The sequence below is a fragment of the Phenylobacterium sp. genome (assembly GCF_035539035.1).
Classification (GTDB): domain Bacteria; phylum Pseudomonadota; class Alphaproteobacteria; order Caulobacterales; family Caulobacteraceae; genus Phenylobacterium.
Map to the genome: position 1 here is coordinate 222,978 of NZ_DATLJI010000012.1, position 55,602 is coordinate 278,579.

General features: G+C 71.4%; 55 protein-coding genes and 1 tRNA gene (2 of these 56 running past the window's edge). 25 read left to right on the top strand and 31 right to left on the bottom strand.

The features are described 5' to 3' along the window. The 6 genes from dnaA to mutM all read right to left on the bottom strand — a co-directional run. Positions 1-651 carry the beginning of a chromosomal replication initiator protein DnaA gene (dnaA, locus tag VM685_RS06355; protein ID WP_325459651.1) on the bottom strand. Its footprint begins 795 nt before the window's first position, so 651 of the gene's 1,446 nt are visible here — the first part of the coding sequence; its start codon is at positions 649-651; its stop codon lies off the left edge, out of view. A 412-nt stretch (positions 652-1,063) separates the two neighbouring features. Further along, positions 1,064-1,330 carry a 30S ribosomal protein S20 gene (gene rpsT / locus VM685_RS06360; RefSeq protein WP_325459278.1) on the bottom strand — a complete coding sequence of 89 codons (267 nt, stop codon included), beginning with the start codon at positions 1,328-1,330 and terminating at the stop codon, positions 1,064-1,066. 125 nt (positions 1,331-1,455) lie between these two features. Next, positions 1,456-2,034: a GDSL-type esterase/lipase family protein gene (locus VM685_RS06365; protein ID WP_325459279.1), complete on the bottom strand. Its 579-nt coding sequence runs from the start codon at positions 2,032-2,034 to the stop codon at positions 1,456-1,458. Positions 2,035-2,037: 3 nt separating this feature from the next. Then, positions 2,038-2,814: an enoyl-CoA hydratase gene (locus tag VM685_RS06370; RefSeq protein WP_325459280.1), complete on the bottom strand. Its 777-nt coding sequence runs from the start codon at positions 2,812-2,814 to the stop codon at positions 2,038-2,040. A gap of 29 nt (positions 2,815-2,843) precedes the next feature. Further along, a complete protein-coding gene (locus VM685_RS06375) occupies positions 2,844-3,710 on the bottom strand; it encodes a TraB/GumN family protein (RefSeq protein ID WP_325459281.1) in 867 nt (288 codons plus the stop codon). After that, positions 3,710-4,573, bottom strand: a complete 864-nt coding sequence (mutM, locus tag VM685_RS06380) for a bifunctional DNA-formamidopyrimidine glycosylase/DNA-(apurinic or apyrimidinic site) lyase (protein ID WP_325459282.1) — start codon at positions 4,571-4,573, stop codon at positions 3,710-3,712. Before mutM ends, VM685_RS06375 begins: the two co-directional genes overlap by 1 nt. Positions 4,574-4,633: 60 nt before the next feature. Between mutM and VM685_RS06385 the strand changes: the two genes are divergently transcribed. Together VM685_RS06385 and ubiB are read left to right on the top strand one after the other, a co-directional pair. After that, a complete protein-coding gene (locus VM685_RS06385) occupies positions 4,634-5,389 on the top strand; it encodes a class I SAM-dependent methyltransferase (RefSeq protein WP_325459283.1) in 756 nt (251 codons plus the stop codon). 7 nt (positions 5,390-5,396) lie between these two features. Beyond that, the gene (gene ubiB, locus VM685_RS06390) at positions 5,397-6,908 is read left to right on the top strand and encodes a 2-polyprenylphenol 6-hydroxylase (RefSeq protein WP_325459284.1); all 1,512 of its coding nucleotides are present in this window, start codon (positions 5,397-5,399) and stop codon (positions 6,906-6,908) included. On the opposite strand, the gene VM685_RS06395 is transcribed toward ubiB, so the two are convergent. Both VM685_RS06395 and VM685_RS06400 read right to left on the bottom strand, forming a co-directional pair. After that, positions 6,905-7,411, bottom strand: a complete 507-nt coding sequence (locus VM685_RS06395) for a cupin domain-containing protein (protein ID WP_325459285.1) — start codon at positions 7,409-7,411, stop codon at positions 6,905-6,907. The genes ubiB and VM685_RS06395 overlap by 4 nt on opposite strands. A 4-nt stretch (positions 7,412-7,415) precedes the next feature. Then, positions 7,416-7,976, bottom strand: coding sequence for a hypothetical protein (locus VM685_RS06400; RefSeq protein WP_325459286.1), 561 nt, complete (start codon positions 7,974-7,976; stop codon positions 7,416-7,418). Positions 7,977-8,090: 114 nt separating this feature from the next. Here VM685_RS06400 and coaBC point away from each other — a divergent pair, with 114 nt between their 5' ends. Together coaBC and dut are read left to right on the top strand one after the other, a co-directional pair. Beyond that, on the top strand, positions 8,091-9,281 hold the full coding sequence (coaBC, locus tag VM685_RS06405) for a bifunctional phosphopantothenoylcysteine decarboxylase/phosphopantothenate--cysteine ligase CoaBC (protein ID WP_325459287.1): 1,191 nt from the start codon (positions 8,091-8,093) through the stop codon (positions 9,279-9,281). Further along, a complete protein-coding gene (gene dut / locus VM685_RS06410; protein ID WP_325459288.1) occupies positions 9,278-9,733 on the top strand; it encodes a dUTP diphosphatase in 456 nt (151 codons plus the stop codon). Before coaBC ends, dut begins: the two co-directional genes overlap by 4 nt. A gap of 24 nt (positions 9,734-9,757) precedes the next feature. On the opposite strand, the gene dapB is transcribed toward dut, so the two are convergent. Further along, positions 9,758-10,534 (bottom strand): 4-hydroxy-tetrahydrodipicolinate reductase, encoded by a 777-nt coding sequence (gene dapB / locus VM685_RS06415; protein ID WP_325459652.1) that lies wholly within the window; start codon positions 10,532-10,534, stop codon positions 9,758-9,760. 166 nt (positions 10,535-10,700) lie between these two features. Here dapB and VM685_RS06420 point away from each other — a divergent pair, with 166 nt between their 5' ends. Beyond that, entirely contained in the window at positions 10,701-11,978 is a 1,278-nt protein-coding gene (locus VM685_RS06420; protein ID WP_325459289.1) for a S41 family peptidase, read from the top strand. Between the two features lie 10 nt (positions 11,979-11,988). Here the strand turns inward: VM685_RS06420 and VM685_RS06425 are convergent, their stop codons facing one another. Continuing rightward, positions 11,989-12,600, bottom strand: a complete 612-nt coding sequence (locus VM685_RS06425; RefSeq protein ID WP_325459290.1) for a glutathione binding-like protein — start codon at positions 12,598-12,600, stop codon at positions 11,989-11,991. Between the two features lie 73 nt (positions 12,601-12,673). Here VM685_RS06425 and VM685_RS06430 point away from each other — a divergent pair, with 73 nt between their 5' ends. The 3 genes from VM685_RS06430 (at position 12,674) to VM685_RS06440 (ending at position 17,062) form a co-directional block, all read left to right on the top strand. Continuing rightward, positions 12,674-13,297 carry a TetR/AcrR family transcriptional regulator gene (locus VM685_RS06430; protein ID WP_325459291.1) on the top strand — a complete coding sequence of 208 codons (624 nt, stop codon included), beginning with the start codon at positions 12,674-12,676 and terminating at the stop codon, positions 13,295-13,297. A gap of 91 nt (positions 13,298-13,388) precedes the next feature. After that, entirely contained in the window at positions 13,389-15,677 is a 2,289-nt protein-coding gene (locus tag VM685_RS06435; protein WP_325459292.1) for an NADP-dependent malic enzyme, read from the top strand. Positions 15,678-15,757: 80 nt separating this feature from the next. Then, positions 15,758-17,062, top strand: a complete 1,305-nt coding sequence (locus VM685_RS06440; RefSeq protein WP_325459293.1) for an Hsp70 family protein — start codon at positions 15,758-15,760, stop codon at positions 17,060-17,062. Positions 17,063-17,074: 12 nt separating this feature from the next. On the opposite strand, the gene VM685_RS06445 is transcribed toward VM685_RS06440, so the two are convergent. Both VM685_RS06445 and VM685_RS06450 read right to left on the bottom strand, forming a co-directional pair. After that, complete coding sequence (locus VM685_RS06445) at positions 17,075-19,915, bottom strand: pitrilysin family protein (RefSeq protein WP_325459294.1); 2,841 nt, start codon at positions 19,913-19,915, stop codon at positions 17,075-17,077. Positions 19,916-19,990: 75 nt separating this feature from the next. Then, positions 19,991-20,656 carry a glutathione S-transferase family protein gene (locus VM685_RS06450; RefSeq protein WP_325459295.1) on the bottom strand — a complete coding sequence of 222 codons (666 nt, stop codon included), beginning with the start codon at positions 20,654-20,656 and terminating at the stop codon, positions 19,991-19,993. A gap of 140 nt (positions 20,657-20,796) precedes the next feature. Between VM685_RS06450 and VM685_RS06455 the strand changes: the two genes are divergently transcribed. Beyond that, positions 20,797-21,759, top strand: a complete 963-nt coding sequence (locus VM685_RS06455; protein ID WP_325459296.1) for a LysR family transcriptional regulator — start codon at positions 20,797-20,799, stop codon at positions 21,757-21,759. Positions 21,760-21,761: 2 nt separating this feature from the next. On the opposite strand, the gene VM685_RS06460 is transcribed toward VM685_RS06455, so the two are convergent. Together VM685_RS06460 and acs (VM685_RS06465) are read right to left on the bottom strand one after the other, a co-directional pair. After that, positions 21,762-22,742, bottom strand: coding sequence for a small ribosomal subunit Rsm22 family protein (locus VM685_RS06460; RefSeq protein WP_325459297.1), 981 nt, complete (start codon positions 22,740-22,742; stop codon positions 21,762-21,764). A 14-nt stretch (positions 22,743-22,756) separates the two neighbouring features. Next, positions 22,757-24,703, bottom strand: a complete 1,947-nt coding sequence (gene acs, locus VM685_RS06465; protein WP_325459298.1) for an acetate--CoA ligase — start codon at positions 24,701-24,703, stop codon at positions 22,757-22,759. Between the two features lie 112 nt (positions 24,704-24,815). Between acs (VM685_RS06465) and VM685_RS06470 the strand changes: the two genes are divergently transcribed. Both VM685_RS06470 and VM685_RS06475 read left to right on the top strand, forming a co-directional pair. After that, positions 24,816-25,364, top strand: coding sequence for a hypothetical protein (locus VM685_RS06470; RefSeq protein ID WP_325459299.1), 549 nt, complete (start codon positions 24,816-24,818; stop codon positions 25,362-25,364). Positions 25,365-25,458: 94 nt separating this feature from the next. Continuing rightward, a complete protein-coding gene (locus tag VM685_RS06475) occupies positions 25,459-26,211 on the top strand; it encodes a creatininase family protein (RefSeq protein ID WP_325459300.1) in 753 nt (250 codons plus the stop codon). Here the strand turns inward: VM685_RS06475 and pyrF are convergent. Then, positions 26,208-26,933 carry an orotidine-5'-phosphate decarboxylase gene (pyrF, locus tag VM685_RS06480; RefSeq protein WP_325459301.1) on the bottom strand — a complete coding sequence of 242 codons (726 nt, stop codon included), beginning with the start codon at positions 26,931-26,933 and terminating at the stop codon, positions 26,208-26,210. The two genes, VM685_RS06475 and pyrF, sit on opposite strands and share 4 nt — an antisense overlap. Before the next feature lie 67 nt (positions 26,934-27,000). On the opposite strand from pyrF, the gene VM685_RS06485 reads away from it, so the two are divergent. Further along, on the top strand, positions 27,001-27,699 hold the full coding sequence (locus VM685_RS06485; protein WP_325459302.1) for a MarC family protein: 699 nt from the start codon (positions 27,001-27,003) through the stop codon (positions 27,697-27,699). On the opposite strand, the gene VM685_RS06490 is transcribed toward VM685_RS06485, so the two are convergent. Then, positions 27,696-28,496: an SDR family oxidoreductase gene (locus VM685_RS06490; protein WP_325459303.1), complete on the bottom strand. Its 801-nt coding sequence runs from the start codon at positions 28,494-28,496 to the stop codon at positions 27,696-27,698. The two genes, VM685_RS06485 and VM685_RS06490, sit on opposite strands and share 4 nt — an antisense overlap. Positions 28,497-28,686: 190 nt before the next feature. On the opposite strand from VM685_RS06490, the gene VM685_RS06495 reads away from it, so the two are divergent. The 3 genes from VM685_RS06495 to VM685_RS06505 all read left to right on the top strand — a co-directional run bounded on the left by VM685_RS06495 (position 28,687) and on the right by VM685_RS06505 (position 32,196). Further along, positions 28,687-30,606, top strand: a complete 1,920-nt coding sequence (locus tag VM685_RS06495; RefSeq protein ID WP_325459304.1) for a potassium transporter Kup — start codon at positions 28,687-28,689, stop codon at positions 30,604-30,606. Then, positions 30,607-30,888 carry a hypothetical protein gene (locus tag VM685_RS06500; RefSeq protein WP_325459305.1) on the top strand — a complete coding sequence of 94 codons (282 nt, stop codon included), beginning with the start codon at positions 30,607-30,609 and terminating at the stop codon, positions 30,886-30,888. A gap of 75 nt (positions 30,889-30,963) precedes the next feature. Further along, positions 30,964-32,196 (top strand): argininosuccinate synthase, encoded by a 1,233-nt coding sequence (locus VM685_RS06505; protein ID WP_325459306.1) that lies wholly within the window; start codon positions 30,964-30,966, stop codon positions 32,194-32,196. Here the strand turns inward: VM685_RS06505 and VM685_RS06510 are convergent. Then, the gene (locus tag VM685_RS06510) at positions 32,193-32,393 is read right to left on the bottom strand and encodes a KTSC domain-containing protein (RefSeq protein ID WP_325459307.1); all 201 of its coding nucleotides are present in this window, start codon (positions 32,391-32,393) and stop codon (positions 32,193-32,195) included. The two genes, VM685_RS06505 and VM685_RS06510, sit on opposite strands and share 4 nt — an antisense overlap. A gap of 104 nt (positions 32,394-32,497) precedes the next feature. On the opposite strand from VM685_RS06510, the gene VM685_RS06515 reads away from it, so the two are divergent. Next, positions 32,498-32,902, top strand: a complete 405-nt coding sequence (locus VM685_RS06515) for an MAPEG family protein (protein WP_325459308.1) — start codon at positions 32,498-32,500, stop codon at positions 32,900-32,902. A 99-nt stretch (positions 32,903-33,001) separates the two neighbouring features. Next, positions 33,002-33,586: a CC0125/CC1285 family lipoprotein gene (locus VM685_RS06520; RefSeq protein WP_325459309.1), complete on the top strand. Its 585-nt coding sequence runs from the start codon at positions 33,002-33,004 to the stop codon at positions 33,584-33,586. Positions 33,587-33,623: 37 nt separating this feature from the next. Here VM685_RS06520 and acs (VM685_RS06525) read toward each other — a convergent pair whose 3' ends face one another. Together acs (VM685_RS06525) and VM685_RS06530 are read right to left on the bottom strand one after the other, a co-directional pair. Then, complete coding sequence (gene acs, locus VM685_RS06525) at positions 33,624-35,564, bottom strand: acetate--CoA ligase (protein ID WP_325459310.1); 1,941 nt, start codon at positions 35,562-35,564, stop codon at positions 33,624-33,626. Positions 35,565-35,575: 11 nt separating this feature from the next. Then, the gene (locus tag VM685_RS06530) at positions 35,576-36,892 is read right to left on the bottom strand and encodes a DcaP family trimeric outer membrane transporter (RefSeq protein WP_325459311.1); all 1,317 of its coding nucleotides are present in this window, start codon (positions 36,890-36,892) and stop codon (positions 35,576-35,578) included. Between the two features lie 184 nt (positions 36,893-37,076). Between VM685_RS06530 and VM685_RS06535 the strand changes: the two genes are divergently transcribed. Next, positions 37,077-37,706, top strand: coding sequence for a response regulator transcription factor (locus VM685_RS06535; RefSeq protein ID WP_325459312.1), 630 nt, complete (start codon positions 37,077-37,079; stop codon positions 37,704-37,706). On the opposite strand, the gene VM685_RS06540 is transcribed toward VM685_RS06535, so the two are convergent. The 5 genes from VM685_RS06540 to VM685_RS06560 form a co-directional block, all read right to left on the bottom strand. Continuing rightward, positions 37,707-41,096, bottom strand: a complete 3,390-nt coding sequence (locus VM685_RS06540; protein WP_325459313.1) for a hybrid sensor histidine kinase/response regulator — start codon at positions 41,094-41,096, stop codon at positions 37,707-37,709. Positions 41,097-41,231: 135 nt separating this feature from the next. Continuing rightward, entirely contained in the window at positions 41,232-42,905 is a 1,674-nt protein-coding gene (locus tag VM685_RS06545) for an MFS transporter (protein ID WP_325459314.1), read from the bottom strand. 142 nt (positions 42,906-43,047) lie between these two features. Continuing rightward, complete coding sequence (locus VM685_RS06550; RefSeq protein WP_325459315.1) at positions 43,048-43,947, bottom strand: EamA family transporter; 900 nt, start codon at positions 43,945-43,947, stop codon at positions 43,048-43,050. A 115-nt stretch (positions 43,948-44,062) separates the two neighbouring features. After that, positions 44,063-44,137, bottom strand: a tRNA-Gly gene (locus tag VM685_RS06555). 88 nt (positions 44,138-44,225) lie between these two features. Next, entirely contained in the window at positions 44,226-44,969 is a 744-nt protein-coding gene (locus tag VM685_RS06560; protein WP_325459316.1) for a DUF6065 family protein, read from the bottom strand. Between the two features lie 79 nt (positions 44,970-45,048). Here VM685_RS06560 and VM685_RS06565 point away from each other — a divergent pair, with 79 nt between their 5' ends. The 4 genes from VM685_RS06565 (at position 45,049) to VM685_RS06580 (ending at position 47,470) form a co-directional block, all read left to right on the top strand. Beyond that, a complete protein-coding gene (locus VM685_RS06565; RefSeq protein ID WP_325459317.1) occupies positions 45,049-45,579 on the top strand; it encodes a prolyl-tRNA synthetase associated domain-containing protein in 531 nt (176 codons plus the stop codon). A gap of 69 nt (positions 45,580-45,648) precedes the next feature. Further along, on the top strand, positions 45,649-46,551 hold the full coding sequence (locus tag VM685_RS06570) for a co-chaperone YbbN (RefSeq protein ID WP_325459318.1): 903 nt from the start codon (positions 45,649-45,651) through the stop codon (positions 46,549-46,551). 17 nt (positions 46,552-46,568) lie between these two features. Then, positions 46,569-47,231, top strand: coding sequence for an LON peptidase substrate-binding domain-containing protein (locus VM685_RS06575; RefSeq protein ID WP_325459653.1), 663 nt, complete (start codon positions 46,569-46,571; stop codon positions 47,229-47,231). An 11-nt stretch (positions 47,232-47,242) separates the two neighbouring features. Then, positions 47,243-47,470, top strand: a complete 228-nt coding sequence (locus VM685_RS06580) for a Trm112 family protein (RefSeq protein ID WP_325459319.1) — start codon at positions 47,243-47,245, stop codon at positions 47,468-47,470. A gap of 2 nt (positions 47,471-47,472) precedes the next feature. Here VM685_RS06580 and VM685_RS06585 read toward each other — a convergent pair whose 3' ends face one another. Further along, complete coding sequence (locus VM685_RS06585; protein ID WP_325459320.1) at positions 47,473-48,723, bottom strand: UbiH/UbiF/VisC/COQ6 family ubiquinone biosynthesis hydroxylase; 1,251 nt, start codon at positions 48,721-48,723, stop codon at positions 47,473-47,475. Positions 48,724-48,877: 154 nt separating this feature from the next. Between VM685_RS06585 and VM685_RS06590 the strand changes: the two genes are divergently transcribed. From VM685_RS06590 to VM685_RS06600, 3 genes are read left to right on the top strand one after another with little or no spacing between them, the layout of a single operon-like run. After that, complete coding sequence (locus VM685_RS06590) at positions 48,878-49,984, top strand: HlyD family secretion protein (protein ID WP_325459321.1); 1,107 nt, start codon at positions 48,878-48,880, stop codon at positions 49,982-49,984. 9 nt (positions 49,985-49,993) lie between these two features. Further along, complete coding sequence (locus VM685_RS06595) at positions 49,994-51,616, top strand: DHA2 family efflux MFS transporter permease subunit (RefSeq protein ID WP_414693346.1); 1,623 nt, start codon at positions 49,994-49,996, stop codon at positions 51,614-51,616. Then, on the top strand, positions 51,617-52,225 hold the full coding sequence (locus VM685_RS06600; RefSeq protein ID WP_325459322.1) for a TetR/AcrR family transcriptional regulator: 609 nt from the start codon (positions 51,617-51,619) through the stop codon (positions 52,223-52,225). Here VM685_RS06600 and VM685_RS06605 read toward each other — a convergent pair. The 6 genes from VM685_RS06605 to VM685_RS06625 all read right to left on the bottom strand — a co-directional run. After that, positions 52,222-53,037, bottom strand: coding sequence for an enoyl-ACP reductase (locus VM685_RS06605; RefSeq protein WP_325459323.1), 816 nt, complete (start codon positions 53,035-53,037; stop codon positions 52,222-52,224). The two genes, VM685_RS06600 and VM685_RS06605, sit on opposite strands and share 4 nt — an antisense overlap. Positions 53,038-53,079: 42 nt before the next feature. Beyond that, complete coding sequence (locus VM685_RS21020) at positions 53,080-53,268, bottom strand: oxidoreductase-like domain-containing protein (RefSeq protein WP_414693351.1); 189 nt, start codon at positions 53,266-53,268, stop codon at positions 53,080-53,082. Between the two features lie 3 nt (positions 53,269-53,271). After that, positions 53,272-53,475 carry a hypothetical protein gene (locus tag VM685_RS06610; RefSeq protein ID WP_325459324.1) on the bottom strand — a complete coding sequence of 68 codons (204 nt, stop codon included), beginning with the start codon at positions 53,473-53,475 and terminating at the stop codon, positions 53,272-53,274. After that, positions 53,475-54,686 (bottom strand): beta-ketoacyl-ACP synthase I, encoded by a 1,212-nt coding sequence (gene fabB / locus VM685_RS06615; protein WP_325459325.1) that lies wholly within the window; start codon positions 54,684-54,686, stop codon positions 53,475-53,477. Before fabB ends, VM685_RS06610 begins: the two co-directional genes overlap by 1 nt. Positions 54,687-54,712: 26 nt before the next feature. After that, complete coding sequence (gene fabA, locus VM685_RS06620; protein WP_325459326.1) at positions 54,713-55,228, bottom strand: 3-hydroxyacyl-[acyl-carrier-protein] dehydratase FabA; 516 nt, start codon at positions 55,226-55,228, stop codon at positions 54,713-54,715. 86 nt (positions 55,229-55,314) lie between these two features. Continuing rightward, positions 55,315-55,602, bottom strand: the 3' portion of a protein-coding gene (locus VM685_RS06625) for an SH3 domain-containing protein (protein WP_325459327.1). 231 nt of this gene lie beyond the right edge of the window; only the last 288 of its 519 coding nucleotides appear in the window; its start codon lies off the right edge, out of view — the gene reads right to left on this strand; the stop codon is at positions 55,315-55,317.

Below are 55,602 nucleotides of genomic sequence, written 5' to 3' on the forward strand. Positions count from 1 at the left end.
GGTCGTCGTGAAGCGCTCGGCGGTCAGGTAGACGACCCGCTTCTCCGGCGCGTTGCGCATGGCTTCCCAGGCGAGCGCGTTCAGGAGGTGGGTCTTCCCGAAGCCGTAGGGACCGTGGAAGAGCACCGGGTTGAAGTGGCCATCGGCCCAGGAGGCCACGCGACGGGCCACGGCGAAGGCGAACTCGTTGGCCGGGCCGGACACGAAGGTGTCGAAGGAGAAGCGCTCCTGCAGGCCGAGCAGGCGGCCCTGGCGGGCGGCCACGGGCGCGGCCTCGGCTTCCACCTCGAAGACTTCCGGCGTGATCATCGGGGCATTGGCGGCCAGCGGGGCCGCGGCGGGCGGCCGCGACACCGTGCCGGCGGAGTCCATCTCCATGCGCGACTTCAGGTCGAGCCGGCGACCCAGCGGGTCGTTCTGCGCCCACAGTTCGCCGATGCGCCGCCAGGCGTGCCGGCGGATCCAGTCGCGCGCGACCCCCGTCGCGGCCACCAGGCACACCTCGTCCCCGGTCTCCCGCAGAGCAGCCTGACCCAGCCACGAGCCGAAGGTCGCTTCGCCGAGTTCGCGCTTGAGAACCTGGCAGGTCTTCGTCCAGACCGCACCGACCGGCGCTTCAGCCATAGCTCCCGCAGCCCCCCCGTTCATCATCCTCTTCAACCCCGCCCTCTCGGCCCAGGCCCCACGCCTTGGCCGGCCCTTTTTTCTCAACAGACACAAGCTCTTACCCGGCGAATGCATGAGCTCCGCCGGCGTCTCGATTATCCCGAGATCAAGTGGAAGACGCCTGTAAGACGCTTGAGATTAGTCGGGGGCATCGGGGGGTCAACGGCGATTCTTCGCGCCTTTTGCGGATATTTTCGTTGACTCGCGGGGACCCCCTGAAGGGCCTAGGGAAACCCGGATTTGACGGCCAAGCCTTGAGCGAATCTGCCGCAGGAGTCGCATATCCGACTAAGATTCAGGCACGAAAAAGCAGCGCCCGCGGGGGCGCTGCTTTGGGTATTCCGATCGGAAAACTGGGTTTGCCGGAGGCCCCTCGAGACCCTCGGGAAGCCGCTCTCTAGGCCGAGAGCTTCTTCAGCCGGGCGGCCAGGCGCGAGACCTTCCGCGAGCCGGTGTTCTTGTGCACGACGCCCTTGGAGACCGCCCGCATCAGCTCCGACTGGGCCACCACGAAGGCGGCCTTGGCGGCGGCGGCGTCACCCGAGGTGACGGCTTCCTCGAACTTGCGGAGGAAGGTGCGCACGCGCGAGCGGCGCGCCGTGTTGATTTCGGTGCGGCGGGCGATCTTGCGGACCGCCTTCTTGGCGCCGGGCGTGTTGGCCATTCGTAAAGCTCTTCAAAACGGATCGCGCCCGGCCGGGAGCCGGGCGGGCAAATTGGAGGCGCGGATATACGGGGTCGGCGGCCGTGGGTCAATGCCGCGGGAGGCGCAAATCCGCCTTCGCGGGATCAGTCTCCGCCGGTGAGGCTCCGCCAGGCCGGATGCGCGGCGATCAGCTCGGCCATCCGCTGGTAGCCGCCGGCCCCCGGGTGGGCCCCGTCCAGCATCTCGGCTTCGCGGTTCCACAGGCCGTCGGCGAACAGCGGGCGGAAGACGTCGATGAAGGGGACCTGCAGGCGCCCGGCCAGGGTCTTCAGGTGCTCGTTGAGGGTCTCCAGCCGGGCGCAGACCCCCGGGTCCGGCATCGGCGGGGGACCCACCAGCAGCACGGGCCCCAGCCCCGCAGCCTCGGTCAGCACCGCGCGCGCGTTCAGCAGGGTCTGGGCCGTCGCCACCCGCGGGGCGCCGGCCTCCAGGTGGCAGTCATTGGCCCCGAAGGAGAAGACGACCGCCGTCTCGCCGGCCACCCGCCGGGGTTCGGCCTCGGCCCGCCAGCGCCGGGCGATGTCGGCGCTCGTCTCGCCACGGATCCCCAGGTTGTAGAGGGTGACGTCGGCCCGCTCGCGCAGGGCGCGGCCGACCCAGCCCAGGTGCTCGGGGTCGCCCTGGCCCAGGACGAAGCTGTCGCCGAAGGCGAGGATCCGCACCCGTCAGCGCCCGGTGAAGTTCGGCTTCCGCTTCTCCACGAAGGCCGCCATGCCCTCCTTCTGGTCCTCGAAGGCGAAGAGCGAGTGGAACAGGCGCCGCTCCAGGGCCACGCCGGCGGTGAGCGTCGTCTCGTAGGCGGCGTCCACCAGCTCCTTGGCCATGGAGACGGCGAGCGGCGACTGGCCGGCGATCTTCGTCGCGGCGGCCATGGCCTCCTCGATCAGCTTGTCGGCGGGGACCACGCGGGAGACCAGGCCGGCGCGCTCGGCTTCCGCCGCATCCATCATCCGGGCGGTCAGGATCATGTCCATGGCCTTGGACTTGCCCACGAAGCGGGTCAGTCGCTGGGTGCCGCCGATGCCCGGCACCACGCCCAGGTTGATCTCCGGCTGGCCGAACTTGGCGGTGTCGGCGGCGATGATGAAGTCGCAGAGCATGGCCAGTTCGCAGCCGCCGCCCAGGGCGTAGCCGGCGACGGCGGCGACGATGGGCTTGCGGAAGGTCTCGATCCGGCGGGCGGCCGCAGCGAAGAAGTTCTGGCTGAACATCTCCGCATAGGACTTGTCGCTCATCTCCTTGATGTCGGCGCCGGCGGCGAACGCCCGCTCCGAGCCGGTGATCACCACGCAGCGGACGGAGTCGTCGGCCTCGGCCGCGTCCAGCGCCTGCGCGAGCTCGCCCAGAAGGATGGAGTTCAGCGCGTTCAGGGCGTCCGGGCGGTTCAGCCGGACGAGGCTCACGCCGTCCTTAACTTCGACGATCAGGGTCTCGTAGCTCATGCGCGCCTCCGCTTCTCAAGGACGGCGGCTTAAGGCCCCTTCACGGAATAGCCAAGCGCGCGGAGGCGCTCGGGCAGGCCTTCGGGTCCGATCAGGTGGCCGACGCCCACCACGACCACCGTGCGGCCCCGCCCCTTCAGCCGCTGGTCGAGCGTGGCGGCCCAGCGGGCGTTGCGCTCCGTCACGAGCCGCCGGAACAGGGTCGGCGCGACGCGGCGCAACGGGGTCAGCGCCTGGCGGTCGATCGCCTCGAGATCGCCGGACGCCCAGGCCTCCACCAGGAGCGCGAACTCGTCCGGCTCGCCCTCCATCTCGCGCACCGTCTGGTTCAGGGCGGCGACCTGCTCGGCCATGGGCGCGCCGACGAAGAAGCCGATCTGCTCGGCTGCGGTCTCGAAGGCCCGGCGCTGTGCGGAGGCGGGCGCGGCGGCGGAAACCGCCTCCTCCACCCCGTTCTCGTCGGTGGCCTTGGCCCGCCGGAAGGCGGCGCCGGCGAGCGCCATCTCCGCCAGCCACGGCTGGAAGGCCTCCAGCATGGCCGGGTCGACGTCGTAGGCCTGGGCGACCCGCGCCATGCGCTGGGCGTCCTCCGGCTTCAGGAGCTTGGAGAGGCTCTGGCCCTGCGGCAGGAGGCCAAGCCTCAGCGCGGTGCGCGAACTCTCCTCCGCCACCGCCGGGTCCACCGGCAGTTCGAACCACAGATCGTCCGCCTGCTTCAGGGTCCGCTCCAGCACTGGCGAGGCCCAGTCGACGTCCGGCGGCAGAACGTGAACCGAGCCGAACAGGACGAGCTCGGAATCCTTGTCCGACACCACCCACACCGGCGGCTCGGCGCGGGCGCAGCCGCCGGCGAGCGCGGCGGCGAGCGCGAAGGCGGCGACCTGCAGGCGGGCCATCACTTCTGGCAGACCGGGCAGAAGAAGGTGGAGCGGCCGGCCTGGACCTGGCGGTCGATGGTCCCCTTGCAGCCTGCGTTCGGGCACGGCCGGCCCTCGCGGTCGTAGACCCGGAAGCTGTGCTGGAAGTAGCCCAGGGCCCCGTCGGCCTGGGCATAGTCGCGAAGGGTGGAACCGCCCGCGGTGATCGCCTCCGCCAGCACCGCCCTGATGGCCTCCACCAGCCCGACGAGTCGGGGCTTCGAGATGCGCCCCGCCGGCCTGAACGGCGAGATCCGCGCCCGGTGCAGGGCCTCGCAGACATAGATGTTGCCGAGCCCCGCCACGACCCGCTGGTCCAGCAGCAGGGTCTTGGGTCCCTGCCTGCGCCCGGCGAAGGCCGCCTTCAGGTGGTCGGCGTCGAAATCCCCGGAGAGCGGCTCCGGCCCCAGGCCCGCGAACCAGGGATGCAGGTCGATGAGCGCGGTGTTGACCAGGCCCATGTACCCGAACCGGCGCGGGTCGTAGTAGGTCACCCGGGTCCCCGCCTCGGTCTCGAAGACGATGTGGGCGTGCTTGGGGTCCGGGTCCGGCGCGTAGTGGAACTGGCCCGGGCGCGACGCGCCGTCCGGCCGGGCGATCTCGAAGCGGCCGCTCATGCCCAGGTGCATGACGAGCGTGTCCTCGCGGTCCAGCCGCGCCATCAGGTATTTGGCGCGGCGCGTCAGGGCGACGACGGTCGCCCCGGTGAGCGCCTGGACGAAGTTCTCGGGCAGGGGGAAGCGCAGGTCCGGACGGCGGGCTTCCACCCGGGCCAGCCGGTGGCCCTCCAGCACGGGCGCCAGGCCCCCGCGCACCGTCTCGACCTCGGGAAGTTCGGGCATGGCCAACGCTTGGCACGGGCGGGATGGCGCGCCAAGGCCTTGGCGTCTAATAGGCAGGCCATGACCGGATCCGCCACCTTCGGCTTCAGGGACGTCGATCCCGCCGCCAAGCCCGGGCTCGTGCGCGGCGTGTTCGACCGCGTCGCCCGCCGCTACGACCTGATGAACGACCTGATGAGCGCGGGCGTGCACCGGCTCTGGAAGGACGCCGTGGCGGCCCGGCTGAACCCGCAGCCCGGCGAGACCATCATCGACTGCGCCGGCGGCACCGGCGACATGGCGCGCCGGTTCGCGCGCATGGCGCGCCGGGCCCAGGAGCGTCGCGGCGGCGAGGACGCGAAGGTCTTCGTCATCGACTACAACGCCGAGATGATCGCCGCCGGCCGCGAGCGGGAGTTCGAGCCGGAGATCGCCTGGGCCGTGGGCGACGCCCAGGCCTTGCCGCTGCCGGACCGCTGCGCCGACGCCTATGTGATCGCGTTCGGGATCCGCAACGTCACCGACGTCTCCAAGGCCCTGCGGGAAGCGCGCCGGGTGCTGAAGCCGGGCGGCCGGTTCCTGTGCCTGGAGTTCTCCCGGCCGGTGACCGAGGCCCTGCAGAAGGCCTATGACGCCTACTCCTTCAAGGTGATCCCCGAGATCGGCCGGCTGGTCGCCCAGGACCGTGACTCCTACCAGTACCTGGTGGAGAGCATCCGCCGCTTCCCCGACCAGCGCCGGTTCGCGGCGATGATCGGCGAGGCCGGCTTCTCCCAGGTGGGCTACACCAACTTCACCGGCGGGGTGGCGGCGCTGCACACGGCGCGGGCCATCTGAGCGGGCGATGAGCGGACCTGGAGCCTTCGGGCGGCTGATCGGCGCAGCCTGGATGCTGGTGCGCAACGACGCGCTCCTGCCGCGCGAGCTCGACCCGCTTTACGACGGCGGCGTGCGGCCCCTTTCCCGGGCCCTGCGCCTGCTCTCCGGCCGCGGCGCGCGCCAGGGGCGGCCCGGCGAGCGGCTGGCCCGCTCCCTGGAACGCCTGGGGCCCGTGGCCATCAAGCTCGGCCAGCTGCTCTCGACCCGCGCCGACATCTTCGGCGGCCAGTTCGCCGAGGACCTGTCACGCCTGAAGGACCGGCTGGAACCCTTCCCCACCGCCGTGGCCCGCGCCGAGGTGGAATACGCCCTCGGCCGGCCGGTGGAGAGCCTGTTCGCGAGCTTCGACGAACCGGTGGCCGCCGCCTCGCTCGCCCAGGCGCACGGGGCCGTGCTGCTCGACGGGCGCAAGGTGGCGGTGAAGGTGCTCAGGCCGGCCATCGCCCGGCGGGTCGCCGACGACGCCGAGGTGCTGGCCCTCGCCGCGCGGCTGGTGGACCGCTGGGTCCCGCCGGCCCGCCGTCTGGAGCCCCGCGGCTTCGCCGCCACGGTGATCCGCGCCACCGAGCTGGAGCTGGATTTGCGCCTGGAGGCGGCCGGCGCCGACGAGCTCGGCGAGGTCATGGCCAAGGACGGCTACATGCGCGTCCCCGCCGTCGTCTGGGAGGGCGTCGGCAAGCGGGTGCTGACCATGGAGTGGGCCCAGGGCTGGCCGCTCTCCGAGGCGGAGGCGCTGACCCAGCCCAACCTCGACCGCAAGCAGCTGGCCGACAACCTGATCCGCGCCTTCCTGGCCCAGGCCCTCGACCACGGAGTCTTCCACGCCGACCTGCACGAGGGGAACCTGTTCGTGGCCGCGCCGGCCCAGGTCACCGCCGTCGACTTCGGCATCATCGGCCGGCTGGGGGCGCCGGAGCGCCGCTACCTGGCGCAGATCCTGTGGGGCTTCCTGCAGCGCGACTACGAGCAGGTGGCCCGGGTCCACTTCGACGCCGGCTATGTGCCGCCCCACCACAGCGTACAGGCCTTCGCCCAGGCGCTGCGGGCGGTGGGCGAGCCGATCTTCGGGCGGGCGGCGGCGGACGTGCCCATGAGCCGGGTGCTGACCCAGCTCTTCGAGATCACCGCCCTGTTCGACATGCGCCTGCGGCCCGAGCTGGTGCTGCTGCAGAAGACCATGATGACCGTGGAGGGCGTGGCCCGCCGGATCGATCCGGACCACGACATCTGGGCCGCCGCCGACCCGGTCGTGCGCCGCTGGATGACGCGCGAGCTGTCGCCGGCCACCCGGGTTCGCCGGCTCGCCGAGGATGCCGAGATCGCCATCCGCAACCTCGCCCGCCTGGCCGAGCACCCGCCCGCGCCCACTGCGGTGGCGGTGGTGGAAGAGCGGCGCGAGGGCGGCGCCCTCCTGTGGTTCGCCCTGGGCGCGCTGGCCTCCGGCGCGGCCTTCCTCGCGGGCCTCCTGCTGCGCTAGTCCTCGACGGCCGTGCGGGCCATCCATTCCGCGAGGGTGAGGTGGGTGACGCCGTCCTCGCCGAAGAGGCTCATGCGGCCGTCCCGGAAGACGGTGGTCTTGCCGATGGAGGGCATCTCCGCCACCTCCACCGCGCTGCGCTCGCCGGCGGTGAGGTAGACGAGATCACCCGGTCCCAGGCAGCGCAGCGAATGGACCACCCCGTCGGTCGGGAAGCCCACGAAGTCGCCCGGGCCGACCGGATGGGGGACCCCGTCCAGCACCACCTCGCCCGAGCCCTCCAGGACGAAGACGAATTCCTCCTGCACCGCGTGGGCATGCGGGATGAAGCTCTCCTTGCCCGGCGGGATGCGGATCAGGCTGGCGCCGAGCCGCTGCATCCTGGCGGCGTCGCCCAGCGGGACCAGCCGCATCTCCGAGGCCGGGTTGAACGGATGCCGGCCGCGCCAGGCCTGGGACCAGTCGAGCCCGCCGGTGCGGACGATGTGCTTCGGCTCCGCCACCCGGTCAGGCCTCGTCGTCGCGCTCGCGGCGCTCGCGGCTGGCGGTCTGGCGGCGCGCCTCGCGGGCCTTCTGCTCTTCCCAGTAGGCCAGGCCCTCGTCGGGCTTGAACATGGTGCGCGGCGCGCCGGCCTTGCTGGCCACCGCGAAGACATTGCCCTTGGGGTCGTAGAGCAGGATGTCGCCATTGGCCCGCGTCAGCGTCTGGGTGCCGGCCGGCGGATGCTCCACGAAGGCGTGGGCCTTGCGCACGAACTGGTCGAGGTTCCGCGCGCCGAACGCCTCGCCGTTGCGCTCGAAGGCGCGGCGGGCGTTCTCCTCGGCCGAATAGCGCCGGCTCGCCGACCACATGGGCTTGCCGTCCACCAGCTTCACCGGCTCGTCGCGGCGGTCCGCCCGCGGCGTCTCCGCCCTCGACGCCGGCGGCGGCGTGGCGGTGGCCATCTGCGTGCCGGCCGCCTGTGACGGGTCGGCCACGGCGGAGGGGCCGTTGTCGCAGCCGGCCAGCAGGGCCAGAGCCGCGGAGGTCCCGAGCGCCGTCGTCAGCGCCCGCTTCAACCCAGCCATCCTCTCATCTCCTCGTAAGGTCGAGCTGGAACAAAGAATGAACACAGGTCTGCGGGTTTGTCGAGTCCCGCCGCTTGCCCTAAATCGGAGCCCTCTTTCACGGGGTGCGGGCGCTTGGCCGAGAAGCGGATTCTCCTGATCGTCGGCGGCGGCATCGCGGCCTACAAGGCGCTCGAGCTCACGCGGCTGCTCCGCAAGGCCGGCGTCGGCGTGCGGCCGATCCTCACCCAGGCGGGGGCGCAGTTCGTCACCCCCCTGTCGCTGTCGGCTTTGGCCGAGGACAAGGTCTACGGCGACCTGTTCTCGCTGACCGACGAGGCGGAGATGGGCCACATCGAGCTCTCCCGCTCCGCCGACCTGGTGGTGGTCGCCCCGGCGACGGCCGACCTGATGGCCAAGGCGGCGAACGGCCTGGCGAACGACCTCGCCTCCACCACCCTGCTGGCCACCGACAAGCCGGTGCTGATGGCGCCGGCCATGAACGTGCGCATGTGGGAGCACCCGGCGACCCGGCGGAACCTGGAGACCCTGAAGCGCGACGGCGTGCTGTTCGTCGGTCCGGACGAGGGCGCCATGGCCTGCGGCGAGTACGGGCCGGGCCGAATGGCGGAGCCGGCGGCGATCTTCGAGGCGGTCATGGCGGCCCTCGGCTCCGGCGCCCGGCCGCTCGCCGGCAAGCGGGCCATCGTCACCGCGGGGCCGACGGCCGAGCCCATCGATCCCGTGCGGCTGATCACCAACCGGTCGTCCGGCAAGCAGGGCTACGCCATCGCCGCCGCGCTCGCGGCCCTAGGCGCCGAGGTCACCCTGGTGAGCGGCCCCACCGCCCTGCCCGCCCCGGCCGGGGTGAAGCGCGTCGACGTCGAGACGGCGCGCGAGATGCTGGCCGCCTGCGAGTCGGCCCTTCCCGCCGACATCGCCGTCTGCGTGGCCGCCGTGGCCGACTGGCGGCCGGAGAGCCAGGGCGACCGGAAGATCAAGAAGGGCGATGGCGGGCCGCCGCCGATCGCGCTCGTGGAGAACCCCGACATCCTCGCCACCCTGTCGAAGGCCGCGACCCGGCCGAGGCTGGTGGTGGGCTTCGCCGCCGAGACCAACGACGTGGAGGCCCACGCCCGCGCCAAGCTCGCGAAAAAGGGCTGCGACTGGATCGTCGCCAACGACGTCAGCGTCGAAGGCACGATGGGCGGGGACGAGAACGCCGTGGCCATCGTCACCCGGGCCGGAATCGAGCGATGGGAGCGGATGGCCAAGGGCGAGGTGGCCCGCCGGCTCGCCCAGCGCATCGCCGAGGAACTCCAGTGACCCCGACCATCCCGATCGTTCGCCTGCCCCACGCCGAGGGCCTGCCGCTGCCGGCCTACGAGACCGCCCAGGCGGCGGGCATGGACCTGCGCGCCGCCGTCCCGGACGACGCGCCCCTGACTCTGAAGCCCGGCGCGCGGTTCGCCGTCCCCACCGGCCTCGCCTTCGCCCTGCCGGAGGGCTTCGAGGGCCAGGTGCGGCCGCGCTCGGGCCTGGCGGCCAAGCAGGGCGTCACCTGCCTGAACACGCCGGGCACCATCGACGCCGACTACCGCGGCGAGGTGAAGGTCATCCTGATCAACCTGGGCGAAGAGGACGTCCACATCCGCCGCGGCGACCGCATCGCCCAGCTGGTCATCGCCCCGGTCGTGCAGGGGCGCTGGCAGGAGGTCCGGAGCCTCGAAGAGACCGCCCGCGGGGCCGGCGGCTTCGGCAGCACCGGCGCCAGCTAGGGACCCGCTCCGGCGGCAGGCGCCTCAGCCGGCCGTGAAGCCCAGCACGTCCTGCATGTCGTACTGGCCGGCGGGCCGGCCGGCGACCCAACGGGCGGCGGCCACCGCGCCCCGGGCGAACAGGCTGCGGTCGCGGGCGGAGTGCGACAGGGTGAGGATCTCGTCCTCGGCGGCGAAGGTGACGCTGTGCTCGCCGACGACGCCGCCGCCGCGCGCCACGGAGAAGCCGATCTCGCCCACCGGCCGCTCGCCCGTGATCCCGTCGCGGGCGCGCCGGGCGACCTGCGCCAGGCCCACGCCCCGCCCCTCGGCGGCCGCCTCGCCCAGCATGAGCGCGGTGCCGGAGGGGGCGTCCACCTTGCGCCGATGGTGCGCCTCGAAGACCTCGATGTCCCAGGCCTCGGCCGGCAGCGCCCGGGCCGCCTGGCGCACGAGGCCCATGAGCATGTTCACGCCGAGCGAGAAGTTGCCGGCCCGGACGATGGCGATACGACGCGCCGCTCCGGCGATCTGCCGAAGCTCGTCGTCCGAAAAGCCGGTGGAGCCTACCACCAGGGCGGGGCCGCCGCGCGTCGCGCAGTGGGCGGCGAGCTCGGCCGAGGCCGCGGCGGTCGTGAAGTCGATGACCACGTCGGCGGCGGCCAGGGCCTCGTCCTGTGGGACGAGCCCCTCCCCAGTCGCGCCCGGACGGTCGAAGCGGGCGGCGAGCACGAGCGCCGGGTCGGCCTCCACGGCGGCGGCCACGGCGCGGCCCATGCGGCCGTTGGCGCCGGCGATGGCGATCCGGATCAGGCTGGTCAGGGGGAACTCTCCGGCGGGCAAGCGGGGCCGCTAGTCTCGCGACCGGCCGCCTTTGGTCAATGGCCGTGGCGACTGCGCCGGTTTTCGGCGCGTCTGCAGTCGTCTTCGACTGAAGTCGGCGTGAAGCGTGGCCTAGGTTCCCGGTGGGTGGGCGTAAGGAGCTTAGATGCGCACATATCTGCTGGCCGCGGTCGCGGCCGTCTCCATCCTGCTGGGCTCGCCCGGCCAGGCCGCCCAGCCGCGGGAGGTGGTCGGCCGCGTGGCCGACCAGATCGAAGCCAACTTCTACGATCCGACGCGCGGCGCGCAGATCGCCGCCGAGCTGAAGGCCGAGGTCGCCCGCGGCGCCTACGACCGCCACACCGCGCCGCTCGATCTCGCCGAGGTCCTGACGGCCCGGCTGCGGCCGCTCGACGGCCACTTCCAGGTGCAGTGGCAGGCGCCGCAGGGCGCCCCGGCCGGGGCCGGCGCGGCGCAGGCCGTCCTGGCCGACCCCGACGGCGACCGGCGGGCCAACTACGGCTTCCGCGCCGTCGAGGTGCTGCCGGGGAACATCGGCCTGATCGACCTGCGCTACTTCGCGGGATTCCGCAGCGAGGACGCGCCCGCCCGCGCCCGCGCCGACGCGGCCATGGCCATGATCGCCGGCGCCGACGCGGTGATCGTCGACCTGCGCGACAACGGCGGGGGCTCGCCGGCCATGGTCGGCTATCTCGCCAGCTACTTCGTCCCGAAGAACGCGGACATCTACAACACCTTCAAGAGCCGGGGCCCGGACGCCTACGAGAAGCCGCCCTTCGAGGTGCGCGGCGCCCGCGTGCTGGAGCGGCCGCTCTACGTCCTGACCAGCGCCCGCACGGGCTCCGCCGCCGAGAGCTTCGCCTACACCCTGAAGGCGGCGAAGCGGGCCGTGGTCGTCGGCGAGGCGAGCGGCGGGGCGGCCAACCCGGGCGACTTCGCCCCGGCCGGCGACGGCTTCCGGGTGTTCGTGGCCACCGGGCGGCCGGTGAACCCCATCACGAAGGCGAACTGGGAGGGGACCGGCGTCGCGCCCGACGTGACGGTCCCGGCCGGCGAGGCCCTGACCCGCGCCCGGGCCCTGGCGCTGGCCGAGATCCGCAAGTCCGCCTCCGGCGTCGCGGCCATCGAGGCGGAATGGGCGGCCGCGGCGCTCAGCCCCGCCACGGTCGAGGCCGGTGCGCTCGCGGCCTACGCCGGCGACTACGGCGCGCGCCGCGTGGCGGTGGAGGACGGCCGGCTGGTGGTCCGCAACGAGCGGCGGCCGCCGCTGGTGCTGGTCCCGCTGGCGCGCGACCTGTTCTTCGTCGAGGGCGCGGCCACCCCGCTCCGGATGCGCTTCGAGCGGGACGGCGCGGGCGGGGTCACCGGGCTCCTCCTGCTGACCCCGGAGGGCCGCACGAGCCGGTTCGCCCGATCCGGCTGACCCGCGCCGCTCACGCGGCCTGGTAGAGGGCGAACTCCTCGCCAAGCGCGCGGGCCACCGCCGGGCGGGCCCGGACGCGGTCGCGGTAGGCCACGACGTTGGGATAGGGCGCCAGGTCGAACTTCACCGCCTGGGCCCAGTTCAGCACCGCGGCCATGTAGGCGTCGGCGACCGTGAAGCTGTCCAGCAGGTACTCGCGGCCGTCGAGCTGTTCGTCGAGGTAGGCGAAGCGCTCGGCGGCGGCCTCCCGGGCCAAGGCCTTGGCGGCCTCGTCGAACTTCGGGCTGAGCAGGAGCGTGAAGACGTACTTGTGCAGCTCCGAGCCGATGAAGCTCAGCCACTGCTGCAGCCGGTAGCGCTCGAAGCCCTGCGGCGCGAGCCCGGCCTCGGGGAAGCGGTCGGCGAGGTACTGCAGGATGGCCGCGTTCTCGGTCAGCACCTCGCCCTCGTCCGTCCGCAGCGCGGGGACCAGGCCCTTGGGATTGATCCGGCGGTAGTCGGCGCCGTCGGCCGTGCGGCCGGCCTTGGTGTCCACGCGGTGGAAGGCGGCGTCGGCGCCGGCCTCGTAGACCACGATGCGGCTGGCCAGAGAGCAGGCGAGGGGCGAGAAATAGAGGTCCATGGGGGGAAGCTCCCGTCGGTTGATATTCATACCGTTCCGCACAAAACCGGGACGGTCAAGGATTGTTTGCGAATTGGTACAGAAAGAAGAGCTGAAGCGGCCCCGCGGCCGGCCCCGCAGCTTCGATCCCGACGCGGCGCTCGACCAGGCGCGGGCGGTGTTCTGGAACCTGGGCTATGCGGCGACGTCGCTGGACGACATCGCCAAGGCGACCGGCCTGAACCGGCCGAGCCTCTACGGCGCCTTCGGCGACAAGCACGCGCTCTACATGGCCGCCCTGCAGCGCACCGCCGACCAGTCCGTGGCCGCGATCACCCGCGGCCTGGCCGCCGAGGGGCCGCTGCGGCAGGTCCTGGCCGCCTTCTACGCCGCCGCGATCGCGGTCTACCGGGCCGGGGACGCGGGCCCCCGCGGCTGTTTCGTCGTCGGCACGGCGGTGACCCAGGCCGTGGACGACGCCGAGGTCCGGGCCCTGCTCAGCCGCTACCTCGCCGACTGCGACGCCCTGTTCGCCGCCCGGTTCGAGACGGCCAGGACGGCCGGCGACTTCCCCGCCGGGCTCGACCCCGCCGCCGCGGCCCCGATCGCGGCGGCGGCCATGCATACGCTCGCCATCCGGGCCCGGGCCGGCGACAGCCCCGAGGCCCTCGAGGCCGTCGGCGAGGCGGCCGTGGCGATGATCTGCGGCCCCACCTAGGCGCCTGCCGCTACGGCAAAGGTTGTTTGTGGGATTTCGGGTGGGTAGGTTGCGCGCCCTCTTACCCCCGCCTCAGGACACCTCGCCGGCCATGAGCGACGACAGACGCACCTTCACGGACGAGGAGGCGCTGAGCTTCCACCGCGAGCCCCGGCCCGGGAAGATCGCCATCGCGGCCACCAAGCCGATGGCGACGCAGCGCGACCTCTCCCTCGCCTATTCGCCCGGCGTCGCCGTGCCGGTGCTGAAGATCGCCGAGGATCCGGAGAGCGCCTACGACTACACGTCCAAGGGCAACCTGGTGGCGGTGATCTCCAACGGCACCGCCATCCTGGGCCTGGGCAACCTCGGCGCGCTGGCGTCCAAGCCGGTGATGGAAGGCAAGGGCGTCCTCTTCAAGCGCTTCGCCGACGTCGACGCCATCGACATCGAGGTCTCGGCCACCGACCCGGACGAGATCATCACCGTGGTGAAGAACATCGGGGTCACCTTCGGCGGCATCAACCTCGAGGACATCAAGAGCCCCGAGTGCTTCCGGATCGAGACCGAGCTGCAGGAGCTGCTCGACATCCCGGTCTTCCACGACGACCAGCACGGCACGGCGATCATCACCGCCGCGGGCCTGATCAACGCCTGCCACATCACCGGCCGCGACATCGCCGACGTGAAGGTGGTGCTGAACGGCCCGGGCGCGGCGGGGATCGCGACCCTGGAGCTGATCAAGTCCATGGGCGTGCGGCACGAGAACGTTCTGGCCGTGGACTCCAAGGGCGTGCTCTGGCGCGGCCGGACCGACGGCATGAACCAGTGGAAGAGCGCGCACGCGGTCGACACCGACAAGCGCACCCTCGCCGAGGCGCTCCAGGGCGCCGACGTGTTCATCGGGCTGTCCACCAAGGGCGCGCTGGACGGCGAACTGGTGAAGACCATGGCGCCGAAGCCGATTATCTTCGCCATGGCCAATCCGGACCCGGAGATCACGCCGGAGGAGGTCTACAAGGTCCGCCCCGACGCCATCGTCGCCACCGGCCGGTCGGACTATCCCAACCAGGTCAACAACGTCCTGGGCTTCCCCTACATCTTCCGCGGCGCGCTCGACGTGCGGGCCCGCCGGGTGAACATGGAGATGAAGATCGCCTGCGCGAACGCGCTGGCCCAGCTCGCTCGGGAGGACGTCCCTGACGAGGTGGCCGCCGCCTACCACGGCACCCAGCTGAAGTTCGGGCCCGAGTACATCATCCCGACGCCCTTCGACCCGCGGCTGATCTGGTACATCCCGCCCTTCGTGGCCCAGGCGGCCATGGACACCGGCGTGGCCCGCAAGCCGATCGAGGACATGGACGCCTACCGGGCGGCGCTGGCCCAGCGGCTCGACCCCACGGCGGCCTTCCTGCAGAAGCTGCAGGGCGCGGTGCTGGCGGGGCCGAGGAAGAAGATCGTCTTCGCCGAGGGGGAGGAGCCGAGCGTGATCCGCGCCGCCTACGCCTTCCAGACCGGGGGCCTGGGCGAGGCGATCCTCGTCGGCCGCGAGGAGCTGGTGCACGAGAACATGCGGCTCGTGGGCCTCGATCCCGCCGAGGCCAAGCTATCCATCGTCAACGCCCGCTCCTCCCACTGGAACGAGGAGTTCGTCGACCACCTCTACGAACGCCTGCAGCGCGAGGGCTACCTGCGCCGCGACGTGCAGCGGCTGATCAACCAGGACCGCAACTCCTTCGCCGCCTCCATGGTCGCACTGGGCCACGCCGACGGCATGGTCACCGGCGTCACCCGCAACTTCGACCAGGCGCTGGAGGAGGTGCTGCGGGTGATCGATCCGGCCGAGGGCGGCCGGGTGATGGGCATGAGCGTGGTCCTGGCCAAGGGCCGCACCCTGTTCATCGCCGACACCAACGTCACCGAGATGCCCGAGGCCGAGGACCTCGTGGAGATCGCCATCGAGGCGGCCAACGCGGTCCGCACCCTGGGCTATACGCCGCGCGTCGCCTTCATGAGCTACTCCACCTTCGGCAATCCCATGGGCGAGCGTTCCGAGAAGGTGCGCGAGGCCGTGGCCATGCTGGACGAGTACGACGGCGTCGACTTCGAGTACGAGGGCGAGATGCCGCCGGAGATCGCCCTGGAGCCGGCCCGGCGCGGCAACTACCCCTTCATGCGGCTGTCCGGCCCGGCCAATGTGCTGATCATGCCGGCCATCCACTCGGCGGCGATCTCGACGCAGCTCCTGAAGTCGCTCGGCGGGGCGACGGTGATCGGGCCGATCCTGCTGGGCCTCGACAAGGCGGTGCAGATCACCCCGCTGTCGGCTTCCGTCTCGCGGATCCTGCACATGGCCACCGTCGCCGCCTACGACCGCGCGCTGGACGTGGACGAGGACTAGCCCGCCCTCGCTTCCGCCGGGGCGCGGGTTCTGGTACTTGGCGCGCCCCCCAACGAACAGGCGGAAGCCCGGAGCGCGCGATGACGGCCGCCCTATCGCTCGGCATCGACTTCGGCACCACCAACACGGTGGTGGCGTTGGCCGACGGCGCCGGCCCCGCCCACCTGGTGAGGTTCCCCGCGACGGAAGGCGAGCTCTTCGCCTTCCGCTCCTGCCTGTCGTTCCACGCCCCGCCCGAGCATCCCTCGGAGCGCACCGTGGAGGCCGGACCCTGGGCGATCGAAGCCTATGTGGAGGACCCGGCCGAGACCCGGTTCATCCAGTCGTTCAAGAGCTTCGCCGCCCAGGAGAGCTTCACCGAAACCCAGGTGCTGGGCCGCCGCTACCGGTTCGAGGACCTGCTCTCCACCTTCCTCCTGAAGCTGCGCGACCATGCGGGCGCGGAGATGGCGGACCTGCCGAGCCGGGTGATCGTCGGCCGGCCGGTGACCTTCGCCGGCGGGTCGCCGAACGAGGCGCTGGCGCTCGAGCGGTACGAGACCGCCTTCCGGCGCATGGGCTTCACCGAGATCCTCTACGCCTACGAGCCCGTGGGGGCGGCCTTCTTCTTCGCCCGTGAGCTGGACCACGACGCCACGGTCCTGGTGGGCGACTTCGGCGGCGGCACCAGCGACTTCTCGATCATCCGCTTCGAGCGCGAGGGCGGCGAGATCCGCTCCACCCCGCTCGGCCGCTCCGGCGTCGGCGTGGCGGGCGACGCCTTCGACTACCGGATCATCGACCAGCTGGTGTCGCCCGAGCTCGGCAAGGGCTCCAGCTACGAGAGCTTCGGCAAGATCCTGCCGATCCCCAACCGCTACTATTCGGCCTTCGCCCGCTGGGACCAGCTCGCCCTGATGCGCGCCAGCCGCGACATGCGCGAGATCCGCAAGCTGGTGCGCGAGGCCACCGAGCCCGAGAAGATCGCCCGGCTCGTGGAGACGCTCGACGAGAACTACGGCTACCGCCTCTACCGTTCGGTCTCGGACCTGAAGGTGGCGCTGTCCTCGCGGGAGAGCGCCGAGTTCCGCTTCGAGGCGGGCTCCATCGCCATCCGCCGTCCCGTTGCGCGGGCCGAGTTCGAGGGCTGGATCGCCCCCGAGCTCGCCCAGATCGAGGCCGCCGTCGACCGCGCCCTGGAGGCGGCGGGCCTGCTGCCCGAGGGGATCGACCGCATCTTCCTCACGGGGGGCTCCTCTCTCGTCCCGGCTGTGCGCGACATCTTCCACCGCCGCTTCCGCCGCGAGCGGATCGAGACCGGCGCCGAGCTGGAATCCATCGCCTCGGGCCTGGCGCTGATGGGCCGCGAGCGCGACCTTGCCCGCTGGACGCAGAAGAACTCCTGATCGTCCGGGCGGCTAGTCGCCCTTCTTCAGGCCGGCCGAGTCCAGGTCGAGCCGGTCCACCGGGATGACCTCGAGCGCGGGCAGCTTGGCCTTCAACGGTCCGGAGAAGGCCTTGGCGTCGCCGGCGACGATGACGCTGGCCTTGGCCGGGTCCAGCACGCGGCCGGCGAAGCCCTGCACCTGGGGCGCGGTCACCGCCTCGACCTTGGTCGTGTAGAGGGTGATCTCGTCCAGCGGCACGCCGTAGAGTGCGAGGTTGCCCAGGATGTCGGCCAGGCCGTCGGTGGTGGCGAGCTCGCGGCCGAAGCCGCCCACCAGCACCGACTTGCGCGCCTTCAGCTCCTCGGCCGTGGCGGGCTCGGCGGCGAGCTTGGTCAGCTCGGCCTTGATCAGGTCCAGCACCTCGGGCGCGGACTCGTTCTTGGTCTGGGCGCTGGCCGAGAAGGAACCGGTCGTGCGTCCCGTCGAGAGCCGCGCCCGGGCGCCGTACGAGAGGCCCCGCTTGATGCGGATCTCCTGGTTCAGCCGCGCCGAGTAGCCGCCGCCCAGCACCGTCGCGGCGACCATGCCCTGATAGTATTCCGGGTCGCTGCGGGCGATGGCGGGGCCGACGACTGTCACCGCCGCCTGGCCGGTGCCCGGCAGGTCGATGGCCACGGCGCGGGGCCGGACCACCGGCCGCACGGCCGGGGCGGCGGCCAGCGGAGCCGACGGCTTCGCCCAGTCGCCGAACGCCCGCTCGGCGAGCGCGAAGCCCTGTTCGGGCGTGATGGCGCCGGTCAGCACGAGGATGGCGTTGTCCGGCCGGAACCAGGCGCGGTGGATCGCCGACAGGTGCTCCGGCTTCAGCTTGCCGATCGACGCCGGCGTGCCCGTCGGGACGTGGCCGAATGGCGTGCCGCCGAACACCACCGGGGCGGCGGCGAAGCCCGCCACGCTGCCCGGCTCCTGATAGGCGACGGCCAGGCCGTCCAGCGCCTGCTGGCGCTGGCGTTCCAGCTCCTCGGCCGCGAAGGCCGGGTTGCGGGCGACGTCGGCCATGATCGCCATGGCGGCGTCCAGCTTGTCGGGCATGACGTTGAGGGTGACCGAGGATGCCTCGAGCGCCGCCCCCGAGGCGAGCGTGGCGCCCAGCGCCTCCACCTGGCTCGCCACCTGCTGCGCGGACCGGGTTTTCGTACCCTCGGTCAGCATGTTGGCGGTCATGGCGGCGGAGCCCGCCAGCCCGGCGGGATCGGCCCAGGCGCCGACCTTCACCGTCAGGTCGGCGGTGACCAACGGCAGCTCGGAGGACTGGGCGACGATGACCCGCAGCCCGTTCGGCAGGGTCCGCTCCACCGGCTTCGGCAGCACGGGCGCGACCGGTTCGGCGAGCGGCGGCGGGGCGACGCGCTGGCCCTCCGGCGCGAGCGCGAACACCGGGCCCGAGTACTTGGCGACCGTCTTCGGCGGCGCGGGCGGCGCGGGCGCGGTCTCGCCGGCCGGGCGCTCGCTCTCTGCGCGGTAGCGGATCACCATGCGGCCGTTGTCGGCCAGGTACTTGCGCGCGACCCGCTGCACGTCGGCGGCGGTCACCGCGGCGAGTTCGGCGACCTCGGTGTTGGCCTTGGCCGCATCGCCGTCCACCAGCAGGGCGTAGCCCAGGGCGAAGCCGCGGCCGTCGATGGTCTCGCGCTCGCGCAGCTTGGCCGCGATCAGCTCGTTCTTGGCCTCCGCCAGCTCGGCGGCGGTGGGCGGAGCCTCGCGCAGGCGCTTCACCTCGGCCATCAGGGCCGCCTCGCCGGCCTCCAGCGTCTTGCCGCTGGCCATGATGGCGCCGACCCCGAACATGCCGGGCTGAGCCGGCAGGTCGGCGGTGGAGAAGGCTTCCGCGGCGATCTGCTGCTCGTAGACCAGGCTGTTGTAGAGCCTCGACGACTTGCCGCCCGACAGGATGGTGTCGAGTACGGTCAGCGCCGGGGCGTCCGGATGCGAGGCGGCCGGACCCTTCCAGGTAATGGCCAGGGCCGGCAGGGGCACGTTGGGGCCATAGCCGTTGAACACGCCGGGCTGCGTCCGCGGCGGCTCCACGGCGGTGACCCGGGCGATCGGCTGGGCCGGCCGCTTCAGCGGGCCGAAGTACCTGTCGATCCAGGCGTTGAGCTTCGCCTCGTCGAAGTTGCCGACCACGATCAGGGCGGCGTTGTCCGGCCGGTAGTAAGCCTGATGGAAGGCCCGGACGTCGTCGATGGTGGCGGCGTCCAGCTCCTCGATCGAGCCGATGCCGGGCCGCTTGTAAGGGTGGGTCGTGTAGGTGGCCTGCGGCAGGTAGAGCCCGAACAGCCGGCCGTAGGGGCTGGCGAGGATCCGCTGGCGCAGCTCCTCCTTCACCACGTCGCGCTCCGACTTGAACACCGCCTCGTCGACCACGAGCGAGCCCAGCCGCTCCGCCTCGACCCAGAGCAGGCGCTCCAGGTGATTGGCCGGGACCACCTCGTAGTAGTTGGTGAAGTCGTCGTAGGTGGAGGCGTTGTTGAAGCCGCCCACGTCCTCGGTCATGCGGTCGATGCTCTCGGCCGGCAGGTTCTTCGTGGCCTTGAACATCATGTGTTCGAAGAGGTGGGCGAACCCAGAGCGGCCCTGCGGGTCGTCCTTGGAGCCCACGCCGTACCAGACCTGCACCGAGACGTTCGGCGTCGTGCGGTCGAGCGAGGTGAACACCTTCAGCCCGTTCGGCAGGGTGCGCTGCTTGTAGACGATCGGCGGCGCCTCGGTCCGCACGGCCGCCGGCGCGGCCTGGGCGAAGGCGGCGCCGGAGAGCGCGGTCGTGGCGAGGAAGAAGGCGAGGCCGGCGGCCCGGGCGGTGCGGAGCATGGAGGCTTCCCGAAAGGACGATCGGGGAACCTGTAGCACCCGCCGGGCGCCGGGGAAGCTTACGGGAATGTCATCTCAGGCCGCCGCCTTCTGGCCGGCGAGGAAGCCCACGAGTCCGCGGAAGCCGGCGAAGGTGGGTTCGAACGCCGGGCGGGTCTGCATCCGGGCGATCCAGCGGGCGATGTTCGGATAGGGGCTGAAGTCGAAGTCGGCCAGTTCGCCCAGCAGGACGAACGACAGGCCCAGGTAGTCGGCGAGGCTGATCTCGTCGCCGCAGACGAAGTCGCGGCCGGCCAGCATGTGGCGGTCGAGAACGGTGAGCCAGCGCGGCGCGTGCTCCCGGCCGTAGGCCATCAGGCCCTGGGCGAGCGCCGGGTCGAGCCCGTGCGGCACGCCCATGTTGGGGTAGCAGACGAAGAGGCAGAAATACTCGTGGAACTGGGTGTTGAACCAGTCCAGCGCCTCGTTGACCCGCGCCCGGCCCTTCAGGTCGGCGGGGTAGGCGGACGAGCCGGTCTTCTCCGCGAGGTACTTCAGGATCGCCGACGACTCGCCCAGGCCGAAGTCGCCGTCGACGAGGTAGGGCACGACGCCGTTGGGGTTCAGGGCCAGGTAGGCCGGATCCCGGTTCGCGCCGCTCATCAGGTCCACATGGACGATCTCCACGGGCAGGCCCGCCTCGGCGATGAACATCAGCACGGGCCGGGACGTGGTGGAGATCGGGTCGCAGTAGAGCTTCATCAGGGTCTTGCCTCTTCTCGTGCCGCGCCGTTTCGGCGATCGCCGGTCTGGGGGAGCGGAGGCGGGCTGATACGGGCGAAGCTTGGCCGCTGCAATCAGCGCTCTTGCAGCCCGGTTCTGCAGAACTGCAGAATGGAACGATGTTCGATTGGGACGACCTCAAGGCCTTCCTGGCCGTGGCGCGCGGCGGCTCCACCCTGGCGGCGGCCAAGGCCTTGGGCGTCAACCAGACCACCGTGGCCCGGCGCATCGAGGGCCTGGAGGCCGACCTGGGGCTACGGCTGTTCGACCGCGGCCAGACCGGCAGCCGGCTCACCGAGGCCGGCCGCGACCTGATGGCCGAGGCCGAGAAGGTGGAGCGGGCGAGCGAGACCTTCGGCGCCCGCGCCCAGGCGCACCGGCGCGGCCTGGCCGGGGCCATCCGCCTGACCGCCACCGAGATCGTCGCCAACAACAGCCTGATGCCGGCGCTCGCCGAGTTCCGGAAGCTCTATCCGGAGGTCCAGGTGGACCTGGTGATCAGCGACAAGGCGCTCGACATCCAGGGCGGCGAGGCCGACGTGGCGATCCGGTCCGGCCAGGTCCTGCCGCCCTCGGACCTCATCGCGCGCAAGCTGCACGACTACGACTTCGCCCTCTACTGCAGCCGCGACTACGCCCGGCGGCGCGGCGCCCCCGCGCGCCTGGACGACCTGAAGGACCATGATCTGATCGGCGGGGAGGCCGAGCTGGCCGACTGGGCCGGGATGGTGTGGATGTTCCGCCAGGCCGGCGGCAAGGCGCCGGCCGCGCGCTCCAACACCATGGGCAACCTGTTCCACGCCGTGCGGGCCGGCCTGGGCATCGCGCCCCTGGCCACCCTGCTGGGCGACGTCAGCCGCGAGCTGGTGCGCTGCTCGGACACCATCGCCGAGGCGGCCGGCTCCTCCTGGATCGTCACCCGCCGCGAGCTGAAGGACACGCCCCGGATGCGCGCCTTCCTGGATTTTCTAACCCCTTACTTCCAGCAGCAGATGCGCGAGCTGGAGGCCCGGGCGAAGCTCATGCGCGAGCGGGCCGCGGACAACGACGGCGACGCCGCGGAGCTGGACGCGAGCGCCTAGCCTCAGCCCTCGAACACGTCCCCCCAGCCGAGGCGGCGCGCGGCGGCGTGGCCGGGCTTGTCGCGGCGCGGCACGTGGCGCGCCTCCAGTCCCTGTGACCCGCAGAGCCTGAGGTCGATGCCGGGCTTGCCCGCCCGGGGGTGGCCCAGCACCCGGGGCGCGCGCGCCGTCGCGGCGAGGCCCGGCCGGGCCGCGATGAGGTAGGCGAACTTCTCGTCCTCGAACGGCGCCTCGGCGCCCTTGGCCAGGCGGTGGTCGCGGCTGCGCGGCAGGCGCACGGAGAAGTGGCACCAGTCCGGCGCGGCCAGCGGGCAGTCGCGCGCGTGGGGGCACGGCGCGAGGATGTCGGCGCCGGCGGCGATCAGCGCCTGGCGGGCGGCCAGCAGGCGGGCGAAGCCGGCGGGCGTCCCCGGCTCCACGAGCGCCAGCACCCCGTCGCAGGCCGCCCACAGGCTCGCGACCACCTCGGCCTGGCGCGCCGGCGGGATCTCGGCGAGGGCGTAGCTGGCCGCCACCAGGTCCGCATGCGGCCACCCCGCGCCCGGGGCCGCGAGGTCGGCCCGGCGGCGGTCCGAGGCGCGCAGCGGGGCAGGCGCGTCCGAAGCCAGGCGCCCGGCGAGGTCCAGGAAAGGCGGGCTCTCGTCCAGCCAGGTGATGTGCTCGACGCGCGGCCAGGCCTCCAGCGCCGCCCAGCTCGCCGCGGCCGGACCGGAGCCGGCGTCCAACAGGGTGCGGGGCGCGAAGCCCGGCGCCATGCGGGCGGCTTCCGCGAACACGGTGGCGCAGGCGGCGTAGGTGGCCGGCAACCGGGCGAGCGCATAGGCCAGCGCGTCCTCCAGCCCGCGCACCACGCCGGCCGAGCCCTGGCCCGACCGGTAGGCGGCCGAGGTGCGCGCGGCCCGTTCCGCCAGGCCGCGGCGGGAGACGCCCTCGAGCTCCCGGTCAAGCGCCGCGCGCAGGGCGGCGGGAAGCTCGACGCCCACCTCAGGCGCCCGCGTCAGACATCCGCGCCGGCCCGGTTCTTCACCAGGTCGTCGACCACGCCGGGGTCGGCGAGGGTGGAGGTGTCGCCGAGATTGCCGAGGTCGTCCTCGGCGATCTTGCGCAGGATCCGGCGCATGATCTTGCCGGAACGGGTCTTCGGCAGGCCCGGCGCGAACTGCACCACGTCGGGCGCGGCGAACGGCCCGATCTCCCGACGGATCCAGCCCTTCAGCTCCGCCTGCAGGATGTCGGTAGGCGTCACGTCGGCCTTCAGCGTGACGTAGCAGTAGATGCCCTGCCCCTTCACCTCGTGCGGGTAACCCACCACCGCGGCCTCGGCGACCGCCTCGTGCGCCACGAGCGCGCTCTCGATCTCGGCGGTGCCCAGCCGGTGGCCCGACACGTTGATGACGTCGTCCACCCGGCCGGTGATCCAGTAGTAGCCGTCCTCGTCGCGACGGGCGCCGTCGCCCGTGAAGTACTTGCCCGGATAGGTGGTGAAGTAGGTGGCGATGAACCGCTCATGGTCGCCGTAGACGGTGCGCATCTGGCCCGGCCAGCTGTCGGTGATGCAGAGGTTGCCGGAGACGGCGCCCTCCAGGACCTTGCCCTCGGCGTCGACAAGCTGCGGCTTGATGCCCGGCAGGGGCTTGGCGCAGGAGCCGGGCTTCAGCGGGGTGGCGCCCGGGAGCGGGCTCATCAGGCAAGCGCCGGTCTCGGTCTGCCACCAGGTGTCGACAATCGGGCAGCGGCCCTCGCCCACCACGCGGTGGTACCAGAGCCAGGCTTCGGGATTGATCGGCTCCCCAACCGTGCCCAAGAGGCGGATCGACTTGCGCGAGGTGCGCGTCACCGGCGCCTCGCCCTCGCGCATCAGGGCGCGTATCGCGGTGGGGGCGGTGTAGAAGATCTCGACGTTGTGCTTGTCGCAGACCTCCCAGAACCTCGATGACGTCGGATAGTTCGGCACCCCCTCGAACATCACGGTCGTCGCGGCGTTGGCCAGAGGACCGTAGACCACATAGCTGTGGCCGGTGACCCAGCCGATGTCGGCGGTGCACCAGAAGACCTCGCCGGGCCGGTAGTCGAACACCAGCTCGTGCGTGTGGGCGGCCCAGGTGAGGTAGCCGCCGGTGGTGTGCAGCACGCCCTTCGGCTTCCCCGTGGAGCCGGAGGTGTAGAGGATGAACAGCGGATCCTCGGCGTTCATCGGCTCCGGGGCGCACTCGTCGGAGACCTCCTTCTTCAGGTCCGAGAAGTAGGCGTCGCGTCCCGCGGTCATCGGCACGTCGGCGCGGGTGCGGCGCACGACGATCACGTCGGTGACGCCCGGACAGGTCTTCAGCGCCTCGTCTACATTGAGCTTCAGCGGCACGATCCGGCCGCCGCGCACGCCCTCGTCGGCGGTGATGACGATCCTGGAGTCGCAGTCCTGGATGCGGCCCGCCAGGCTGTCGGGCGAGAAGCCGCCGAACACCACCGAGTGGACGGCGCCGATCCGCGCGCAGGCGAGCATCACCGCGGCCGCCGCGGGGATCATCGGCAGGTAGACGGTGACCCGGTCGCCCTTCTTCACCCCCCGGGCCTTCAGGACATTGGCCCAGCGGCAGACCTCGGCGTGGAGCTGGCGGTAGGTGAGGGTGTCGTAGACCTCGGGGTCGTCGCTCTCCCAGATGATCGCCGTCTGGTCGCCGCGGGTCTCCAGGTGACGGTCCAGGCAGTTCACCGAGACGTTCAGCACCCCGTCGGCGTACCAGCGGATGCGGAAGTCGGCCTTGTTGAAGGAGACGTCGCGGATCTGGCCGGGCGGCGTGATCCAGTCGAGCCGGCTGGCCACGTCGCGCCAGTATCCCTCCGGGTCGATGTCGGCGCGCCGGCAGGCCCCCTCGTACGCCTCGGCGTCCATGCGGGTCCGCTTGGCCCATTCCTCGGGCACCGGGAAAACCTCGCTCTCCGACATGGCTGCACTCCCTGCAAAAGGTTGTGGATCACTATGCGGTCAGGGCGGGGTGGCGCAACACGCCGCAGCATCGGCGGTTGCCGGAACTCAAGGCGCCGGCCATGTTCGCCCGATGCTTCGGATAGGCAAGACGCTGCTGGCCGTGGCGCTGGTCGCGGCGCTCGGCGGCTGCGAGGCCGGCGTGCGCAAGGACGCCGCCAAGGGCGCGGAGCGGCTGTTCGCCGCCGTGGTCGCCCGGGATCGCGTGGCCTTCGAGGCCGCCGTGGACCGCCGCGCGGTGCGCGAGGACCTGCGCGGCCAGCTGATCGAGGTCGCCCGGGAGCAGGGGCTGGAGGTCGACGGCGGCCCCTCCGAGTTCGCCCTCGACCGGATGATCGGACCGGAGGCCTTCCGCCTGGTCGACGAGCGCGGCGAGCGCCTGGCGCAGGCCCCGAACGCCGAGCAGATCGCCGGGATGATCGAGGTCCAGGACCGCCAGCGCGCCTGCGTCCAGGACAAGGCCGAGCGCTGCCTGCTGACCTTCGCCAAGCAGAAGGCGGAGGACGGGCCCCAATGGCGGCTGGTCGGCATGGTCGCCAACGACCTCATCATCCGCGTGCCGGAAACGGATACGCCCGGCGTGACGGCTCGCCGGGCGCAGGGTCAGTCTCCCGAAGGCTAAGGGCCCGGCTCGAAGACAGGCCAGGACGCGAGCGCGGAACGCCTACCGGTCGCGGCTCCGAGCGGCTATCGGAGGGTGAGAAGAGGAGCCCCGCATGCTGCTTCACCTGTCCACCTGGGCCGAGATCGAGGACCACCTGAAGCGTTCGAAGACCGTGGTCATCCCGATCGGCTCCAACGAGCAGCACGGGCCCACCGGCCTGCTGGGCACCGACTGGCTCTGCCCGGAGATCATCGCCCACGAGGCGCAGAGGAAGGCGCCCGACCTCCTCGTGGCCCCCACCTTCAACATCGGCATGGCCCAGCATCACCTGGACTTCCCCGGCACCATCGCGCTTCGGCCGTCCACCTTCATGCTGGCGATCGGCGACTGGTGCCGCAGCCTCGCGCACCATGGGTTCGAGAAACTATATTTCCTCAACGGCCACGGCGGGAACGTCGCCACCATCGAGGCGGCCTTCTCCGAGCTCTATGCGGAAGCGAGCTACGCCGGGAAGAACCGCGGCTTCGCCTGCCGGCTGAAGAACTGGTGGGAGCTGAAGGGGGTCATGGCCATCGCCAACCGCCAGTTCCCCACCGGCCACGGCAGCCACGCCACTCCGTCGGAGATCGCGGTGACCCAGTGGGCCTATCCCGACAGCATCAAGGCGGCCAACTACGCGCCCCAGGTGGCGCCCACCGGGCCGATCCGCGAGGCCATGGACTTCCGCGCCCGCTACGCCGACGGCCGCATGGGCTCGGATCCCGCGCAGGCGACCCCGGAGAAGGGCGGCGAGCTGGTGGCCGCCGCCGCCGCCGCGCTGATCGAGGAGGTGGCCGAGTTCGGCGCCGAGACCGCGCCGGCCTAGCCCGCCTTCGCCATCTCGGCGGCGACGCGCAGGGCCGCGGCCTGGGGATCGTTGGCCGCCGTGATCGGCCGGCCGCAGACGATGTGCGAGGCGCCGGCCTTCAGCGCCTCCAGCGGCGTCGCCGCGCGGGCCTGGTCGTTCTTCGCCGACCACTCGGGCCTGACCCCCGGCGTCACCACCAGGAAGTCGCGGCCGCCGAGGCTGCGGGCCAGCGCCGCCTCGTGCGGGCTGGCGATCACGCCGTCGCAGCCGGCCGCGATGGCCTGGTGGATGCGTCGCTCCACGAGCGCGCGCGAGGTCTCGGCGTAGCCCATTTCCTCGAGGTCCGCGTCGTTCAGGCTGGTCAGTACCGTCACGGCCAGGATCTTCAGGCTCGAGCTCCCCCGCCCGCGCACCGCAGAGGCCATCACCTGCGGCTCGCCGTGCACCGTCAGGAAGTCGCAGCCGGACTGGGCGAGCACGGCGGCGGCGCGCTGCACCGTGGTGCCGATGTCGTGCAGCTTCCAGTCGAGGAAGACCTGCTTGCCCCGGGCCTTCAGCTCGCGGGCGAGCGCCATGCCCTCGCCGCCGGCGAACAGCTCCAGGCCCACCTTGTAGAAGCTCACCGTGGGGCCCAGCGCCTCGACCATCGCCCGGGCCTCGTCGGCGCTGGGCAGGTCGAGCGGCACGATCAGACGGGCATCTGCGGCGGCGGAGGCGTGTGCGAGCGCGGCGGCGGCCATGACGAAGGCTCCGGGCAAGCGGGACCGCGGGTGGTCCGCGCTGGGTGATTTGGGCTAAGACGCCTGCATGAGCCAGTGGGACTTCGCGGTCAACTTCTTCGTAGCGCTGTTCGCGCTGCTGGATCCGATCGGCAACGTGCCGGTGTTCGCCGCCGCCACGGCCGGGGTGATGAGCCGCGACCGGGCGCGGATCGCCCTCTACATCAGCCTGTTCGTGGTGGGCTTCCTCACCTTCTTCTACTTCTCGGGCCTGAGCCTGCTGACCTTCTTCGGCATCTCCCAGCCGGCCTTCCGCATCGCCGGCGGGGTCATCCTGTTCATGCTGGGGCTGGAGATGGCGCGCGACGACTTCACCGCCACCTACGCCGACGCCGCCGACCCCGAGGAGGCCGCCAAGGGCGGCCGCACCTACGCCCGCAAGCGCTTCGAGCGGATGATCGTGCCGTTCGCCATGCCGCTGCTGATCGGGCCGGGGGCGATCTCCACGGTGGTGATCTACGCCGACCAGGCGCGGACGTACGGGCTGGCCGGCGCGGCCGTCGGCGTGGCGGTGATCACCGCGGTTTCGATCGCCACCCTGCTGGCCTTCCTGGCGACGCCGGTCATCACCCGGATCCTCGGCCGCATCGGCCTCACGATCGTGGTGCGGGTGCTGGGCCTGATCCTCTGCGCGCTCGCCGTGCAGTTCATCATGGCGGGCCTGGCCGACTCCACCATCGGCATCATCCAGCCCGAGGCGGCCGCCCCTTACGAGAACGGCCACTAGGTCTTCCGGAAGCGGCTCCCCTGGCTGGCCATCAGGGCCAGGCCCCAGTCGTCGGGGACCAGCTTGGCGAAGGCCGCAACGGCCTTGTTGGGCGCGCCGGGCACGCAGACGGCGCGGTTGGCCTCCACCGCCTCGTAGCCGGCCGCCGCCACCTCGTCGGCCCCCAGCCAGGCCCAGGCCGGCGTGGACTGGCTGACCATCGCCCGCGTGCCGTTGACGTCGTGGAACTCGGAATAGGTGAAGCCGGGGCAGAGCGCGCTCACGTGCACGCCCTCGTCGCGGGTCTCCAGGTGCAGGCTCTGGGAGAACTTGATCAGGAAGCTCTTGCTGGCGCCATAGAGGGTGTGGCCGGCCGCCCCCGGGATCAGGCCGGCCAGCGAGGCCACGTTGACGATCCGCCCGAACCGGCGGGCGACCATGCCGGGCAGCACCCGGTGGGCGAGCTCGCAGGGGGCGTGCAGCATCACCTGCAGGAAGGCGGCCTGGTCGGCCCAGCGGGTCTCGGCGTAGACGCCCGGCAGGCCGTAGCCGGCGTTGTTCACCAGGAAGTCGACCGTGCGGCCGTGGGCGGTCAGGGTGTCGAGGATCTGGCCCGGCCCCTCGGGGTCGGCGAGGTCGGCGGCGACCGTCAGGGTCTCCACGCCGGAGCGCAGGCGGATCTCCTCGGCCAGCTTATCCAGCCGGTCGGTCCGCCGGGCGGTCAGCGCCAGGTCGTAGCCGTGGCTCGCCAGGATGCGGGCGAAAGCGGCCCCGATCCCGGCCGAGGCGCCGGTCACCAGCGCCAGTCTGCGATCCATGGGCCCCTCCCGGTCAGGCCTGCGAAACTACGGCCCCGCCACGATCGTTCAAGCGCCGAGATGCTGCGCCGCAGCGTCGGCGCCGGTGCGCGTCATTGAACACCGTCCGGTTTGGGTGTATCGCGCCGGCCGCGTGACGGCATGGGGCCGCCCAAGGGGACCTACTACACCGTGTCCCCGGAGAAGATGGATGGCTGATCCGGCCGGCGCCCTCGCCGAGGGGGCGGAGGGAACGCATCACGCGCCCAAGGACAAGTTCTGGGCCCTGGCCCTGGGCTCCGTCGGCGTCGTCTTCGGCGACATCGGCACCAGCCCGCTGTACGCGATGCGCGAGGCGCTGGCCCACAGCCGCAGCGGCGGCACGGCCGAGCTGGCCGTCCTGGGCGTGGTCTCGCTCGTCACGTGGGCGCTGATCCTCATCGTGACGGTGAAGTACGTCGTCTTCCTGATGAACGCCGACAACAAGGGCGAGGGCGGCACGCTCGCGCTCATGGCGCTGGCCCAGCGGGTGAGCCCCGGCCGGCGCTCGACCATCATCTTCCTGCTGGGCGTGTTCGGCGCGGCCCTGTTCTACGCCGACGGCATCATCACCCCGGCGGTGTCGGTGCTGGGCTCCATGGAGGGGATGAAGGAGATCCCGGGCATGGGCTCGCGGCTCTCTCCGCTCGTCCTGCCGCTCACCGCGATCATCCTGATCGCCCTGTTCCTGGTTCAGTCGCGGGGCACCGCCAGCGTCGCCAAGCTGTTCGGGCCGATCACCGCGCTGTGGTTCCTGGTGCTGGCCGGCCTCGGACTCTTCCACATCGCCGACGACTTCTCGGTGCTGAAGGGCCTCCTGCCGCACTACGGCGTCATGTTCCTGCTGGACAACGGCTTCCTCGGCTTCGTCATCCTGGGCAGCGTCTTCCTGGCGGTGACCGGGGCCGAGGCGCTCTACGCCGACATGGGCCACTTCGGTAAGGCGCCGATCCGCGCCGCCTGGGTGGCGCTGGTGCTGCCCTCCCTGGTGCTCAACTACCTGGGACAGGGCGCCCTGGTGCTCTCGAAGCCGGAGACCCGCACCAATCCCTTCTTCGAGATGATCCCCGAGGTCGTCTACTGGCCCGTCTGGCTGCTCTCGATCGCCGCCACCGTCATCGCCTCCCAGGCGGTGATCACCGGGGCCTTCTCCATGACCCAGCAGGCGGTGCAGCTCGGCCTCTTCCCGCGCATCGATATCCGGCGGACCAGCGAGACCCAGGCCGGCCAGATCTATGTGCCGCAGGTCAACATGTTCCTGCTGGTCGGCGTGCTGGTGCTCCTGGTGATGTTCCGCACCTCGTCGAACCTCGCCGCCGCCTACGGCATCGCGGTGACCGGGGCGATGTTCGTCGACACCCTGCTGTTCTTCTACATCGTCCGCTACATGTGGAAGCGGCCGGTCTGGCAGGCTGCCGCGGCCTCGGCGGCCTTCGGCTTCCTGGACGTGATCTTCATCTCATCGAACCTGCTCAAGATCCCGCAGGGCGCCTGGCTGCCGCTCGTCCTGGGCGCGGGCCTCGTGCTGGTCATGTGGACCTGGTCGCGCGGGACCCAGATCCTCGCGGAGAAGACCCGGCGTGACAGCGTCCCCCTGCTCGAGCTCACCGACATCCTGAAGGCGCGTGCGCCGCACCGGGCGCCCGGGACGGCCATCTTCCTGACCTCCGACCCGGATACCGCGCCCGTCGCCCTGATGCACAACCTCAAGCACAACAAGGTGCTGCACGAGAAGAACATCATCCTGACCGTCGAGACCACCGAGACGCCGCGCGTCGACGACGAGAGGCGGATCCGCATCGAGCCGGTGAACGACGACTTCAAGAAGGTGGTGATCGCCTACGGCTTCATGGAGAGCCCCAACGTGCCCAAGGCGCTGGGCCTGTGCCGCAAGCTCGGCCTGAAGTTCGACATCATGGCCACGAGCTTCTTCCTGGGCCGCCGCTCCGTGGTGCCGTCGGCCCAGTCCGGCATGCCGCTCTGGCAGGACAAGCTGTTCATCTTCCTGATGAAGAACGCCGCCAACCCCACCGACTTCTACAAGATACCCCCCGGCCGCGTGGTCGAGATGGGCACGCAGGTGACGGTCTAGGTGGTCCAGATCCTCGCCTACGTCGGGGACGCCCTGTCGGTCCTGGCGCTGTCCATCATGTTCAGCCTGGCGCTGGCCATCCACCGGGCGGACGCGAAGGCCGACCGGTTCCGAACGTGGGGCCTGCCGGTGCTGGCGGTGCTGGTCAGCTTCCCGCTGGGCTATGTGGCGCGGACCTGGCCCGTCGAGGCGGTGCAGGCCGGACTGGTGGTCGGCGCCCGCGCACTGCTCGCCTCCACCCTGGCCATCGCGCACCTAAGCCTGGTCCAGCGGCGCGGTTAGGCCTTGAACCCCGCGGCCTTAGGCCCTTTAAGGCCCGCGACACCCGTTCTCCCTTATCGAAAGCTACGCCCCGACATGGCCGACAAGTCCGTCAAGAAGGTCGTGCTCGCCTATTCCGGCGGCCTGGACACCTCGATCATCCTGAAGTGGCTGCAGACCGAGTACGGCGCGGAGGTGGTCACCTTCACCGCCGACCTGGGCCAGGGCGAGGAGCTGGGCCCGGCGCGCGAGAAGGCGCTGATGCTCGGCATCAAGCCCGAGAACATCTTCATCGACGACCTGCGCGAGGAGTTCGTCCGCGACTTCGTCTTCCCGATGTTCCGCGCCAACACCGTCTACGAGGGCCAGTACCTGCTCGGCACCTCGATCGCCCGGCCGCTGATCGCCAAGCGCCAGATCGAGATCGCCCGCCAGGTGGGCGCCGACGCCGTCTGCCACGGGGCCACCGGCAAGGGCAACGACCAGGTCCGCTTCGAGCTGGGCTACTACGCCCTGGAGCCGGACATCCGGGTGATCGCGCCCTGGCGGGAGTGGGACTTCAAGAGCCGCGAGGCGCTGATCGACTTCGCCGAGAAGCACCAGATCCCGATCAGCAAGGACAAGCGCGGCGAGGCGCCGTTCAGCGTCGACGCCAACCTCCTGCACTCATCCTCCGAGGGCAAGGTGCTGGAGGACCCCGCGGTGGAGGCGCCCGAGTTCGTGCACATGCGCACGATCTCCCCCGAGGATGCGCCCGACAAGCCGACCGTGATCACCATCGATTTCGAGGCCGGCGACCCGGTGGCCATCGACGGCCAGAAGCTGTCGCCCGCCGCCCTGCTGACGCGGCTGAACGAGCTCGGCCACGACAACGGGATCGGCCGCCTGGACCTGGTGGAGAACCGCTTCGTCGGCATGAAGTCGCGCGGCGTCTACGAGACGCCCGGCGGAACCATCCTGCTGGCCGCCCACCGCGGCATCGAGAGCATCACGCTGGACCGCGGGGCCATGCACCTGAAGGACGAGCTGATGCCGAAGTACGCGTCGCTCATCTACAACGGCTTCTGGTTCTCGGCCGAGCGGGAGATGCTGCAGGCCGCCATCGACCATTCGCAGAAGCCGGTCACCGGCCAGGTGCGGGTGAAGCTCTACAAGGGCAACGTGACGGTCATCGGGCGCACGAGCCCATGGTCGCTCTACGACCAGGAGCTGGTCACCTTCGAGGAGGGCGCGGTCGCCTACGACCACCGCGACGCGGCGGGCTTCATCAAGCTCAACGCGCTGCGCCTGCGGGTGACGGCCAACCGCGACAAGCGGGTGAAGGGCTAGCTGTCCAGCTTCCGGTAGGGGTAGCGGTCGCGGATCTTCGCCTGGAAGAACCGCCCCTTCGAGCCGGACTCCCGGAACGAGCGGCAGACCTCCGCGGGCACGCCGTCATAGGCGTAGCGCTGGCCGCTGACGAAGCGGACCAGGAGTCTCTGGTGCTCCTCGTCGTAGTCGATGGCGCGGATGGCGGTCGACGGCATGACCGGAAAACGCGCCTGGCCACGGCCCCGGTTCCCTAGGCGGCCGCAACCGTGGCAACCTGCCGCCCACGGCGAAGCCTGTTCGCCGCACGGGGGGAAGTCCAATGCAGCCTCACAGCCTGGTGGCGATCGTCACCCTGCTCTCGCTCATCCTGTATTTTTCGCTGGGGATCGGGGTCGCCCGGGCGCGCCGCAAGACGGGCATCAACGCGCCGCAGATGACCGGCGACCCGATCCTGGAGCGGGCGGTGCGGGTGCACCACAACACGCTCGAGTGGCTGCCCATCTACCTGCCGTCACTCTGGCTCTTCGCCCTCTACTGGAACGACCAGGTGGCCGCGGCCGCCGGCGTCGTCTGGATGGTCGGGCGAGTGATCTATGCCGTCGGCTACATGCAGGACCCGTCCAAGCGCGAGCTGGGCTTCCTGATCCAGACCCTGGCCTGCGCGGTCCTGCTGTTCGGGGCGCTCGGGCGGGCGATCTGGATGTACGCCACCCTGGGCGCCTAGGTTTTCGCGGCGCGGCTTTGCGAAACCTCAATTGCCGCTGGGAGTTCTCCGGAATAGACCTCATGTCGAGGGACGTTTCCGTTCGTTCGAGAACATCAAATGCCAAAGAGATCAGCCGCTATCGCCGCCGTCCTGGCCTTGGCGGCCGGGCTGGCGGCCTGCGCCACCGCCACGCCTTACCAGCCGAACCTGCCCGGCCAGCAGACCTCGGGCGGCTATTCCGAGATGCGCCTGGAGCAGAACCGCTTCCGGGTGAACTTCGCCGGCAACAGCCTGACCTCGCGCGAGACCGTGGAGGGCTACCTCCTGTTCCGCGCGGCCGAGCTCACCGTGCAGAACGGGTATGACTGGTTCTCCATCGTGGACCGCCATACCGACCGCAACGCCCGCACCTACGTCGAGCCCGATCCGTTCTACCGGCCCTGGTATGGCCCGTCCTACGGCTTCTGGCGCCCGTCCTGGCGCTACTATGGCCGCGGCTTCGGCTGGCGGACCTGGGATCCGTTCTGGGGCGACCCGTTCTGGGCCGACCGGGTGGACGTGCGCACGGTGGAGCGCTTCGAGGCCTCGGCCGAGATCGTCATGGGCCGCGGTCCCAAGCCCGCCGACGACACCCGCGCCTTCGACGCGCGGGCCGTCATCGACAACCTGCGGCCGCGCATCCAGTACCCCACGCCGCGGTAGCCGCGAGGCGGCCGGCGCGGACGCCCGCGCCGGTCGCTCAGGCGGTCTCCAGCCGCGAGCCGCGGGTGAGGTCGTCCACGACCGAGGGATCGGCGAGCGTCGAGGTGTCGCCCAGGTTCGAGGTCTCGCCCTCGGCGATCTTGCGCAGGATCCGCCGCATGATCTTGCCCGAGCGGGTCTTCGGCAGGCCCGGCGCCCACTGGATGACGTCCGGCGTGGCGATCGGACCGATCTCGCGCCGGACCCAGGCCACCAGCTCCTTGCGCAGCGACTCGGTCGGCTCTTCGCCGGCCGTCAGGGTCACATAGCACCAGAGACCCTGGCCCTTGATGTCGTGCGGGTAGCCCACGACCGCGGCCTCGGCCACCTTCGGGTGGGCCACCAGGGCGCTTTCGACCTCGGCCGTGCCCAGCCGGTGGCCGGAGATGTTCAGCACATCGTCCACCCGTCCGGTGATCCAGTAGTCGCCGTCCTCGTCGCGCCGGCAGCCGTCGCCGGTGAAGTACTTGCCGGGATAGGTGGTGAAGTAGGTGGCGATGAAGCGCTCGTGGTCGCCCCACAGGGTGCGCGCCTGCCCGGGCCAGCTGTCGGTCAGGCAGAGGTTGCCCTCCGTCGCCCCCTCCAGCACCCGGCCCTCCGGGTCCACCAGCGCCACGTGCACGCCGGGCAGCGGCCGGGTGGCTGAGCCGGGCTTCAGCGTCGTCGCGCCCGGCAGGGGCGCGATCAGGATGCCGCCGGTCTCTGTCTGCCACCAGGTGTCGACGATCGGGCAGCGGCCCTCGCCCACCACGCGGTGGTACCAGAGCCAGGCCTCGGGATTGATCGGCTCGCCCACCGAGCCCAGCAGGCGCAGGCTGCGCCGCGAGGTCCTTCGCACCGGGTCCTCGCCCTCGCGCATCAGGGCGCGGATGGCGGTGGGGGCGGTGTAGAAGATCTCCACCCGGTGCTTGTCGCAGACCTCCCAGAAGCGGGAGGAGGTGGGATGGTTCGGCACGCCCTCGAACATCAGGCTCGTCGCCCCGTTCGCGAGGGGGCCGTAGACCAGGTAGCTGTGGCCGGTCACCCAGCCCACGTCGGCCGTGCACCAGTAGACCTGGCCCGGCCGGTAGTCGAACACCGCCTCGTGGGTCCAGGCGGCCCAGGCCAGGTAGCCGCCGGTGGCGTGAACCACCCCCTTCGGCTTTCCCGTGGAACCGGAGGTGTAGAGGATGAACAGCGGATCCTCGGCGCCCATCTCCTCGACCGGACAGTCGTCGGCCACTTGCGCGGCCTCCGCCGCATAGGCGAAGTCGCGGCCCGGCACCATGGCGACCTCGGCTCCCGTGCGGGCGACCACGAGGACGGTGTCGACGCCCGGCGCCTGGGCCAGGGCCTCGTCCACATTGGCCTTCAGCGGCGCCCGCCGGCCGCCGCGCAGGCCCTCGTCGGCGGTGACCACGACGCGGGAGCCGCAGTCATTGATCCGGCCGGCCAGGCTGTCGGGCGAGAAGCCGGCGAACACCACCGAATGGACCGCGCCGATGCGCGCGCAGGCCAGCATGGCGTAGGCGGCCTCCGGTATCATCGGCAGGTAGAGGGTCACGCGGTCGCCTCGCCCGACCCCGCGCCGCTTGAGCACATTGGCCATGCGGCAGACCTCGCGGTGCAGCTCGCGGTAGCTGATCCGCCGCGACTGCGCAGGATCGTCACCCTCCCAGATGATCGCCGTCTCGTCGCCACGGGCGGCCAGGTGGCGGTCGATGCAGTTGTGGGCGGCGTTCAGCCGGCCGTCCGCGTACCAGCGGATGCGGAAGTCCTCGCGGGCGAAGCTGACGTCCTTCACCTCGGTGAACGGCGCCGACCAGTCCAGCCGCCGGCCGATGGCCGCCCAGAAGGCGTCCGGGTCGCGGGCCTCCTGGTCGAGCAGCGCCGCCAGTATGCTTCCGTCGATCAGCGCCTTGCCGCCCGATGGCGGCGGGAACCGCGTTTCCTGGACCATGTCGTCACCTGTCAGAACGTGTACTTGGCGAAGGCCTGCAGGCGGCGGATCTCGCCGGAGACGCCCGACTCCAGCTCGCGGTCCGCCCGCATGATCTCGGCCCCCACGTCGAGGCCGCGCACCGGCGACCAGATGATGTTGAAGTGGATGCTCTCGGAGCTCTTGTTGACCGCAGTCCCGGTGAGCGAGACCGGGTTGTCCACCCGCTGCAGGCCGTACATCAGGTTCGACCGCAGCCCCTCGGCCCAGACATGGCGGAACGAGGCGAAGCCCGCCGTCAGCGGCACCGCCTCCAGGTCGCCGTCGGCGGTCACCACCGCGTCGTTGACGAGGTTCAGGCCCACATAGCGGCCGATCCCTTCGCCGTGGGTGACCATGAACCGCAGGTCGTCGCGGGAGCCGACCTTGAGCTTGCCCGACAGAGAAACGCCCCAGCCGGTCGTGTCCGCGTCGATGACGCCTTCGTCGACGGCAAGCTGGCGGACGAGACCGGCCAGGGCGAGGTCGCCGAACGGCCGCTTCAGCTCGAACTTGGCGGCGACGTCCGGCATCACGGAGTCGTCGGCCAGGATCCGAGCGCCTCCGCGGAACGGGGTGATGGTGGTCTCCGGGTTCTCCAGCGCGATCGCGAACGGCCCGCGCGTGTAGCGGACCTGCGCCTGGCGCACGAAGATGGTGCCGGCCGTGGGGCCGATGTAGTCGGCCGTCTCCGGCAGGACCGCCGTGTTCTGGAAGGTCGACCACTCCTGTCCGAACAGCCAGTTGTCGACCGTGATGTAGGCCCGCCGCAGCGACAGGTTCGAGGGACTGGTGGTCCGCTGGTCGCCGGCGCCCGGCAAGGTCTGGAAGTCCATCTCCACTCGGGTGCCGACCTTGTGGCCCGCGACCACACCGTCGGTGGTGAACCACAGCCTCGTCTGGCGGGCGTTGAAGTGGACGTCGCGGTCGCCCGCCCCGCCAACGGGGATGGTGCCCGGCAGCAGGAAGTCACGGCCCAGGTCGCTGTTGGCCAGGTCGCCGTCGCGGTAGTCGGTGGCGAGCGCATCGAGTTTCACCCAGCCGCCGTACTTCACGACATGCGGGCCGATCCGGAAGCCGTCGGCCGGCGCAGGCGCCGCGGCGGGCGCGGGCGCCGCCTGCGGGATCTGGATGACCGGCGGCGGGGCGGCCCTGGACGCGGCCAGCTCCGCGCGCACGGCGGCGAGCGCCTCCTCGAGCTGGCGGACGCGCGCCTCCAGATCGGTCGTGGAGGCCTGGGCGCTGGCGACGCCGGGCGCGAGCGACAGGAGCGCGGCGGCGGAAATGCCCCCGAACAGGCGCGTTCGCATCTCGTTTCCCCCTTGTTCGTTGGTGTGTGGGGGAAGACACGCACAGGCCTCGCGGCCGCCGCTACTAGCCGATGGTCGAAACTAGACGAAAGTCGGAGGCCCCACCCGCTGGACGACGCCGGGGCCGGGGCGCAAGCTGTATACTGAAGGTCGCCGTCAGTGCGGCCGGGGAGGAAGTGCGGAAATGACCGGCGTCCTGCTCGTGGACGACCATCCCCTGTTCCGTGCCGCCCTGACCACGGCTGTGCGCCGCATCGGAGGGGCCCGCACGGTCCTCGAAGCCGCGAGCCTGAAGGAGGCGGTGGCGCTCCTGCGCGACCGGCCGGACATCGCCGTCGTGCTCCTCGACCTGCGCATGCCCGACTGCCAGGGCTTCAGCGGCCTGCTGGAGCTGCGCGGCGCGTTTCCGGACGCGCGCATCGTGATCGTCTCGGCCAGCGAGGACCCCGACACCGTCCGCAGGGCGCTCGCCTTCGGGGCGGCGGGCTTCATCCCCAAGTCGGCGCCGCTCGACGTGATGATGGCGGCGCTGGAGGCGGTGATGGCCGGGGCGGTCTGGACGCCGCCCGGCTACGAGGCCGAGCAGGATGACGAGGCGGTGCAGCGGTTCGCCTCGCTCACCCCCGCGCAGCTCCGCATCCTGGTCAGCATGCGCAAGGGCCTGCTCAACAAGCAGATCGCCTTCGACATGGGGATCACCGAGGCGACGGTGAAGTCGCACATCACCCTGATCTTCCGGAAGCTCGGGGTGATGAACCGCACCCAGGCGGTGGTCGCCGCCGAGCCCATGCTGCTGGACCTCGACGCGGCCTGACTATTCGGCGGCTATCCGCCGCGACTGCGCCAGGAAGGCCTTCAGGGCGCCCGGCTGCACCGGCTTGGCCACCAGCTTCACGCCGAGCCGCCGGGCTTCGTCGCGGACTTGGGCGCCGGATTCCGCCGTCACCAGCGCGGTGCGGCCGAGCCGCGGGCCGAGCCGGGCGATAAGGTCGAGGCCCGTCTCCGCCTCGCGCAGGTGGTAGTCGATGAGGGCCGCGTCCCAGGGCCCTTCCAGCTCGTCCACCGCCTGGCCGGAGAGCGCGGTGTCCACCCGCGCGCCCCAGCGGCGCAGCAGGGCGGTGAGGCTGCGCAGGATGGCTTCCTCGTTGTCGACGCACAGGATGCGCATGCCGGTGAGCGCCCGGGCGCCCGAGCCCGCCGGGGCGACCGCGGCTTTCTGCGGTGCGCGGGCGAGCGGGGTGGTCACCGTGAAGACGCTGCCGCGGCCCACCGCCGAGCGCACGCCCACCGAATGGTCGAGCAGCCGGCCCAGCCGGTCGACGATGGCCAGGCCCAGCCCGATCCCCTGCCCCGAGCCGCCGCCCAGGCGGATGAACTCGTGGAAGATCGTCTCGCGGCTCTCCTCCGGGATGCCGTGGCCGGTGTCCCAGACCTCGAAACGCAGGGCCTCCCCGCGCCGGCGGGCGCCCACCAGTATGCCGCCCGCCTCCGTGTAGCGGACGGCGTTGCTGATCAGGTTCTGCAGCATGGAGCGCAGCAGGTCGCGGTCGGAACTGACCCAGGCGGCGCAGGGGCGAACGCGCAGGCTCAGGCCCTTCTCGGCGGCCATGGGCGCGAACTCCCGCTCCAGCTCGGCGAACAGGGCGGCGACCGAGACTGGCCGGACCGTCGGCCGGACCCCGCCCGCCTCCAGCTTCGACAGGTTGAGCAGGGCGCGCAGCAGGCTGTCGGCCGTGGCGATCGCGCGGTCGGCGTCGCGGGCCAGGGCCTGGGCGTCCGGGTCGCCCTCGCGGAGGTCCTCGCCGAGCGCCGCCACGAAGATCCGCGCCGCATGCAGGGGCTGCAGCAGGTCGTGGCTCGCGGCCGCCAGGAAGCGGGTCTTGGACGCCGTGGCCGCCTCCGCCTGCGCCTTGGCCGCGGCGAGCTCGCGGGTGCGCTCCTCGACCCGCGCCTCCAGGCGCTCGTTGACCTCCTCGAGCGCGGCGGCCGTGGTCTCCAGCGAGGCCTGCCGGCGCTTGTCCTCGGTGATGTCGGTGTAGGTGGTGACATAGCCGCCGCCCGGCATCGGCGCGCCCACCGATCGGATCACCCGGCCGTCGGGGCGCAGGCGCTCGAAGGTGTGCGGCGTGCGGCGCTTCAGGTGCTCCAGCCGGCGCTCCACATGGGCGTCGATCTCGCCCGGCCCGCACTCGCCGCGCTCGGCGTTCAGACGGATCACCTCGGCGATCGGCTTGCCCACGTGGATGAAGCCGCCGGGGAAGCGGAAGAGCTTCAGGTAGGGGGTGTTCCAGGCGATCAGCCGCAGGTCGGCGTCCACCACGCTCACCGCCTGGCTCATGTTGTCGAGCGTGGCCTGCAGGAGCTCGCGGTTGAACTGGATCGCCTGGGCCGCCTCGTCGAGCAGGCGGGTGATGTCGTCGGGCCCCCTCGCCCCTTCCGACAGCGCCGCGGCTATGACGCCGCGCGCCGAGGTCGCGCCCACGGCCCCGGCGAGGCGGCGCTCCACGGCGCGGGCGAGCGTCGCGTCCACCGGCTCGTGGTCGCGCAGGGGACGGCCGAGCTCTCGCGAAAGGTCGGCGAAGGCGCGCTCGGCGGCGGCCTCGCCCATGAACCGGGCCACCAGGTCGCGCAGGTCGGCGACCCGTGCGCCCAGGCCGTGGCCGGGCGCCTCCGCCAGGAACTCGGCGTCCTCCACGAATGCCGCGGCCTGGATCCGCTCGATCAGCCGCGGCCGGGTGGCCAGCGAGACGCCGATGAACAGGGCGACGTTGAGCGCCAGGCTCCAGAGCACGCCCACCACCAGCGGGTCGCCCCGGCCCATCCAGCCCGGCGGATCGAGGAAGCCCAGTTGCGGCAGGGCGATGCTGTAGATCCAGGTGGCGAACCCCGCCGAGAGTCCGGCGATGGCCCCCGCCGCCGTGCCGCGCTTCCACAGCACCGCGCCCATCAGGATCGGGGCGAGCTGGGCCAGGGCCGCGAAGGCTGTCAGGCCGATGGAGGCCAGCGCCTCGCTGTGGTCCATGGCCAGGAAATAGGCCCACGCCAGCAGCAGCACCGCGACGATCGCGACCCGCCGCACGATGAGGATGGTGCGGCCGAAGTCGGCCCGGCGGCCCGCCTCACGCCAGCTCCGCTTGGCGGCGATCGGCAGGATCAGTTCGTTGGAGACCATCGCCGACAGCGCGACCGTCTCCACGATCACCATGGCCGTGGCCGCCGAGAAGCCGCCCAGGAAGACGAACAGCGTCAGCGGCGCGCCACCGAACTCTAGCGGCAGGTCGAGCACGAACAGGTCGGGGTTGGTGTAGGCGGCCGGCAGCAGCGCCCCCGCCGCCACGATCGGCACGACCGCCACCGTGGTGAGCACCAGATAGAGGGTGAAGGTCCGCCGCGCCTCGCGCGCGTCGGCGACGTCGGCCAGCTCGACGAAGCCCATGTGGAACTGGCGGGGCAGGCAGAACACCGCCGCGGCGGACAGCAGGGTCATGATCAGGAAGCGGGCGTCCAGGGTCGGCGGCGCCCCGAGCGGTCCGAGCGCCGAGCCCAGCGGGACCGAGCCGCCCGCCAGCAGGGCCACCGCCAGCAGGGCGGCGGCGAGCAGCGCGACCAGCTTCACCAGCGACTCGAAGGCGATGGCGTGCACGAGGCCTCGGTTGTGCTCGGTGAGGTCCGCGCGCCGCGCCCCGAACAGGATGGCGAACCCGGCCAGGACCGCGGCGATGGCGAGCACCGTGTTCTGCGGCGGCGCCGCGCCGGCCGGCCCGGCGGTGAGCACCGCCCACCCGGTGGCCAGCGACTTCAGCTGCAGGGCGATGTAGGGCAGCGAGCCGGTCACCGCGACGATGGCGGCGAGGCCGCCCAACACCCGGCTCTTGCCGTAGCGGGCGGCCACGAAGTCGGCGATCGAGCCCACGTTCTCCCGCTTGGCCGCCGTGGCGATCCGCCGCCACAGCGGGAAGAGCAGGGTCACCGCCAGCACGGGCCCGAGGTAGATGGTGACGTACTCCCAGCCGGACCGCGCCGCCGTGCCCACCGCGCCGAAATAGGTCCAGCTCGTGCAGTAGACGGCCAACGACAGGCCGTAGATCACCGCGCGGCGCCGGGGCTGGGCGGAACCGGCGCTGCGGCGGTCGCCCCGCCAGGCGACGTTGAACAGCGCGGCCATGTAGGCCGCGACCACGAGGATGACCAGCCAGGCGCTCACGTGCCCTCCGCGACGTCACCGGCGATCAGACGCCCGCGGGGGCGGTTTCGCAACCCGACCAAAGTCGCACCGCAGAACGGAAGCGGGCGGCCACAAGGGCCGCCCGCGCCACGTCCTGCCGTATTGGGGAGGAGGTCAGGCGTGGAGGTCGACGTCCTTGGTCTCGCGCACCAGCAGCACCCCGACCACGAAGGTCACGGCGGCGACCACCACCGGGTACCAGAGGCCGTAGTAGATGTTGCCCGTCGCCGCGACCATGGCGAAGGCGGTGGTGGGCAGGAAGCCGCCGAACCAGCCGTTGCCGATATGGTAGGGGAGGCTCATCGAGGTGTAGCGGATCCGCGTCGGGAACAGCTCCACCAGCATGGCGGCGATCGGCCCGTAGACCATGGTCACGTAGAGCACCAGGACCCACAGGATGGCCACCACGGCGACGTGGTTGACCCGCGCCGGGTCGGCCTTGGCGGGATAGCCCGCCGTGCTGAGCACCGCGCCCATGCTTTTTTCCCAGGCCGTCCGCTGGGCGGTGAACTCGGCCTTCGGCATGCGCTCTCCGGCGAAGGAGGCGATCACCTGGTCGCCGACCTTCACCTGCGCCACGCTGCCCGCCGGGGCGGCCTGGTTGGTGTAGGTGACGCCCGCCTTGGCCAGGTACGACTTGGCGATGTCGCAGCTCTTGTTGAACACCGTCTTGCCGACGGGGTCGAACTGGACCGAGCAGTCGGCGGGATCGGCGATCACCGTCACCGGGCTGGTGGCCGCGGCCTGGGCCAGCTGCGGGTTCGCCGACCAGGTCAGCGCCTTGAACAGCGGGAAGTAGGTCAGCGCGGCCAGCAGGCAGCCGGCCATGATGATCTTCTTGCGTCCGATCTTGTCCGACAGCCAGCCGAACAGGATGAAGAACGGCGTGCCGAGCAGCAGGGCGAGAGCCACCAGGGTGTTGGTGGTCGCCCCGTCCACCTTCAGCATCTTCTCCAGGAAGAACAGGGCGTAGAACTGGCCGGTGTACCAGACCACCGCCTGGCCGGCGGTGAGGCCCACCAGCGCCAGGATTACGATCTTCAGGTTGCCCCAGCGCGCGAAGCTCTCCTTCAGCGGCTGGGTCGAGCCCTTGCCCTCGGCCTTCATCCGCTGGAACGCCGGGCTCTCCTGAAGCTTCAGCCGAATCCACATGGAGATGCCGAGCAGGAAGATCGACACCAGGAACGGCACCCGCCAGCCCCAGTCGGCGAACGCCTCCTCGCCCATCCCCTTGCGGGTGATCAGGATGATCGCGAGGCTCATGAACAGGCCCATGGTGGCGGTGGTCTGGATCCAGCTCGTGTAGAGCCCGCGCTTTCCGGGCGGCGCGTGCTCGGCCACGTAGGTCGCCGCCCCCCCGTACTCGCCGCCGAGCGCCAGGCCCTGGATGAGCCGCAGGGCGATCAGGATGGCCGGCGCGGCGACCCCGATCTGGGCGTAGGAGGGCAGCAGGCCCACCGTGAAGGTGGAAAGCCCCATCAGGAGCATGGTCACGAGGAAGGTGTTCTTCCGTCCCCAGAGGTCGCCCAGCCGGCCGAACACCAGGGCCCCGAAGGGCCGCACCGCGAAGCCGGCGGCGAAAGCCAGCAGGGCGAAGATGTAGCCCGTCGTCTCGTTCACGCCCGAGAAGAAGTGGCCGGTGATGTATGTCGCCAGCGAGCCGTACAGGTAGAAGTCGTACCACTCGAAGACGGTGCCGACGGACGAGGCCCCGATCACGAGCCGATCGTTGCGATCGACGGTGTGCTCGGCCTGTCCGGCGGACGCGGGAATGCTCGCGTTGGTCATGGGCGCCCTCCGATGCTCCCCCTTGTTGGCGGGGCTGTTTTCGTCGCGCGGAGGCTGGTCCTCCGCACGCTCGCAGCGAAATTGCATGGAAGCGGTCGCCTGGGGGAGATCGACCTTCGTCTAGGCCGCAGCGGCGGGCGGCTCAGGTCGGCGGGGCGTCGGTGGCCACCGCGGGCCCGCGACGGGTGGACGACCAGGCCGAGCCCGCGGCCGCCACGATCACCGCCGCCACGCCGAGCAGCTGGGCCGCCGCCATGCGCTCGTGCAGCACCAGGAAGCCGAACAGCGCCCCGAACGCCGGCTCGGTGCTGGTCAGCACCGCGAAGGTGCGGGCCGGCAGCCGCGGCAGGGCGAAGATCTCCAGCGAGAAGGGGATGGCCACCGAGATCAGGGCCACCAGCGCCGCGAGCGGCAGGAGGTGCGGAGCCAGCATGGCCGAGCCGGCGTGCTGCACGCCGACGGGCAGCACCAGCACCGCCGCGATGGTCGCCGCCAGGGCCGGGGTGGAGCGCCCGAACGCCTGCGCCGCCACCCGCCCGAAGAGGATGTAGCCGGCCCAGCAGGCCGCCGCGGCGAGCGCCGCCGCCAGTCCCAGCGGGTCCAGCCGGTCGGCCGCGAGGTCCGCGCCCACCAGGTTCCAGACGCCGAGGCCCGCCAGCGCCGCCCAGAGCACGTCCACCGGCCGACGCGAGCCCAGCACCGCCACGGCCAGCGGGCCGAGGAACTGCAGGGCGATGGCCATGCCGAGCGGCAGGCGCGCGATCGCCAGGTAGAAGAACAGGATGGCGCCCGCCGAGGCGGCGCCCAGGCCCAGCAGCGGAATCCAGGCGGGCTTCGCCGGCCAGTCGCGCCACGGCCTGAGCCACGCCAGCAGCATGGCCGAACCCAGCACCAGGCGCATGGCCGCCGCGCCCTGCGCGCCGACCTCGGGGAACAGGCCCTTGGCGATCGCCGCGCCGATCTGGAAGGCCGCGGTCGCGGCGACGCACGCCGCGACCGGCAGCAGCCGCCCGATCGTCCCTGTCGCCGCCGTCGCCGTCACCCGCTCGTCCCCCGCCGGTCCACATGGCCAGGCCGTCCGGGAAACTCAAGGCTGCGGCGGGGCCCGAAACGCAAAACGCCGCCCCGAAGGGCGGCGTCTGGTGTCCGTCGAATAATGGAGCGGGCGATGAGATTCGAACTCACGACCCCAACCTTGGCAAGGTTGTGCTCTACCCCTGAGCTACGCCCGCGCTCCGCGGAGAAGGCCGGTTCAGGCCGCCCCCGAAATTCGAGAGGCCGGCTTATGGCAGACGGCCCTCAGGTTTGCAAGCGGCCCGATCAGCCGAATTTCGGGGCCTTGAGGCGCCGCTTGTTCACGTGGCCTTCGGGCGCCGGGGCGTCGACCTCTTCGGGGAACTCGCCCTTGAAGTAGTAGCGCTGCCAGGCCTCCTTGGTGGCCTCCGGATCGTTACGGAAGATCTTCTGGTTGAACTCCGAGCGATGCTTCTCCCAGACGTCGTACTGGTGGCGCAGCTCCGGGTCGGAATCCATCCGCCGGATCACCGGCTGGATCTCGTGCAGGGTGTGGTCCTGCAGGAGGGTGATGAAGCAGAACGGCTCGCCCTTCTCGAAGCGCACCTTGCCCGGCCGGGTGAAGATCCAGTTCATCGTGAAGGGGAAGGGCAGCCAGTCGGTCTCCACCACGCCGGCCAGCGGCTGGATGCCGTCCTTCACATGGTTCGGCGGCCCCATCACCCACATCGACCAGCCCGGCGGCGTGCGGAACAGGTAGCCGGCGTGGAAGGTCAGCACCCCATGGCTGAAGTGGGTCTGGGCGATCTTGTGGAAGTCCGGGTGCGGGTTGTCGGGCCGGAGCGTGATGTCCTGCTGGTGCGTGCCGCCGTTCCACTCGGCGGTGAAGCCGACCGGGCTGAGCAGCTCCCAGCCCGAGGAGTTGGCCATGGCCAGCGGCAGGCAGCGGTAGGGGTGGCGGGCGGCGAACCGGTCCATCCAGGCCCGTTGCGGGCGGCCGGGGACGAGCTCCGGCGGGCGCTCGGTGACGGGAAAGCACTGCAGTTCCATCGGGGTTCTCGGGTCTGGAGGTCCCGCGACCCTTAGAGCGCAGGTGGCCTCCCCGTCCAGTTCCGCTATCAGGAAGCCCATGACGGACGTGAAGCCCAAGGACCCTGCCGCCCTGCTGGCCTTCCTGCGCGAGATCGGGGTGGACGCCACGAACCACGAGCACCCGGCGGTGTTCCGCGTCGAGGAGGGCGAGGAGATCAAGGCCCGCATTCCCGGCGCCCACACCAAGAACCTGTTCCTGAAGGACGCCAAGGACCAGCTCTGGCTGATCTCGGCCGAGGGCCATGCCGAGATCGACCTGAAGCGCCTGCACAAGGTGATCGGCTCGGCGCGGCTCTCGTTCGCCAACGCGGCCCTGATGGCCCAGACGCTCGGCGTCTCGCCGGGCTCGGTCACCGCCTTCGGCCTGGTCAACGACCGGGAGCGCCGCGTGCGCTTCGTGCTGGACCGCACCCTGGCGGAGGCCGACCAGGTGAATTTCCACCCGCTGACCAACACCGCCACCACCACCGTGTCCCGGGACGGCTTCCGGCGTTTCCTCGCCGCGATCGGCATCGAGCCCCAGGTCGTGGACTTCGAGGCCATGGCGATCGTGGAGCCGGTGCGTTGAAGCTGTCGCCTGGTGCGACCATCTTGGCGGCAAGGCGTTTTTAGGAATGACGAGGCGAGGGACGCGCGGATGACGCTCATCGGGGAAACCGCCGGCAAGCCGGCCGGCGACATCATCAAGGACGGCACGGACGCGAGCTTCGTGGCCGATGTCGTCGAGGCGTCGAAGACGACGCCGGTGATCGTCGACTTCTGGGCGACCTGGTGCGGCCCCTGCCGCCAGCTCGGCCCGGCGCTCGAGAAGGCGGTCACCGCCGCCAAGGGCGCGGTGAAGCTGGTCAAGATCGACATCGACAAGAACCCGGCCTTCGCCGGCCAGCTGCGCGTGCAGTCGATCCCGGCCGTGTTCGCCTTCGTCGACGGACGGCCCGTGGACGGCTTCATGGGCGCCCTGCCCGACAGCCAGGTGAAGCAGTTCGTCGACCGCCTGGCCAAGCAGGGCGAGGGCGGCGCCTCGCCGGTGGACGACATCCTGGACATGGCCCGCGAGTCCCTCGAGCTCGGCGACCTCGGCGGCGCGGCCCAGGCCTTCGCCGAGGCGCTGCGCCACGATCCGCAGAACGTGAAGGCCATGGCCGGCCTGGCGCGGGTCTATCTGTCGTCGGGCGACACCGAGCGGGCGCAGGAGATCCTGGGCATGGTCCCGGAAGGCGCCAAGGACCCAGAGCTCGACAGCGTCCGCGCCGCCCTGGCGCTGGCGGCGGAGGGCGATTCCGAGACCGCCGAGTTCGAGCAGCGCCTGGCCAGCCACCCCGGCGACCACGAGGCGCGCTTCGAGCTCGCCCGGGCGCTCGCGGGCCGCGGCCGCATGGAAGAGGCCGTCGACCACCTCCTGACCATCATCGAGGCCGACCGCGACTGGAACGACCAGGCGGCGCGCAAGCAGCTGCTGACCATCTTCGAGGCCGCGGGCCACACGTCCGAGGTCGCCAAGCAGGGCCGGCGCAGGCTGTCGGCGATCCTCTTCAGTTGACGCGCAAGGGCAAGACCATGGCGCCTTACCGGCGGACCGCCGACCTGCCGCAGGTCATCCCGGTGTTCCCGCTGGACGGGGCCCTGCTGCTGCCGGGCGGCGACCTGCCGCTGCAGATCTTCGAGCCGCGCTATCTCAACATGATCGACGACGTCATGGCCGGCGACCGGATCGTCGGCATGATCCAGAGCAAGGCCGGCGGCGACCGCACGCGGCCGAAGCTGGCCGACGTCGGCTGCGCGGGCCGGATCACCAGCTACGCCGAGACCTCCGACGGCCGCTACCTGATCACCCTGACCGGCATCTGCCGCTTCGAGGCCGGCGAGGAGCTGAACCTGCGCACGCCCTACCGCCAGCTGCGGGCCCACTACGACAAGTTCGAGGCGGACCTCAGCGAGGACGAAGACGCCGTGGCCGAGGAGGGCGCGCGCAGCCGCTTCGCCAAGGCGCTCAAGCGGTACCTGAACCGCCGGGAGCTGGACATCGACTGGGAGACGGCCAGCGGCGCCCCGCTGGAGGCCCTGGTCAACAGCCTGGCTATGGGCCTGCCGTTCGACCCCGCCGAGAAGCAGGCCCTGCTGGAGGCGCCCGACCTGAACGGCCGCTTCGACGCGCTGACCACCCTGCTGGAGATCGACGCCCTCGAGGACGGCGATGACGGCGGTCATTCGGTGCAGTAGAAACCGCAGCCATGAGCGAACCTGACGCGCCCGAGACGGCTGTTCCGGAAACCCCGACCATCGAGGTCGACGTCGACCCGCGCCTGCTGGAGGTCCTGGTCTGCCCGGTGACCCACGGGCCGCTGGAGTTCGACCGCGCCAGGGGCGAGCTGGTCAGCCGCCGTGCGAAGCTCGCCTACCCGATCCGCGACGGCGTGCCGATCATGCTGCCGGAAGAGGCCCGCGAGCTCACGGACTAGGCCTACAGCGCTTCTCCGCGCAGCAGCCGCGGCAGGTCGCCCACCGCGCCGCCCGCCTCCTGCATGAAGAACCGGCGCGCCGGGCCGATGCGGTTGACCGCCGCCATGCCGACCCCGCGGGCCAGCCGCGCCACCGGGTTGTCGTTCGAGAACAGCCGCACGAAGAGGTCCATGCCCGCCGAGAGCGTGACGGTGTCGAACCGGCGCCAGGCGGCGTAGCGCTCCAGGACGGCTTCCGAGCCGAAGTCCTCGCCCAGCCGGCAGGCCTCGACGACCACCTCCGCCAGGGCGGCTGCGCCCTTCAGCCCCAGGTTCAGCCCCTGCCCCGCGATCGGGTGCACGCCGTGGGCGGCGTCGCCCAGCAGGGCCACGCGCGGGGCGACCAGCCGCTCGGCCAGCTGCAGGCTCAGCGGATAGGTGAACACCGGCCCCTCCACCACCGCCTCGCCCAGGTGGTCGCCGAACCGCCGCTGCAGGTGGGCGTGGAAGACCTCCGGCCGGGCCGCCTTGAGCGCCGCGGCGCGCGCCGTGCTCTCGGTCCAGACCAGGCTGGCGCGGTTGTCGGTCAGCGGCAGGATGGCGAACGGCCCGCCGGGCAGGAAATACTCGTGGGCCACGCCATGGTGCGGGCGGGCCAGCCGCACGGTGGCGACGACGCCGGTCTGCCGGTAGTCCCAGCCCAAGACGCCGATCCCCGCCGCCTCGCGGATCACCGACCCGCGGCCCTCCGCCCCCACCACGAGCGGCGCGGTCAGCGTGCGGCCGTCGGCCAGGGTCACCGTCGCGGCGCGCGCGTCGAAGGTCGCGGAGACCACGCGGGCGGGCGCCAGCACCGGGATGCCCGCCGCCTCGACGCCGGCGGCGAGCGCCGCGCGGGTGTGGCGGTTCTCCACGAGGTAGCCCAGCGGCTCGCCGTCCGCCCGGTCGGCGATCTCGGCGGCGTCGAAGCGCAGGAAGAAGGCGGTGGGCCCGCTGGCGGCCGCGCCAGGGGTGCGGCCGTCGGTGACCAGGATCTGCTCGATCCGCTGGGCGTGCGGCTCGAGGCTTTCCGCGAGGCCCAGGGCCCGCCACTGCCGGAAGGCGGCGAAGGCGATGGCCGAGGCCCGGCCGTCGAAAGTGGGCGCAAGCTGGCTGTCGAAGGCCACGGGATCGACCAGCACGACCTTGAGGCCGGCCTGGTGGAGGGCCAGGGCCAGGGTGGCGCCGGCCATGCCGGCCCCGGCGATGATCACATCGGCGTCGTAGGCGCTCATGCGGCGGATAGGCCACGGGCCGGGCCTTTCGTCCAGCCGCCGCAGGAATTCTGGACGCCTGCGTCCATTCTTCACTTGCGCTTTACCCGGGCCGGTCCTAGCTGAATCGAACGGTGGACTCCGACGTCCATCTTTGGCTTGCCGGGGTGCGGGTATGGCGGGGCTCACGAGAAAACGACTGGTTCCCCTTGTGGTCGGCGGCGTGGCCGCCGTGGCGGTTGCGGCGGGGGGCGCGGTCTGGTGGACGGACAAGCAGCGCTTCGAGACCACCGACAACGCCTTCATCCAGGCCGACAAGGTGTCGGTCGCCCCGCTGGTCGACGGCTACGTCGCCGAGGTGCTGGTGGAGGACAACCAGCCGGTCCAGGCCGGCCAGGTGCTGGTGCGGATCGACCCGGCGACCATCAAGGCGCGGCTCGCCCAGGCCGAGGCCAACGCCGCGGCCCTCGAGGCCGCCGTCGCCCAGGTGGACGACAAGGCCCGCCTCGAGCAGGCGATGATCGCCCAGAAGGCGGCCGGGGTGGAAAGCGCCCGCGCCCAGGCGAGCCTCGCCCAGGCCGAGCTCTCCCGCTACGGCTCGCTCGCCCAGTCCGGCTGGGTCTCGGCCCAGCGCGCCCAGACCGCCCGCGCGGCCCAGCAGCAGGCGGCGGCGGGTGTGGCCCAGGCCCAGGCGACGCTGGAGGCGGAGCGGCGCACCGCCGAGTCCCTCGGCTCGGCCCGCGCCCAGACCCTCGCCCAGGCCGCCGCCGCGCGCGCGGCCGTGGAGCAGGCCCGCATCGACCTGTCCCGCACCGAGATCCGCGCGCCGGTGAACGGCGTGGTCGGCGCCCGCGGCGTGCGGCCCGGCCAGTACGTCCGGCCCGGCGGCACGCTGATGAGCGTTGTGCCGCTCGGCGAGGCCTTCGTGGTGGCGAACTTCAAGGAGACCCAGGTCTCGCGCCTGCGGATCGGCCAGCCGGTGGAGATCCGCGCCGACGCCTTCGGCAAGCAGACGCTCACCGGCCGCATCGACAGCTTCGCGCCCGCCACGGGCTCGGAGTTCGCCCTCATCCCGGTGGAGAACGCCGTCGGCAACTTCACCAAGATCACCCAGCGCCTGCCGGTGAAGATCGCCGTGGACCGCACCCAGCCGCTGGCCGGCGCCCTGCGACCCGGCCTCTCGGTGGCGGTCAAGGTGGACGTGACCAAGGACACCGGCCCGAGCTTCGCCGAATCCGGCCAGCAGCCCGCCCGCTTCGCCCGCCGCGGAACCCAGCAGTAGACGCGCGCCGTGAGCGACGCCGCCATCCCTTCGGGCAAGCGGCCGCCGGCGGCGGCCGAGTCCCACGCCTTCATGGGCGCGGACGGCCAGCCCGTGGACTGGGTGAAGGTCTTCCTGGGCTTCGGCGGCATGGTCATCGGCCAGTTCATGGCCATGCTGGACATCCAGATCGTCGCCAGCTCCCTGGTGCAGATCCAGTCCGGCATCGGCGCCACGGCCGACGAGATCAGCTGGGTTCAGACCATCTACCTGCTGGCCGAGGTCGTGATCATGCCGCTCACGGCCTACCTGACGAAGATGTGGGGGACGCGGTCCTTCTACGTCATCGCGGTGATCGGCTTCATCGTCACCTCCGTGGCGGTGGGCCTCTCCTCCAGCGTCGGCATGATGATCTTCTTCCGCGCGCTGCAGGGCGTCTTCGCCGGCGCGATGATCCCGCCGATCTTCGCCACCGCCATGACCGTCTTCCCGCCCGAGCGGCGGATCACCGCCAACGTCATCGTCGGCCTGATCGTGACCCTCGCGCCGACGGTGGGCCCGACGCTGGGCGGCCACCTGACCGACGCGCTCAACTGGCGCTGGCTGTTCTTCATCAACGTGCCGGTGGGCTTCCTGGTGGTCTTCCTGGTCGGCCGCTACGCCAACTTCGACAAGGGCGACCCGAGCCTCGCCAAGGGCATCGACTGGACCGGCCTCGTCCTGATGACGGTCTTCCTGCTCTCCCTGCAGTACGTGCTGGAGGAGGGCGCGAGCGAGAGCTGGTTCCAGGACGACGTGATCCTGTGGCTCTCGGTCCTGGCCCTGCTGACCGGCGCGGCCTTCATCTGGCGTCAGCTCACCTACTGGCAGCCGATCGTGTCGCTGAAGCCCTTCCGCGACCGCAACTTCGCCCTGGGCGCCCTGATGACCTTCGTCACCGGGGTCAGCCTGTTCGGCGGCACCTTCCTGCTGCCGATCTTCCTGGGCCAGGTGCGCGGCTACTCCTCGGCCGAGGTCGGCAACACCATGCTGGTGTCCGGCCTGACGATGTTCCTCTCGGCTCCGATCGCCGGGCGGGTGGTCAGGATGGTCGACGCCCGCATCGCCATGGTGCTGGGCTTCGCGCTCGCCGCCTGGGGCATCCAGCTCGGGGTTAGGGTGACGGACCAGTGGGGCTTCTGGGAGTTCTTCACCCTGCAGGTCGCCCGCGGGCTCGGCACCATGATCGCCATGATCGCCTCCCAGCAGATGAGCGTCTCCACCCTGCCGATCAGCATGATGAAGGACGCCTCGGGGCTGATTAACCTGCTGCGCAACGTGGCCGGGGCCATGGGCCTGGCCGTGATCACCACCATCCTGACCCAGCAGACCGCCGTCCACTACGCCGACATCGCCGCCGCCGCGAACACCGCCAACCCGGCCAGTTCCGCCATGCTGGAGGGGCTGACGCAGATGATGGCCGCCAGCGGCATGGCCGACCCGGAGGGCGGCGCGGCCAAGGCCTTCTCCATGATGCTCCACCGCCAGGCCTCGGTGCTGAGCTTCGGGGACGCCTTCATGTTCCTGGCGGCGGGCTGCTGGCTCGCCGTGGTGCTGGCCTTCTTCGCCAAGCCGGGGAAGGCCATGGCCTCCGGCGGATCGGGAGGCCACTGAATGCCGCGGATCGCCGGCCAGATCGACCTCGCCAAGAGCGAAGCCATCCTCGACGCCGCCGTCGAGGTCCTGGCCGAGCGCGGCGCCGCAGCCTCGCTGGAGGAGATCGCCCGCCGGGCCTGCGTCTCGAAGCAGACGATCTACAACCACTACGGCTCCAAGGCCGAGCTGGTGCGGGCGCTCACCGAGCGGCGGGTGCACGAGATCATCGCCGCCCTGGAAGCCCCGGGCGCCGTGGAGCATCCCGCCGAGGCGCTGGCGGACTTCGGGCGGGCGCTGCTGGGCGGCATCACCCGCGCGCAGAGCATCGCCTTCATGCGCGCGGCCATGGCCTCGGCGGTGGACCTGCCCGACGTCGGCCAGGCCCTGTTCGAGGCCGGTCCGCGCACCAGCCGGCGGCGGCTGGCCTCGTTCCTGGAACTGGAGACGGTGGCCGGGCGGCTGAACTGCCCCGACCCCATGGAGGCGGCCGAGTTCTTCGCCGGGATGGTGCTGGGCTCCTACCAGACCGCCGCCCTGCTGGGCGTCGACAAGAACCTCGACGAGGCGAAGATCGACCGCATCGCCACCGAGGCGGCGACGCGGTTCCTGAAGGCCTACGCGCCCTAGCCTTCCTCGTCGTCGGTGAAGCCCATGATGTGGAAGCCGGCGTCCACGTGGATCACCTCGCCGGTGGTGGACTTGCCGAGGTCCGACATCAGCCACAGCGCGCAGCCGGCGACGCCCTCCATGGAGGTGTCCTCCTTCATGGCGCTGAGCGAGCGGCCCTTCGCCAGCATGCCGCGGCCGCCCTGGATGCCGGCCAGCGACAGGGTGCGCATGGCCCCCGGCGACACGGCGTTCACCCGGATACCCTTCGGCCCCAGGTCGCGGGCGGCGTAGCGGGTCGCCGCCTCCAGCGCCGCCTTCGCCACGCCCATCGTGTTGTAGTTCGGGATCGCCCGCTCCGAGCCCATGTAGGTCAGGGTGACGATCGAGCCGCCGGTCTCCGGCATCAGGGCCGCGGCGCGCCGGGCGCAGTCCACGAAGCTGAAAGCCGAGATGTTCAGCGCCCGCAGGAAGCCCTCGCGGGTGGTGTTCTCCACGAACGAGCCCTTCAACTCGTCCTTGTTGGCGAAGGCGATGGCGTGGAGGAAGAAGTCGATCTGGCCGAAGGCGTCCTTCACGGTGGCGAAGGCCGCATCCATCGAGGCGTCGTCGGTGACGTCCACGGGGGCCAGCGTCTTGACCCCGATGCTCTCGGCGAGCGGCTGCACGCGCCGCTCCATGCCCGGCAGGTGGAGGAAGGCCATCTCCGCGCCCTGGGCGGCCAGCTGGCTGGCGATCCCCCAGGCGATGGACTGGTGGTTGGCCACGCCGGTGATCACCCCGCGCTTGCCCTTCATCAGCTCGCCCTTCGGCATCTGATAGTCGTCGGCCACTTGGCGTTCTCCCGTAGGTTCTGTCGGGTGGGTTGTGGCGGATCAGGCCTTCGGTGTCACCCCCGCGGCGGCGGCCGGGAGGGCCTCGGGATCCAGTCCCATCGCCCGGACGCGGGCCTCCCAGCGATCGAGGGCGCGCTCGTAATAGTCGAAGATGCAGGGATCGCAGCCGCGCCGGCAGCACATCTCCTCGTCGGGCCGCTCGGGCCGGCGCGGGATCGGCTCCGACAGGACTCAGCCCCGCCGGGCGCCGAGGCCGGCGACCACCGCCAGGACCAGGAACCCCAGGGACAGCCCCATCACCACGCCGGTCAGCACGTCGCCGGACAGGCCGAAGGTCCCGGCCGCCAGTTGCTCGCGCGTGGTCACCCCGATCACCAGCAGGGCCATGCCGGCCGCCACCAGGGCGCCGACGTTCGCGGCGGGCTTGCCGGCCATCAGACGCGCGCCATCACCAGGCAGCCGTTCGTCCCGCCGAAGCCGAAGGAGTTGCTCATCACCGTCTCGAGCTCGCGGTCGACGCGCTTGCGCACGATCGGCAGGTCCTCGAACGCGGGATCCAGGTTCTCGATGTGGGCGCTCTCGCAGGCGAAGCCGTTGTTGAGCATCAGCAGCGAATAGATCGCCTCCTGCGCGCCGGCCGCACCCAGGCTGTGGCCGGTCAGCGACTTGGTCGACGAGATCAGGGGAGCCTTGTCGCCGAACACGGCGCGGACCGCCTCCATCTCCTTGATGTCGCCCACCGGCGTCGAGGTGCCGTGGGGGTTGAGGTAGTCGATGGTCCGGCCGCCGGTGGTGGACATGGCCAGCTTCATGCAGCGCGCCGCGCCCTCGCCGGACGGGGCCACCATGTCGTAGCCGTCGGAATTGGCCGCATAGCCGACGATCTCGCCGTAGATCTTCGCGCCGCGGGCCTTGGCGTGCTCGTACTCCTCGAGCACCAGGATCCCCGAGCCGCCGGCGATCACGAAGCCGTCGCGGTCACGATCATAGGCGCGGCTGGCCACGGCCGGCCGGTCGTTGAAGTTCGAGCTCATGGCGCCCATGGCGTCGAACAGGTTCGAGAGCGACCAGTCGAGCTCCTCGACCCCGCCGGCGAACACCAGGTCCTGCTTGCCCATCAGGATCTGCTCGTAGCCGTTGCCGATGCAGTGCGCGCTCGTCGCACAGGCCGAGCTGATCGAATAGTTGATCCCGCGGATCTTGAACCAGGTCGCGAGCACCGCCGAGGGGCCCGAGCTCATCGCCTTGGGCACCGCGAACGGGCCGATCCGCTTGGGACCCTTGGTGCGGGTGGTCTCCGCCGCCTCGACGATCACCCGCGTGGACGGGCCGCCGGAGCCGACCACCAGGCCGGTGCGCTCGTTGGAGACCTCGGCCTCCTCGAGGCCGGCGTCGGCGATCGCCTGCTCCATGGCGATGTGGCCATAGGCCGTGCCCTGGGCGAGGAAGCGGGCCGCGCGGCGGTCCACCAGGCTCTCCCAGTCGATCTGCGGCGCGGCGTGCACCTGGCAGCGGAATCCCAGCTCGGCGTACTCTGGCGCCGCCGAGATCCCGGAGCGGGCCTCCCGCAGCGACGCCAGAACCTCGTTGGCGTTGTTGCCGATGGACGAGACCACGCCCATTCCGGTGACGACGACGCGACGCATGTGTCCTTCCTCGAAGCTTTGCGGATCTACGCCCGCTGATAGAGCCCGACGCGCAGGTCCTGCGCCGTGTAGATGGCCTTGCCGTCGGCTTCCAGCACGCCGTCGCCGATGCCCATGACCAGGCGCCGGTTGATCACTCGCTTCATCTCGACCTTGTAGGTGACCTTCTTGATGTCCGGCGTCACCTCGCCGGCGAACTTCACCTCGCCGCAGCCGAGCGCGCGGCCCCGGCCCTTGCCGCCGATCCAGCCCAGGTAGAAGCCGACGAGCTGCCACAGCGCGTCCAGGCCGAGGCTGCCGGGCATGACCGGGTCCCTGATGAAGTGGCAGGCGAAGAACCAGAGGTCCGGATTGATGTCGAACTCGGCCTCGATGTAGCCCAGGCCGTGCTGGCCGCCGGTATCGTCGATGTGGGTGATGCGGTCGAACAGCAGCATCGGCGGCGCCGGGAGCTGGGCGTTGCCCGGCCCGAACATCTCGCCGCGAGCGCAGGCCATGAGCTCTTCGAAGCTGTAGTGGTCCTTCGCCTTGACGCTCGACATTTCGACTTCCGTTTCAAATGGAGGGTCTGGGCCTAGCAGAGCCCGACCGGCCGCTCAACGGCCCAGTCTGAACGCGCCCGGCCGGCTCAGCGGCATTGTGGCCTGGACGCCGTGCCCCAGAGCTCGCCTTCGCGGACCCAGCCGGAGGCGCCCTCCGCGCGCACGCGGCACCAACCCTTGTCGCAGCGGACCAACGCGGCGAGGGCGCGGGAGTTCAAATAGGCGCCCACCTTGGCGGTCGGCTTGGGCTTGCGCCGCAGGGCCACCGGCTGGGGCTTCACGTTCATCAGCGCACGCCGGCCGTCGGTGGTCCGCTTGTGCACCCAGGCCAGTCCGCCGTCGGGATCGCAGACGCGGCGCCACTCGGCCGTCTC

Coding starts and splice junctions, on each gene's coding strand:
- VM685_RS06575 (WP_325459653.1), top strand. CDS start 46,569: ATGGCGCCTTACCGGCGGACCGCCGACCTGCCGCAGGTCATCCCGGTG.
- VM685_RS06375 (WP_325459281.1), bottom strand. CDS start 3,710: ATGGCCCGCCTGCAGGTCGCCGCCTTCGCGCTCGCCGCCGCGCTCGCC.
- VM685_RS06385 (WP_325459283.1), top strand. CDS start 4,634: ATGACCGGATCCGCCACCTTCGGCTTCAGGGACGTCGATCCCGCCGCC.
- VM685_RS06530 (WP_325459311.1), bottom strand. CDS start 36,892: ATGCGAACGCGCCTGTTCGGGGGCATTTCCGCCGCCGCGCTCCTGTCG.
- VM685_RS06420 (WP_325459289.1), top strand. CDS start 10,701: ATGCGCACATATCTGCTGGCCGCGGTCGCGGCCGTCTCCATCCTGCTG.
- VM685_RS06490 (WP_325459303.1), bottom strand. CDS start 28,496: ATGGATCGCAGACTGGCGCTGGTGACCGGCGCCTCGGCCGGGATCGGG.
- VM685_RS06560 (WP_325459316.1), bottom strand. CDS start 44,969: ATGGAACTGCAGTGCTTTCCCGTCACCGAGCGCCCGCCGGAGCTCGTC.
- VM685_RS06505 (WP_325459306.1), top strand. CDS start 30,964: ATGGCCGACAAGTCCGTCAAGAAGGTCGTGCTCGCCTATTCCGGCGGC.
- VM685_RS06470 (WP_325459299.1), top strand. CDS start 24,816: ATGCTTCGGATAGGCAAGACGCTGCTGGCCGTGGCGCTGGTCGCGGCG.
- VM685_RS06520 (WP_325459309.1), top strand. CDS start 33,002: ATGCCAAAGAGATCAGCCGCTATCGCCGCCGTCCTGGCCTTGGCGGCC.
- VM685_RS06440 (WP_325459293.1), top strand. CDS start 15,758: ATGACGGCCGCCCTATCGCTCGGCATCGACTTCGGCACCACCAACACG.
- acs (WP_325459310.1), bottom strand. CDS start 35,564: ATGGTCCAGGAAACGCGGTTCCCGCCGCCATCGGGCGGCAAGGCGCTG.
- mutM (WP_325459282.1), bottom strand. CDS start 4,573: ATGCCCGAACTTCCCGAGGTCGAGACGGTGCGCGGGGGCCTGGCGCCC.
- acs (WP_325459298.1), bottom strand. CDS start 24,703: ATGTCGGAGAGCGAGGTTTTCCCGGTGCCCGAGGAATGGGCCAAGCGG.
- VM685_RS06535 (WP_325459312.1), top strand. CDS start 37,077: ATGACCGGCGTCCTGCTCGTGGACGACCATCCCCTGTTCCGTGCCGCC.
- fabA (WP_325459326.1), bottom strand. CDS start 55,228: ATGTCGAGCGTCAAGGCGAAGGACCACTACAGCTTCGAAGAGCTCATG.
- VM685_RS06570 (WP_325459318.1), top strand. CDS start 45,649: ATGACGCTCATCGGGGAAACCGCCGGCAAGCCGGCCGGCGACATCATC.
- VM685_RS06445 (WP_325459294.1), bottom strand. CDS start 19,915: ATGCTCCGCACCGCCCGGGCCGCCGGCCTCGCCTTCTTCCTCGCCACG.
- VM685_RS06510 (WP_325459307.1), bottom strand. CDS start 32,393: ATGCCGTCGACCGCCATCCGCGCCATCGACTACGACGAGGAGCACCAG.
- VM685_RS06545 (WP_325459314.1), bottom strand. CDS start 42,905: ATGACCAACGCGAGCATTCCCGCGTCCGCCGGACAGGCCGAGCACACC.
- VM685_RS06515 (WP_325459308.1), top strand. CDS start 32,498: ATGCAGCCTCACAGCCTGGTGGCGATCGTCACCCTGCTCTCGCTCATC.
- VM685_RS06450 (WP_325459295.1), bottom strand. CDS start 20,656: ATGAAGCTCTACTGCGACCCGATCTCCACCACGTCCCGGCCCGTGCTG.
- ubiB (WP_325459284.1), top strand. CDS start 5,397: ATGAGCGGACCTGGAGCCTTCGGGCGGCTGATCGGCGCAGCCTGGATG.
- VM685_RS06495 (WP_325459304.1), top strand. CDS start 28,687: ATGGCTGATCCGGCCGGCGCCCTCGCCGAGGGGGCGGAGGGAACGCAT.
- VM685_RS06610 (WP_325459324.1), bottom strand. CDS start 53,475: ATGGCCGGCAAGCCCGCCGCGAACGTCGGCGCCCTGGTGGCGGCCGGC.
- VM685_RS06370 (WP_325459280.1), bottom strand. CDS start 2,814: ATGAGCTACGAGACCCTGATCGTCGAAGTTAAGGACGGCGTGAGCCTC.
- VM685_RS06590 (WP_325459321.1), top strand. CDS start 48,878: ATGGCGGGGCTCACGAGAAAACGACTGGTTCCCCTTGTGGTCGGCGGC.
- VM685_RS06475 (WP_325459300.1), top strand. CDS start 25,459: ATGCTGCTTCACCTGTCCACCTGGGCCGAGATCGAGGACCACCTGAAG.
- VM685_RS06455 (WP_325459296.1), top strand. CDS start 20,797: ATGTTCGATTGGGACGACCTCAAGGCCTTCCTGGCCGTGGCGCGCGGC.
- VM685_RS06485 (WP_325459302.1), top strand. CDS start 27,001: ATGAGCCAGTGGGACTTCGCGGTCAACTTCTTCGTAGCGCTGTTCGCG.
- VM685_RS06400 (WP_325459286.1), bottom strand. CDS start 7,976: ATGGCTGGGTTGAAGCGGGCGCTGACGACGGCGCTCGGGACCTCCGCG.
- fabB (WP_325459325.1), bottom strand. CDS start 54,686: ATGCGTCGCGTCGTCGTCACCGGAATGGGCGTGGTCTCGTCCATCGGC.
- VM685_RS06600 (WP_325459322.1), top strand. CDS start 51,617: ATGCCGCGGATCGCCGGCCAGATCGACCTCGCCAAGAGCGAAGCCATC.
- pyrF (WP_325459301.1), bottom strand. CDS start 26,933: ATGGCCGCCGCCGCGCTCGCACACGCCTCCGCCGCCGCAGATGCCCGT.
- VM685_RS06435 (WP_325459292.1), top strand. CDS start 13,389: ATGAGCGACGACAGACGCACCTTCACGGACGAGGAGGCGCTGAGCTTC.
- VM685_RS06425 (WP_325459290.1), bottom strand. CDS start 12,600: ATGGACCTCTATTTCTCGCCCCTCGCCTGCTCTCTGGCCAGCCGCATC.
- rpsT (WP_325459278.1), bottom strand. CDS start 1,330: ATGGCCAACACGCCCGGCGCCAAGAAGGCGGTCCGCAAGATCGCCCGC.
- VM685_RS06585 (WP_325459320.1), bottom strand. CDS start 48,723: ATGAGCGCCTACGACGCCGATGTGATCATCGCCGGGGCCGGCATGGCC.
- VM685_RS06580 (WP_325459319.1), top strand. CDS start 47,243: ATGAGCGAACCTGACGCGCCCGAGACGGCTGTTCCGGAAACCCCGACC.
- VM685_RS06565 (WP_325459317.1), top strand. CDS start 45,049: ATGACGGACGTGAAGCCCAAGGACCCTGCCGCCCTGCTGGCCTTCCTG.